At 58.9% G+C, this 55,838-nt stretch carries 56 protein-coding genes and 1 tRNA gene (2 of these 57 cut by a window edge); 25 read left to right on the forward strand and 32 right to left on the reverse strand.

Annotation, left to right across the window (positions count from 1 at the left end):
* Positions 1 to 206: the end of an MATE family efflux transporter DinF gene (gene dinF / locus ACTJJ6_RS19265; RefSeq protein ID WP_079451598.1), read on the forward strand. It extends 1,132 nt beyond the left edge of the window; 206 of the gene's 1,338 nt are visible here — the last part of the coding sequence; its start codon lies off the left edge, out of view; its stop codon occupies positions 204 to 206.
* Positions 207 to 520: 314 nt separating this feature from the next.
* Positions 521 to 730, forward strand: coding sequence for a CsbD family protein (locus ACTJJ6_RS19270; protein ID WP_004936743.1), 210 nt, complete (start codon positions 521 to 523; stop codon positions 728 to 730).
* A gap of 101 nt (positions 731 to 831) precedes the next feature.
* Here ACTJJ6_RS19270 and zur read toward each other — a convergent pair whose 3' ends face one another.
* Positions 832 to 1,344: a zinc uptake transcriptional repressor Zur gene (gene zur, locus ACTJJ6_RS19275; RefSeq protein WP_015379223.1), complete on the reverse strand. Its 513-nt coding sequence runs from the start codon at positions 1,342 to 1,344 to the stop codon at positions 832 to 834.
* Positions 1,345 to 1,589: 245 nt separating this feature from the next.
* Between zur and ACTJJ6_RS19280 the strand changes: the two genes are divergently transcribed.
* The gene (locus ACTJJ6_RS19280) at positions 1,590 to 2,162 is read left to right on the forward strand and encodes a sugar O-acetyltransferase (RefSeq protein WP_033639268.1); all 573 of its coding nucleotides are present in this window, start codon (positions 1,590 to 1,592) and stop codon (positions 2,160 to 2,162) included.
* 30 nt (positions 2,163 to 2,192) lie between these two features.
* Here the strand turns inward: ACTJJ6_RS19280 and ACTJJ6_RS19285 are convergent, their stop codons facing one another.
* Together ACTJJ6_RS19285 and ACTJJ6_RS19290 are read right to left on the reverse strand one after the other, a co-directional pair.
* Complete coding sequence (locus ACTJJ6_RS19285; RefSeq protein WP_049299929.1) at positions 2,193 to 2,738, reverse strand: RNA polymerase sigma factor; 546 nt, start codon at positions 2,736 to 2,738, stop codon at positions 2,193 to 2,195.
* 18 nt (positions 2,739 to 2,756) lie between these two features.
* Positions 2,757 to 3,290: a tetratricopeptide repeat protein gene (locus ACTJJ6_RS19290; protein WP_016930272.1), complete on the reverse strand. Its 534-nt coding sequence runs from the start codon at positions 3,288 to 3,290 to the stop codon at positions 2,757 to 2,759.
* Between the two features lie 202 nt (positions 3,291 to 3,492).
* Between ACTJJ6_RS19290 and dusA the strand changes: the two genes are divergently transcribed.
* Positions 3,493 to 4,503 (forward strand): tRNA dihydrouridine(20/20a) synthase DusA, encoded by a 1,011-nt coding sequence (dusA, locus tag ACTJJ6_RS19295; protein WP_016930271.1) that lies wholly within the window; start codon positions 3,493 to 3,495, stop codon positions 4,501 to 4,503.
* A 157-nt stretch (positions 4,504 to 4,660) separates the two neighbouring features.
* Positions 4,661 to 4,879 (forward strand): envelope stress response protein PspG, encoded by a 219-nt coding sequence (gene pspG, locus ACTJJ6_RS19300; protein ID WP_016930270.1) that lies wholly within the window; start codon positions 4,661 to 4,663, stop codon positions 4,877 to 4,879.
* A 300-nt stretch (positions 4,880 to 5,179) separates the two neighbouring features.
* On the opposite strand, the gene ACTJJ6_RS19305 is transcribed toward pspG, so the two are convergent.
* Positions 5,180 to 6,163 carry a quinone oxidoreductase gene (locus ACTJJ6_RS19305; protein WP_049299928.1) on the reverse strand — a complete coding sequence of 328 codons (984 nt, stop codon included), beginning with the start codon at positions 6,161 to 6,163 and terminating at the stop codon, positions 5,180 to 5,182.
* Between the two features lie 173 nt (positions 6,164 to 6,336).
* Here ACTJJ6_RS19305 and dnaB point away from each other — a divergent pair, with 173 nt between their 5' ends.
* Positions 6,337 to 7,761 carry a replicative DNA helicase gene (gene dnaB, locus ACTJJ6_RS19310; RefSeq protein ID WP_025160134.1) on the forward strand — a complete coding sequence of 475 codons (1,425 nt, stop codon included), beginning with the start codon at positions 6,337 to 6,339 and terminating at the stop codon, positions 7,759 to 7,761.
* A 17-nt stretch (positions 7,762 to 7,778) separates the two neighbouring features.
* Entirely contained in the window at positions 7,779 to 8,858 is a 1,080-nt protein-coding gene (gene alr, locus ACTJJ6_RS19315) for an alanine racemase (protein WP_016930268.1), read from the forward strand.
* A 44-nt stretch (positions 8,859 to 8,902) separates the two neighbouring features.
* On the opposite strand, the gene ACTJJ6_RS19320 is transcribed toward alr, so the two are convergent.
* Entirely contained in the window at positions 8,903 to 9,670 is a 768-nt protein-coding gene (locus tag ACTJJ6_RS19320; protein WP_016930267.1) for a transporter substrate-binding domain-containing protein, read from the reverse strand.
* Between the two features lie 215 nt (positions 9,671 to 9,885).
* On the opposite strand from ACTJJ6_RS19320, the gene ACTJJ6_RS19325 reads away from it, so the two are divergent.
* The 5 genes from ACTJJ6_RS19325 (at position 9,886) to maa (ending at position 13,236) form a co-directional block, all read left to right on the forward strand.
* The gene (locus ACTJJ6_RS19325; protein ID WP_016930266.1) at positions 9,886 to 10,353 is read left to right on the forward strand and encodes an Lrp/AsnC family transcriptional regulator; all 468 of its coding nucleotides are present in this window, start codon (positions 9,886 to 9,888) and stop codon (positions 10,351 to 10,353) included.
* Between the two features lie 82 nt (positions 10,354 to 10,435).
* A complete protein-coding gene (locus ACTJJ6_RS19330) occupies positions 10,436 to 11,629 on the forward strand; it encodes an amino acid aminotransferase (protein ID WP_016930265.1) in 1,194 nt (397 codons plus the stop codon).
* A 125-nt stretch (positions 11,630 to 11,754) separates the two neighbouring features.
* Positions 11,755 to 12,171 carry a secondary thiamine-phosphate synthase enzyme YjbQ gene (locus ACTJJ6_RS19335; protein ID WP_016930264.1) on the forward strand — a complete coding sequence of 139 codons (417 nt, stop codon included), beginning with the start codon at positions 11,755 to 11,757 and terminating at the stop codon, positions 12,169 to 12,171.
* A gap of 4 nt (positions 12,172 to 12,175) precedes the next feature.
* Complete coding sequence (locus tag ACTJJ6_RS19340) at positions 12,176 to 12,529, forward strand: MmcQ/YjbR family DNA-binding protein (protein WP_440803826.1); 354 nt, start codon at positions 12,176 to 12,178, stop codon at positions 12,527 to 12,529.
* Positions 12,530 to 12,678: 149 nt separating this feature from the next.
* Positions 12,679 to 13,236 (forward strand): maltose O-acetyltransferase, encoded by a 558-nt coding sequence (gene maa / locus ACTJJ6_RS19345; protein ID WP_016930262.1) that lies wholly within the window; start codon positions 12,679 to 12,681, stop codon positions 13,234 to 13,236.
* Positions 13,237 to 13,267: 31 nt separating this feature from the next.
* Here the strand turns inward: maa and ACTJJ6_RS19350 are convergent, their stop codons facing one another.
* Both ACTJJ6_RS19350 and uvrA read right to left on the reverse strand, forming a co-directional pair.
* A complete protein-coding gene (locus tag ACTJJ6_RS19350; RefSeq protein ID WP_016930261.1) occupies positions 13,268 to 14,320 on the reverse strand; it encodes an NAD(P)-dependent alcohol dehydrogenase in 1,053 nt (350 codons plus the stop codon).
* Positions 14,321 to 14,549: 229 nt separating this feature from the next.
* Positions 14,550 to 17,378 carry an excinuclease ABC subunit UvrA gene (gene uvrA, locus ACTJJ6_RS19355; RefSeq protein WP_015379213.1) on the reverse strand — a complete coding sequence of 943 codons (2,829 nt, stop codon included), beginning with the start codon at positions 17,376 to 17,378 and terminating at the stop codon, positions 14,550 to 14,552.
* 277 nt (positions 17,379 to 17,655) lie between these two features.
* Here uvrA and ssb1 point away from each other — a divergent pair, with 277 nt between their 5' ends.
* A complete protein-coding gene (gene ssb1, locus ACTJJ6_RS19360; RefSeq protein ID WP_033654707.1) occupies positions 17,656 to 18,189 on the forward strand; it encodes a single-stranded DNA-binding protein SSB1 in 534 nt (177 codons plus the stop codon).
* A gap of 48 nt (positions 18,190 to 18,237) precedes the next feature.
* Here ssb1 and ACTJJ6_RS19365 read toward each other — a convergent pair whose 3' ends face one another.
* Both ACTJJ6_RS19365 and ACTJJ6_RS19370 read right to left on the reverse strand, forming a co-directional pair.
* Complete coding sequence (locus ACTJJ6_RS19365) at positions 18,238 to 18,933, reverse strand: class I SAM-dependent methyltransferase (protein ID WP_049299926.1); 696 nt, start codon at positions 18,931 to 18,933, stop codon at positions 18,238 to 18,240.
* An 11-nt stretch (positions 18,934 to 18,944) separates the two neighbouring features.
* Entirely contained in the window at positions 18,945 to 19,325 is a 381-nt protein-coding gene (locus tag ACTJJ6_RS19370; protein ID WP_049299925.1) for a hypothetical protein, read from the reverse strand.
* Positions 19,326 to 19,482: 157 nt separating this feature from the next.
* On the opposite strand from ACTJJ6_RS19370, the gene ACTJJ6_RS19375 reads away from it, so the two are divergent.
* On the forward strand, positions 19,483 to 19,959 hold the full coding sequence (locus tag ACTJJ6_RS19375) for an Rrf2 family transcriptional regulator (RefSeq protein ID WP_049299924.1): 477 nt from the start codon (positions 19,483 to 19,485) through the stop codon (positions 19,957 to 19,959).
* A 50-nt stretch (positions 19,960 to 20,009) separates the two neighbouring features.
* Here ACTJJ6_RS19375 and ACTJJ6_RS19380 read toward each other — a convergent pair whose 3' ends face one another.
* Positions 20,010 to 20,759 carry a 3-oxoacyl-ACP reductase family protein gene (locus ACTJJ6_RS19380; RefSeq protein ID WP_049299923.1) on the reverse strand — a complete coding sequence of 250 codons (750 nt, stop codon included), beginning with the start codon at positions 20,757 to 20,759 and terminating at the stop codon, positions 20,010 to 20,012.
* Between the two features lie 127 nt (positions 20,760 to 20,886).
* Here ACTJJ6_RS19380 and ACTJJ6_RS19385 point away from each other — a divergent pair, with 127 nt between their 5' ends.
* On the forward strand, positions 20,887 to 21,804 hold the full coding sequence (locus ACTJJ6_RS19385) for a LysR family transcriptional regulator (RefSeq protein ID WP_015379210.1): 918 nt from the start codon (positions 20,887 to 20,889) through the stop codon (positions 21,802 to 21,804).
* A 55-nt stretch (positions 21,805 to 21,859) separates the two neighbouring features.
* On the opposite strand, the gene bhsA is transcribed toward ACTJJ6_RS19385, so the two are convergent.
* A complete protein-coding gene (gene bhsA / locus ACTJJ6_RS19390) occupies positions 21,860 to 22,120 on the reverse strand; it encodes a multiple stress resistance protein BhsA (protein ID WP_004936809.1) in 261 nt (86 codons plus the stop codon).
* Positions 22,121 to 22,315: 195 nt separating this feature from the next.
* On the opposite strand from bhsA, the gene ACTJJ6_RS19395 reads away from it, so the two are divergent.
* From ACTJJ6_RS19395 to ACTJJ6_RS19415, 5 genes are all read left to right on the forward strand, one after another.
* Complete coding sequence (locus tag ACTJJ6_RS19395; protein ID WP_440803817.1) at positions 22,316 to 22,816, forward strand: lipocalin-like domain-containing protein; 501 nt, start codon at positions 22,316 to 22,318, stop codon at positions 22,814 to 22,816.
* A complete protein-coding gene (locus ACTJJ6_RS19400; RefSeq protein ID WP_016930257.1) occupies positions 22,813 to 23,481 on the forward strand; it encodes a glutathione S-transferase family protein in 669 nt (222 codons plus the stop codon). The genes ACTJJ6_RS19395 and ACTJJ6_RS19400 overlap by 4 nt, the downstream gene beginning before the upstream one ends.
* Positions 23,482 to 23,528: 47 nt before the next feature.
* Positions 23,529 to 23,936: a VOC family protein gene (locus ACTJJ6_RS19405; protein WP_440803813.1), complete on the forward strand. Its 408-nt coding sequence runs from the start codon at positions 23,529 to 23,531 to the stop codon at positions 23,934 to 23,936.
* 332 nt (positions 23,937 to 24,268) lie between these two features.
* Positions 24,269 to 25,630: an NCS2 family permease gene (locus tag ACTJJ6_RS19410; protein ID WP_004936819.1), complete on the forward strand. Its 1,362-nt coding sequence runs from the start codon at positions 24,269 to 24,271 to the stop codon at positions 25,628 to 25,630.
* A gap of 197 nt (positions 25,631 to 25,827) precedes the next feature.
* Positions 25,828 to 27,477: a Na+/H+ antiporter gene (locus ACTJJ6_RS19415; protein ID WP_016930255.1), complete on the forward strand. Its 1,650-nt coding sequence runs from the start codon at positions 25,828 to 25,830 to the stop codon at positions 27,475 to 27,477.
* Positions 27,478 to 27,551: 74 nt separating this feature from the next.
* Here the strand turns inward: ACTJJ6_RS19415 and ACTJJ6_RS19420 are convergent, their stop codons facing one another.
* Positions 27,552 to 28,439 (reverse strand): LysR family transcriptional regulator, encoded by an 888-nt coding sequence (locus ACTJJ6_RS19420; RefSeq protein ID WP_016930254.1) that lies wholly within the window; start codon positions 28,437 to 28,439, stop codon positions 27,552 to 27,554.
* A gap of 140 nt (positions 28,440 to 28,579) precedes the next feature.
* On the opposite strand from ACTJJ6_RS19420, the gene ACTJJ6_RS19425 reads away from it, so the two are divergent.
* Positions 28,580 to 29,002, forward strand: a complete 423-nt coding sequence (locus ACTJJ6_RS19425; RefSeq protein WP_028127545.1) for a CidA/LrgA family protein — start codon at positions 28,580 to 28,582, stop codon at positions 29,000 to 29,002.
* Positions 28,995 to 29,684 carry an LrgB family protein gene (locus ACTJJ6_RS19430; protein ID WP_004936833.1) on the forward strand — a complete coding sequence of 230 codons (690 nt, stop codon included), beginning with the start codon at positions 28,995 to 28,997 and terminating at the stop codon, positions 29,682 to 29,684. Before ACTJJ6_RS19425 ends, ACTJJ6_RS19430 begins: the two co-directional genes overlap by 8 nt.
* Before the next feature lie 41 nt (positions 29,685 to 29,725).
* On the opposite strand, the gene ACTJJ6_RS19435 is transcribed toward ACTJJ6_RS19430, so the two are convergent.
* The 4 genes from ACTJJ6_RS19435 to lpxO all read right to left on the reverse strand — a co-directional run bounded on the left by ACTJJ6_RS19435 (position 29,726) and on the right by lpxO (position 38,002).
* Positions 29,726 to 33,661 (reverse strand): non-ribosomal peptide synthetase, encoded by a 3,936-nt coding sequence (locus tag ACTJJ6_RS19435; protein WP_440803806.1) that lies wholly within the window; start codon positions 33,659 to 33,661, stop codon positions 29,726 to 29,728.
* Between the two features lie 702 nt (positions 33,662 to 34,363).
* Entirely contained in the window at positions 34,364 to 35,059 is a 696-nt protein-coding gene (locus ACTJJ6_RS19440; RefSeq protein WP_440803803.1) for a CTP synthase C-terminal region-related (seleno)protein, read from the reverse strand.
* Between the two features lie 815 nt (positions 35,060 to 35,874).
* On the reverse strand, positions 35,875 to 36,795 hold the full coding sequence (gene lpxP, locus ACTJJ6_RS19445) for a kdo(2)-lipid IV(A) palmitoleoyltransferase (RefSeq protein ID WP_016930250.1): 921 nt from the start codon (positions 36,793 to 36,795) through the stop codon (positions 35,875 to 35,877).
* Positions 36,796 to 37,096: 301 nt separating this feature from the next.
* Positions 37,097 to 38,002, reverse strand: coding sequence for a lipid A hydroxylase LpxO (lpxO, locus tag ACTJJ6_RS19450; protein WP_004936848.1), 906 nt, complete (start codon positions 38,000 to 38,002; stop codon positions 37,097 to 37,099).
* 248 nt (positions 38,003 to 38,250) lie between these two features.
* Between lpxO and ACTJJ6_RS19455 the strand changes: the two genes are divergently transcribed.
* A complete protein-coding gene (locus ACTJJ6_RS19455) occupies positions 38,251 to 38,592 on the forward strand; it encodes a hypothetical protein (protein WP_016930249.1) in 342 nt (113 codons plus the stop codon).
* Between the two features lie 147 nt (positions 38,593 to 38,739).
* Positions 38,740 to 38,970 carry a hypothetical protein gene (locus ACTJJ6_RS19460; protein ID WP_131165448.1) on the forward strand — a complete coding sequence of 77 codons (231 nt, stop codon included), beginning with the start codon at positions 38,740 to 38,742 and terminating at the stop codon, positions 38,968 to 38,970.
* A gap of 74 nt (positions 38,971 to 39,044) precedes the next feature.
* Here the strand turns inward: ACTJJ6_RS19460 and fis are convergent, their stop codons facing one another.
* The 16 genes from fis to acuI all read right to left on the reverse strand — a co-directional run bounded on the left by fis (position 39,045) and on the right by acuI (position 55,072).
* A complete protein-coding gene (gene fis / locus ACTJJ6_RS19465) occupies positions 39,045 to 39,341 on the reverse strand; it encodes a DNA-binding transcriptional regulator Fis (RefSeq protein ID WP_000462905.1) in 297 nt (98 codons plus the stop codon).
* Positions 39,323 to 40,327, reverse strand: coding sequence for a tRNA dihydrouridine synthase DusB (dusB, locus tag ACTJJ6_RS19470; protein ID WP_004936856.1), 1,005 nt, complete (start codon positions 40,325 to 40,327; stop codon positions 39,323 to 39,325). Before dusB ends, fis begins: the two co-directional genes overlap by 19 nt.
* 392 nt (positions 40,328 to 40,719) lie before the next feature.
* Positions 40,720 to 41,601, reverse strand: a complete 882-nt coding sequence (gene prmA / locus ACTJJ6_RS19475) for a 50S ribosomal protein L11 methyltransferase (protein WP_016930246.1) — start codon at positions 41,599 to 41,601, stop codon at positions 40,720 to 40,722.
* An 11-nt stretch (positions 41,602 to 41,612) separates the two neighbouring features.
* Complete coding sequence (gene panF / locus ACTJJ6_RS19480) at positions 41,613 to 43,058, reverse strand: sodium/pantothenate symporter (protein ID WP_004936863.1); 1,446 nt, start codon at positions 43,056 to 43,058, stop codon at positions 41,613 to 41,615.
* The gene (locus ACTJJ6_RS19485; RefSeq protein WP_004936865.1) at positions 43,048 to 43,290 is read right to left on the reverse strand and encodes a YhdT family protein; all 243 of its coding nucleotides are present in this window, start codon (positions 43,288 to 43,290) and stop codon (positions 43,048 to 43,050) included. Before ACTJJ6_RS19485 ends, panF begins: the two co-directional genes overlap by 11 nt.
* A gap of 219 nt (positions 43,291 to 43,509) precedes the next feature.
* Positions 43,510 to 43,586, reverse strand: a tRNA-OTHER gene (locus ACTJJ6_RS19490).
* 196 nt (positions 43,587 to 43,782) lie between these two features.
* The gene (locus ACTJJ6_RS19495) at positions 43,783 to 44,988 is read right to left on the reverse strand and encodes an MDR family MFS transporter (RefSeq protein WP_016930245.1); all 1,206 of its coding nucleotides are present in this window, start codon (positions 44,986 to 44,988) and stop codon (positions 43,783 to 43,785) included.
* Positions 44,989 to 45,035: 47 nt separating this feature from the next.
* Positions 45,036 to 47,267 carry a cell envelope integrity protein TolA gene (locus ACTJJ6_RS19500; RefSeq protein ID WP_079451606.1) on the reverse strand — a complete coding sequence of 744 codons (2,232 nt, stop codon included), beginning with the start codon at positions 47,265 to 47,267 and terminating at the stop codon, positions 45,036 to 45,038.
* Positions 47,267 to 48,220 carry a lactate/malate family dehydrogenase gene (locus ACTJJ6_RS19505; protein WP_049299916.1) on the reverse strand — a complete coding sequence of 318 codons (954 nt, stop codon included), beginning with the start codon at positions 48,218 to 48,220 and terminating at the stop codon, positions 47,267 to 47,269. Before ACTJJ6_RS19505 ends, ACTJJ6_RS19500 begins: the two co-directional genes overlap by 1 nt.
* Before the next feature lie 25 nt (positions 48,221 to 48,245).
* Positions 48,246 to 49,523 carry a cupin domain-containing protein gene (locus tag ACTJJ6_RS19510; RefSeq protein WP_228009767.1) on the reverse strand — a complete coding sequence of 426 codons (1,278 nt, stop codon included), beginning with the start codon at positions 49,521 to 49,523 and terminating at the stop codon, positions 48,246 to 48,248.
* Between the two features lie 209 nt (positions 49,524 to 49,732).
* On the reverse strand, positions 49,733 to 51,082 hold the full coding sequence (gene accC, locus ACTJJ6_RS19515; RefSeq protein ID WP_004936886.1) for an acetyl-CoA carboxylase biotin carboxylase subunit: 1,350 nt from the start codon (positions 51,080 to 51,082) through the stop codon (positions 49,733 to 49,735).
* Positions 51,083 to 51,094: 12 nt separating this feature from the next.
* The gene (gene accB / locus ACTJJ6_RS19520) at positions 51,095 to 51,562 is read right to left on the reverse strand and encodes an acetyl-CoA carboxylase biotin carboxyl carrier protein (protein WP_004936889.1); all 468 of its coding nucleotides are present in this window, start codon (positions 51,560 to 51,562) and stop codon (positions 51,095 to 51,097) included.
* 32 nt (positions 51,563 to 51,594) lie between these two features.
* Entirely contained in the window at positions 51,595 to 52,047 is a 453-nt protein-coding gene (gene aroQ / locus ACTJJ6_RS19525; RefSeq protein ID WP_004936891.1) for a type II 3-dehydroquinate dehydratase, read from the reverse strand.
* A 287-nt stretch (positions 52,048 to 52,334) separates the two neighbouring features.
* Positions 52,335 to 52,934: a protein-methionine-sulfoxide reductase heme-binding subunit MsrQ gene (gene msrQ / locus ACTJJ6_RS19530; protein ID WP_016930241.1), complete on the reverse strand. Its 600-nt coding sequence runs from the start codon at positions 52,932 to 52,934 to the stop codon at positions 52,335 to 52,337.
* Positions 52,935 to 53,936: a protein-methionine-sulfoxide reductase catalytic subunit MsrP gene (gene msrP, locus ACTJJ6_RS19535; RefSeq protein ID WP_016930240.1), complete on the reverse strand. Its 1,002-nt coding sequence runs from the start codon at positions 53,934 to 53,936 to the stop codon at positions 52,935 to 52,937. It abuts the gene before it with no gap.
* Between the two features lie 158 nt (positions 53,937 to 54,094).
* Entirely contained in the window at positions 54,095 to 55,072 is a 978-nt protein-coding gene (gene acuI / locus ACTJJ6_RS19540) for an acrylyl-CoA reductase (NADPH) (protein ID WP_016930239.1), read from the reverse strand.
* 203 nt (positions 55,073 to 55,275) lie between these two features.
* Between acuI and csrD the strand changes: the two genes are divergently transcribed.
* On the forward strand, positions 55,276 to 55,838 hold the 5' end (the start) of the coding sequence (csrD, locus tag ACTJJ6_RS19545; protein ID WP_151254430.1) for an RNase E specificity factor CsrD. It continues 1,372 nt past the right edge of the window; only the first 563 of its 1,935 coding nucleotides appear in the window; it begins with the start codon at positions 55,276 to 55,278; the stop codon falls past the right edge of the window.

The raw sequence follows: 55,838 nt of genomic DNA on the forward strand, positions 1-55,838 counted from the left end.
TTATCGGCGCCACGCGCGGCGCCGAGATGCGTAACAGCATGGCGGTGGCCGCTGCGGGATACGGTCTGGCGCTGTTCAGCGTGCCGCTACTAGGCAACCACGGGCTCTGGCTGGCGCTGGCGGTGTTTCTGGCGCTGCGCGGCCTGGCGTTGGGCTGGATTTGGCACCGTCATCAGGTGCGCGGCAGCTGGTTTGCTGCACGCTAGGTCGGACGCTTTGTTGGGTTGTTTATTAATTTGTCTTATGTTTTATTCATGTTTACTTACATGTTTTCAGTCCAGACCCGTGCGCGTTAGCTCGTTGTTTGTTGGCGTTTTTTGTTTTTATTGTATTTTTTAATGGTTTTTTATTCTGCAAATTGGCTTTTTTATTTCCATGTTTAACTAGAATGAATCATGTGGCTGGTAAATGAAGGGGAGCGTTGCTTCTTAAGGTGAAGGGAGCATCAGCCAGAAAAATTTCTGGTTAACCCCGGCCGGCGACAGGGATCACTGATTCACCACAGGTTAACGGAGAGACTATGAATAAAGATCAAGCCGACGGTAACTGGAAGCAGCTGAAAGGCAAAGTGAAAGAGAAATGGGGCAAGCTGACCGATGACGATCTGACGGTCATCGAAGGGAAACGCGAACAGCTGGTCGGCAAAATCCAGGAGCGCTACGGTTACCAGAAAGAGGCGGCCGAAAAAGAGGTGAAAGCCTGGGAAGATCACACCAAACACCGCTGGTAATCTGCAGGGCCGCCATTGAAGGCGGCTTGCACAGCGCAGGCCGGCGTCGCTCCATCCTCTGGCGCTCCGGCCGCAGGTACAGGGAGGTACCTGATTTTGTCTTACTTCTTCTTGATGGCGATGCTGTGATCGTGTTCGGCGCAGTCATGCTTGCTGTCGCAAGCTTCAACTTCCACGCAGCCGGCGCACAGACCGTGCGCTTCCACTACGCTGTGCCGCAGCGCAAATCCGGCCTCCTGAGCCAGCTTTTGCAGCGTTTCCTCTACGCCTTCGGTGGTGCGTTCGGTCACCTGGCCGCAGCGGTCGCAGATAAACAGCGCGGACGTATGCATCGGCTGTTCGAAGTGGTGGCACAGCACGTAGCTGTTGGCGGACTCCACCCTATGGATAAACCCTTGCTCCAGCAGAAAATCCAGCGCGCGGTAGACCGTCGGCGGCTTGGCCTGCGGTTCGGCGACGCGCAGCAGATCGAGCAGGTCGTAAGCGCTGATTGCACCGGGTTGCTGAGTCATCAGACGCAGCACTTCCAGCCGTTGCGGCGTCAATCGCACATTGCGTTGCTGGCAGAGGCGTTCCGCCTGCGCCAGCAGCTTTTCCTGGGTGGTTGAGTTCATCGCAAATATCCCGGTACGTAAAAAAGCCGATTTTACCATGATTACGGCGAATCGCCGAGAGTTGCCCCCTTTTCCCCTGAGGATAGCGCAGAGAAAGGCGCGCTGAGCGCGCTAAAAGAGAGATGCATCACAACTTTTCCCCTCCGCCGGACGGCAAATCAACGTTGCCGGTTTTAGCGCTGGAGAGCAGCGGGCGAGAGCGGTATAACGCGCTTCATCCGCGTGATAAGCAGGAGCCTTGTGTGATGACGGAAAGAGAGAAACTGTTAAGCGGCCTGGAGTACAACAGCCGCGATGAAGAACTGATCGCCCTGTACCATCGAGCCAGGGCGTTGACCAAAAGCCTGGAGGCACTGGATTCGCATCAGGCGGACGAGAAAAATCGCCTGCTCGGCGAGCTGTTCGGCAGCTGGGGTGAGGCGAGCTGGATCGAAACGCCATTCTGGTGCGACTACGGGCAGCATGTCCGCATCGGCAAAAACTGTTTTATCAACGTCAATGCGGTGTTCCTCGACTGCAACACCATCACCATCGGCGACAACACGCTGATCGGCCCCAACGTGCAAATCTACACGCCGAGTCATCCGCTGAAGGCCGGTGAACGCTTTACCGGCGATCCGGCTTTTCCTTTCCGCACCTCGGCGCAGCCGGTGTCCATCGGCAGCAACGTGTGGATCGGCGGCAACGTGGTGATCCTGCCGGGAGTGACCATCGGCGATGGCACGACTATCGGCGCGGGCAGCATCGTCACCGGCGACATTCCGGCCAATGTGTTGGCGCTGGGGCAGCCGTGCCGGGTTATCCGCGCGTTGGAATAGGGCGCTGAATACGAATCGGCGGCCAGCGGTTTATCGGCGAGTGCGGGGCAAAGGGGGAGGAGGGGGCTTCTTATGGTGCGAATCGTCGTTTGGCAACTGGCGGTCATCGGCCAAGGCCTGACGTGCGGCCGCAAGGCGGCTCATGACGGTGCCGATTGGCACCGCCAGCACTTTCGCCGCTTCCCGGTAGGACAGCCCTTCGACATACACCAAAAACAGCGCGTTGCGCTGGGCCGCCGGCAGCCGGTTTACGCGCCGCATCACTTCATTGAGCCAGACTGGCTGTTCACCGTTGTCCGCATCGCCAAGCTCTTCCGCCGCCATGCAGCCTTGCCCCTGGCGAAGATGCTGGGCGCGAACTTCATTGAGCCAGATGGAGTGCAGGATGGAAAACAACCAGCGATCCAGGTGAGAACCGGGGGTGAATTGCGCGGCGCGTTCCAGCGCACGCACGCAGGTCGCCTGCACCAGATCGTCGGCGATATCCCGCCGGTGCGAAAGCACCAGCGCATAGCGCCATAGGCGGGAGAGATAGTGGCCGAGTTCATCGCGTATCGCATCGCCGCTGATAGTCACCTCCGCAGGCGCGTCGGATCAAGATTCCGGGTGGCGGTCGATGGCTGCCGCCAAATCACGGTACTCCTCGCACCCGGTGCCGCACAGCGACTGGATCACCTGCAGCTGTTGGCGCGCCAGGTCGGGCCGCCCTTTCAGCATATAGGCTTCCCCCAGGTACTCGCGCACTTTGGGGTATTTCGGATCGAGGGCGACTGATTTTAAATAATAGCCGATACCCTCATCGGTGCGGCCAAGTTTGCGCGTGGCGTAGCCGCGATAATTCAGTGCGACGGCGGTGTTGGGATTTTTCAGCGTGTTGAGCATATCGATCGCTTCCTGATAGCGGCCGCTTTTCGCCAGTGCATAGGCATAGTTAGTGCGGTCGGCGTCGTCGACTTTGCTGCTTTTATCCACCGTGCAGGTCTGGGTTTTACTGTCATAGACCTGGCCTTTCGGACAGGTCGGCGGGGTTTGGCTGCTGCCGTCGCCGCCCATCGCCAGCGCCCCGCCGGAAAACAGCAGGCAGCCGGCAATGGTCGATGCCAGCAGGCGTTTAATGAAGCTGTTCATGGTTGTGTCCTCAAGGCAGAGGCGCCGTGCGCGCCCGTAATGAGATAACACCTGAACGCGTGAATTTATTCGCCTTACTCCCGCTTATTTACGCCGCCGGCAAGGCGGTTTTCCCAACGGCGCCGATTGTCGTTATAATAGCCGTTTGCGGCCGCGCGCCGTTCGTTGAACCCAGACAGACTCAGGTAGCCAGTAACTCAGCATGACGAAAGACAACCACGCCCCAACCTACGCCGCCAATCGCTTTTCCATCGCGCCAATGCTCGACTGGACCGATCGTCATTGCCGTTACTTCCACCGCCTGCTGACCAAGGAAACGCTGCTGTACACCGAAATGGTGACCACCGGCGCGATCATACACGGCAAGGGTGACTACCTGGCCTACAGCGAAGAAGAGCATCCTGTGGCGCTGCAGCTGGGCGGCAGCGATCCGGTCGCGCTGGCGCACTGCGCCAAACTGGCGGAGCAGCGCGGTTATGACGAGATTAACCTCAACGTCGGCTGTCCGTCCGATCGCGTGCAAAACGGCATGTTCGGCGCCTGCCTGATGGGCCAGGCGACGCTGGTCGCCGACTGCATCAAGGCGATGCGCGACGTCGTATCGATACCGGTGACGGTGAAGACCCGCATCGGCATCGACGATCAGGACAGCTACGCCTTCCTGTGCGACTTTATCCAGACCGTCGCCGGGCGCGGCGAGTGCGACATGTTCACTATCCACGCTCGCAAAGCCTGGCTCTCCGGCCTCAGCCCGAAAGAGAACCGCGAAGTGCCGCCGCTGGACTACCCGCGCGTTTATCAGTTGAAGCGGGATTTCCCGGCGCTGACCATCGCCATCAACGGTGGAGTGAAAACGCTGGAAGAGGCGCAACAGCACCTGCAGCATTTGGACGGCGTGATGATGGGGCGCGAGGCGTACCAGAATCCGGGCATCCTGGCGCGGGTCGACAGCGAACTGTTCGGCGCGCAGACCGCGGTGCCGGACAGCGTGGCGATCGTCGAAGCGCTGTATCCGTATATTGAGCGCGAGCTGTCCAACGGCACCTATCTCGGCCACATCACCCGCCACATCCTCGGTTTGTTCCAGGGTGTGCCGGGCGCGCGCCAGTGGCGTCGCCACCTGAGCGAGAACGCCCACAAGCCGGGCGCCGATGCGCGGGTGGTGGAGCAGGCGCTGGCGTTGGTGCGTCAGCCGCGCGTCGAAATGGCGTAACCCACAAAAAGTTTGACCAACAGTTAGTCTTTTTCGCCAGGCATTCGGCGTGTTGCCGGATGTCTGCCCCGTTTTTTCAATAGGTTAGCCCTTCCGCCATTCTGGCACGCTTCTTGTAATCCACTCTGCAGATACGTTGAGTTGCAAAGGAGCAATCATGTTGGAAATCTTCTTTCTCATTGGCTTTGTGGTGATGCTGATGGTGACCGGCATCTCGCTGCTGGGGATCTTCGCTGCGCTGTTGGCGGCGGCGGCGTTCATGCTGTTGGGTGGGTTGTTCGCGGTGGTGATTAAGCTGTTGCCGTGGTTGATTTTGGCGGTGGTTGGGGTATGGATTTACCGTTCGATGCAGAAACCCCAGATCCGGCGTTACTGATTTTTTGCCGAATAATCAGTCAGTCGCGATGAAACTTGCATAACTGCCCGCCACGCTAATGCGGCAGCGATCACAGCTTGGCAGTTTTACCCGGCGATGTGGCACATAAAGCGTGTTTTTTGCCGGACGGGGCTGCTAGGATGTTGGTCGATGCAGTGATGCGACCGATTTCATCACCGTGAGAGACAACCAAAATTCGTGTTGCTGAAGCAACCCCCGGTCTCTGGCGGACTCTGCTCTACCCCTACAAAACGCAGTAACAGAAAGGGCTCCGCAAGGAGCCCTTTTCTTTTGCCGCGATCAGGGGATCAGCAGACTGGAGCCACTGGTGCTGCGGCTTTCCAATACTTGGTGTGCCCGCTGGGCGTCGGCCAGCGCGAATTTCTGCTCGTCTTTCACTTCCACCCGAATGGCGCCGCTGCCGATCAGGGAGAACAGCTCGTTGCTGGCGTACTGCAGCTCGGCGCGGTTGGTGATGTAGCCGTTGAGGGAGGGGCGGGTGACGTACAGCGAGCCCTTCTGATTCAGCAGCGCCAGATCGACGCCGGTCACCGGGCCTGAGGCGTTGCCGAAGCTGACCATCAGGCCGCGCCGCTTCAGGCTGTTGAGCGAGGCCTGCCAGGTGCTTTGCCCCACCGAATCGTACACCACACCGACCTTCTCGCCGTGCGTCAGCTCGGCCACTCGTTGGGCGATATCTTCTTTATGGTAGTTGATGGTGGCCCAGGCGCCGGCCTGCTTCGCCAGCGCGGCCTTCTCGTCGGAGCCGACGCTGCCGATCAGGCGCGCGCCCAGCGCTTTCGCCCATTGGCAGGCGATAAGGCCGACGCCGCCGGCGGCGGCATGGAACAGAAACACTTCACCCGGTTGCACGTCGTGGGTCTGGCGCAGCAGGTAGTGTACCGTCAGCCCTTTCAGGAAAGAGGCGGCGCCCTGTTCAAAGCTCAGGTTGTGCGGCAGCAGCGCCACTTTTTCTTCCGGCACGTTGTGGATCTCGCTGTAGGCGCCGAGCGCCGATTGCGCATACACCACCCGGTCACCCGGTTTGATCGCGCTGACGCCGGCGCCGACCTTGACCACCACGCCGGCCGCTTCGGTGCCGAGGCCGCTCGGCAGGCTCGCCGGCGCATACAGGCCGCTGCGTACATAGGTATCGATGTAGTTGATGCCGATCGCCTTGTTCTCGATCTGCACTTCGCCGGCCGCCGGATCGAGCGGTGTAAAATCAACGTATTGCAAGACTTCCGGCCCGCCGGTGGCGGAGAATTGAATGCGCTTGGCCATGTTCTACCCTCATTTGGTTATCTGAATTCACCCTATGCCTTTTGGCTGCGGAGATCTAGCCTGCCCGTGCGCCGGCCTGTGGCAATTATGCGGCGGAATCGTGCGGAAAAATCACGTATACTCTTGCGTCAGCAGCCTCACCCTCATTCGCAACCGGATAAAGACTACGTTTCATGGCAGGAAAAAAACCAACCAACAAAACAAACGCGGACGAAACCAGAGAGCGTTCCAGAGATCGTCAGATGGAAGGGCTGAAGATGCCGCCGCACTCGCTGGAGGCAGAACAGTCGGTGTTGGGCGGTTTGATGCTGGATAACGAGCGCTGGGACAACGTGGCGGAGCGCGTGGTCGCCAACGACTTCTTCAGCCGCCCGCACCGCCTGATCTTTACCGAGATGCAGCGTCTGCTGGAGATGAGCAAGCCGATCGACCTCATCACCCTGTCCGAATCGCTCGAGCAGAAGGGCGAGCTGGACTCGGTCGGCGGCTTCGCCTACCTGGCTGAGCTGTCGAAAAACACCCCGAGCGCCGCCAACATCGGCGCCTACGCGGACATCGTGCGCGAGCGCGCGGTGGTGCGCGAAATGATCTCGGTGGCTAACGAAATCGCCGACGCCGGCTACGATCCGCAGGGGCGCAGCAGCGAAGACCTGCTCGATCTGGCGGAATCCCGCGTGTTCCAAATCGCCGAGAACCGCGCCAGCAAAGACGAAGGCCCGAAGGGCATCGAGCGCATCCTGGAAGACACCGTGTCGCGCATCGAGCAGCTGTATCAGCAGCCGCACGACGGCGTGACCGGGGTTGATACCGGCTATCAGGACCTCAACAAGAAAACCGCGGGCATGCAAAAGTCCGATCTGATCATCGTCGCCGCCCGTCCTTCGATGGGGAAAACCACCTTCGCCATGAACCTGTGCGAAAACGCCGCGATGACCCAGGAAAAACCGGTGCTGATCTTCAGCCTGGAGATGCCTGGCGAGCAGATCATGATGCGTATGCTGGCGTCGCTGTCGCGCGTGGATCAGACGCGCATCCGTACCGGCCAGCTCGACGACGAGGACTGGGCGCGCATTTCCAGCACCATGGGCATCCTGCTGGAGAAGCGCAACATGTACATCGACGACTCCTCCGGCCTGACGCCGACCGAAGTGCGCTCGCGCGCGCGGCGCATTTTCCGCGAGCACGACGGGCTTAGCCTTATCATGATCGACTACCTGCAGTTGATGCGCGTGCCGGCCCTGTCCGACAACCGTACGCTGGAGATCGCCGAGATTTCGCGCTCGCTGAAGGCGCTGGCGAAAGAGCTGCAGGTGCCGGTGGTGGCGCTGTCGCAGCTGAACCGAAGCCTGGAGCAGCGCGCCGACAAACGCCCGGTCAACTCCGACTTGCGTGAATCCGGCTCTATCGAGCAGGATGCCGACCTGATTATGTTCATCTATCGTGATGAGGTGTATCACGAGAACAGCGATCTGAAAGGGATCGCGGAAATTATTATCGGTAAGCAGCGTAACGGCCCCATCGGCACCGTGCGCCTTACCTTTAACGGCCAGTGGTCGCGTTTCGACAACTACGCGGGGCCACAATACGATGACGAATAATCAGCTAAGGAACTGAAATGAAAGCGGCAACCGCTGTAATCGACCGCCGCGCTCTGCGACATAATCTGCAACAGGTGCGCCGCCAGGCGCCGCAAAGCCGCCTGATTGCCGTTGTGAAAGCAAACGCTTATGGACATGGCCTGCTGGAAACAGCACACACCCTGCAAGACGCCGACTGCTACGGCGTGGCGCGCATCGGCGAGGCGCTGATGCTGCGTTCCGGCGGCATCGTCAAACCGATCCTGCTGCTGGAAGGTTTCTTCTGTGCCGAAGACCTGCCGGTGCTGGTGGCGAACAACATCGAAACCGCGGTGCACTGCATCGAACAGCTCGAAGCGCTGGAGCAGGCCGAACTGGCGCGCCCGGTGCCGGTGTGGATGAAGCTCGATACCGGCATGCATCGGTTGGGGGTGCGTCCCGAACAGGCGGAAGCGTTTTATCAGCGCCTGTGCGCCTGCCGCAACGTGGCGCAGCCGGTCAATATCATGAGCCACTTCAGCCGCGCCGATGAGCCGGAGTCCGACGCCACCCTGAAACAGATCGCCTGCTTCGAGCAGTTCGCGCGCGGCAAACCGGGCCAGCGCTCGGTCGCCGCCTCCGGCGGCACGCTGCTGTGGCCGGACGCCCACAACGAGTGGGTGCGTCCCGGCATCATTCTGTACGGCGTGTCGCCGCTGGATAACGGCAGCGGCGCCGAGCATGGTCTGCAGCCGGCGATGACCCTGAAATCCAGCCTGATCGCGGTGCGCGAGCACAAGGCCGGCGAAGCGGTCGGCTACGGCGGCACCTGGGTAAGTCCGCGCGATACCCGGCTGGGCGTGGTGGCGATGGGATACGGCGACGGTTACCCGCGCAGCGCGCCGACCGGCACGCCGATCCTGATCAACGGCCGTGAAGTGCCGATCGTCGGCCGGGTGTCGATGGACATGATTTCGGTCGATCTCGGGCCGGATGCCGCCGATAAGGTGGGGGATGAAGCGGTGCTGTGGGGGCCGGCATTGCCGGTCGAGCGTATCGCCGCCTGCACCGGCATCAGCGCTTATGAACTGATCACCAAGCTCACGCAGCGCGTGGCGATGGAATACATCGGCGACTGATGCGCCGCAGGGGCCGACGCGCGTCGGCCCCGTTTCTCAGCGCGTTACTTCTTTACCGCCAACCACTTATCGATAACCTTCTGATACTCGCCGGTCGCCTTGGCCAGGTGCAGCCACTGATCCACATACAGTTTCCAACTCAGATCGTCGCGCGGCAGCATGTAAGCCTTCTCGCCGTACTGCATCGGTTTGGTCGGATTCACCGCGCACAGCTTCGGATAGCGCTTTTGTTGGTACAACGCCTCGGAGGCGTCGGTGATCATCACGTCCGCCTTGCGATCCACCAACTGCTGGAAAATGCTCATGTTGTCGTGCGTCAGCGTCAGTTTGGCCTTCGGCAGATAGGCGTGCACGAAGGCTTCATTGGTGCCGCCCGCCGGTTCCAACAGACGCACCGACGGTTTGTTGATCTGTTCTATCGTGCGGTATTTCTTCACGTCGGTGCAGCGCACCAGCGGGATTTTGCCGTCGGTATCCAGCTTGTCGGCGAAGAACACCTGCTTTTGCCGCTCCAGCGTGACGGAGATGCCGCCCATGGCGATGTCGCACTTGCCGCCGACGAAGTCCGGGGTCAGGGTTTTCCAGCTGGTTTTCACCCACTTCACCTTGGCGCCCAGGCTCTTCGCCAGCGATTCCGCCATGTCGATATCGATGCCTTCATAGCCGCCGTCTTCCTTGAGGAAGGTATAGGGCTTGTAGTCGCCGGTGGTGCAGACCTCCAGGGTCTTCTGCTGCAGCACCTTGTCCAGGTGGGATTGCGCACCGGCACCGCCGGCGGCGAGCAGCAGCGCGAGGGGGAGAAGCTTTTTCATCTGGCGTCCTTTTTATACATTCGTGGTTTTATGCGTTACTTCGCCGTTAATTGTCGTTTGCCTGCATGAGTTAGCCGTTTTTTATGCCGCTTACCGGCGAAAACGCCGGGCGTTGCTGCTGTACGCGATTCAAACGCCAGGGTGTGACGTCGGCAACGGTAAAAAAACTGGTAGGCTGTAACGTCAACATTTATTAACACAGTTTACAGGTGGCTATGTACAACATTGACGATTTTGATATGAAAATCCTGACGCTGTTACAGGCCAACGGCCGTCTGACCAATCAGGAACTGAGCGAGTTGGTGGGGCTTTCCGCTTCCCAGTGCTCACGGCGGCGCATCAGCCTGGAGCAGGCGCAGCTGATCCGCGGTTACCACGCGCGGCTGGCGCCGGAGGCGGTCGGCCTGGGGCTGGTGGGGCTGATCGAAGTCAGCCTGATCACGCACGCGCAGGAGCAGATCGACAGCTTTCATCAGATGCTGGAGGACGTGGACGCGATCCTCGACGCTTACAAGACCACCGGCGACGCCGATTACCTGCTGAAAGTGGCGGTGGCTGACCTGCCGGCGCTGAGCGAATTCATCAGCCAGACGCTGTCGCCGCACAAAAGCGTGGCGCATATCAAAACGGCGGTGGTGCTCAATCGCATCAAGGAAAACGGTTTGTTGCCGGTGACGAGATAAAGCTAAAACCGAATGCGCTTTTCCGTCTATATTAGGAACGTAACGCTGTGCCCAAACCACAATAAACCAGGAGAAAAACCCCGTGTTCCAGAACGTTGACGCCTATGCCGGCGATCCCATTCTGTCGCTGATGGAAAAATTCAAACAAGACCCGCGTGCGCACAAGGTGAACCTGAGTATCGGCCTGTACTACGATGCGCAGGGCATCATTCCGCAGATGCGGGCGGTCGCTGCGGCGGAAGCGCAGTTGAACAGCGTCGAGCACGGCGCCTCGGTATACCTGCCGATGGAAGGGCTGCAACCCTACCGTTCCGCCATTCAGCAGTTGCTGTTCGGCGCGCAGCACCCGATGCTGCAGCAGGGGCGCATCGCCACCATTCAGACCGTCGGCGGTTCCGGCGCGTTGAAAGTGGGCGCCGACTTCCTGAAAACCTATTTCCCGGATTCGCAGGTGTGGGTCAGCGATCCGACCTGGGAAAACCACGTCGCCATCTTCAGCGGCGCCGGTTTCAAAGTGAATACCTACCCGTATTTCGACAGCGAAAGCCTGGGCGTGAAGTTCGACGCCATGCTCGCTGCGCTGAAACAGCTGCCGAAGCACAGCATCGCGCTGCTGCACCCGTGCTGCCACAACCCGACCGGTTCCGACCTGACCCCCGCCCAGTGGGATGAGGTGGTCAAGGTGATCGCCGAGCGTGAAATCATTCCATTCCTCGATATCGCCTATCAGGGCTTCGGCGGCGGCATGGAGCAAGACGCCTACGCCATTCGCGCCATCGCGGCGGCCGGCCTGCCGTGCCTGGTGAGCAACTCGTTCTCGAAGATTTTCTCGCTGTACGGCGAGCGCGTCGGCGGCCTGTCGGTGGTGTGCGAAAGCGAAGAGGCGGCCGGGCGCGTGCTGGGCCAGCTGAAGGCCACCGTGCGCCGCAACTACTCAAGCCCGCCAAACTTCGGCGCGCAGCTGGTGGCCAAGGTGCTGAACGACGCCCAGCTCAAAACCCAGTGGCTGGACGAAGTGGAGAGCATGCGCACCCGCATTCTCGAAATGCGTCACGCGCTGGTGGACACCCTGAAGAGCGCGCTGCCGCAGCGCAACTTTGACTACCTGTTGGCGCAGCGCGGTATGTTCAGCTACACCGGCTTCAGCGCGGCGCAGGTCGATCGCTTGCGTGAAGAGTTCGGCGTCTACCTGATCCACAGCGGCCGCATGTGCGTGGCCGGCCTGAACCACAACAACGTGCGTCAGGTGGCCGAGGCGTTTGCCGCGGTGCAGTAACGCCTGTTAGTCTGAACGGACGTTCATCGGGAGCGATAGCGATATCGCTCCTTTTTTATTGCCGGCGCGCCGCCGAAGTTGCCGCAAACCGGAGAGAGAATATACTGATTGAGGGGCGCTCACTCATGTGGCATCAGCAAACGCTAATCCTCAGCGCAAAAGCGCGTGGCTTTCATCTGGTTACCGACGAGATCACCAACCAGTTAACCCACTTACACCGCCTGCAAACCGGCTTGCTGCATCTGTTGCTGCAGCACACCTCGGCCTCGCTGACGCTCAACGAGAACTGCGATCCCACGGTGCGAGCCGATATGGAGCAGCATTTCCTGCGTCAGGTGCCGGAAAACGCACCCTATCAGCATGACTACGAAGGGCCGGACGACATGCCGGCGCACATCAAATCCTCGCTGCTGGGCGCTTCCTTGACGCTGCCCGTCAGGCATGGGCGGCTGATGTTGGGCACATGGCAGGGCATCTGGCTGGGGGAGCACCGCATCCACGGCGGAGCACGCCGTATTGTGGCCACATTACAGGGGGAATAACCCAATGAATAACAGCGCATTGCTGGAGTACTGCATGGCGAAGCCGGGCGCGGAGCAGAGCGACCAGAACCAGTGGCAGGCCAGCCAGATCAAGGTGGGCGACGTGATGTTCGCCATGGTGTGCGAGATCGAAGGGCGGCCGGCGCTGGCGGTCAAGGCCAGCCCGGAGCTGGCGGAAAGCCTGCGTGAACACCATCCGGAGATCGTCGCCTGCGACGGACTGAACAAGGCGCACTGGAATACGGTGTTTCTCGACGGCAACCTGCCGAACTCGCAGTTTTACACGCTGATCGACAGCTCCTATCAGCTGGTGGTGGAAGGCCTGCCCGAACACGTGCGCCAGGAACTGCGCGCCTGATAGCCGGGCGGCGGCCCTCGTTTTTCTCCTGTTTTCCCGTGTTAAATCGTGATCGCGGTTTTAAATTGGGAACGTTCCCTTTTTGTCGCCGGGCAAAAGCGGCTACGCTTGGGCATTCAAGAAACGCGGATAAGATTAAGGAGGCCGACATGGCCATGAGCGAAGAAAAGCGCAAGATGATCGCCGGGGAACTGTACGACGCCGGCGACGACCTGCTGCGCAGCGAACGTCGGCGCGCGCGCCAGTTGACGCATCGCTATAACCACTCCTCGCCGGAAGAGGGTGAGCTGCGCAAACAGTGGCTGGGTGAGCTGCTGGGCGGCTATCAGGGCGGCACCATCGAGCCGACCTTCCGCTGCGACTACGGCTATAACATTTATCTCGGCAAGAACTTCTACGCCAATTTCGACTGCGTGATCCTCGACGTGTGCGAAGTGCATATCGGCGACAACTGCCTGCTGGCGCCGGGCGTGCATATTTACACCGCGACCCATCCGCTGGACGCCGAGACCCGCGTCGGCGGCGCGGAGTTCGGTAAGACTGTCAGGATTGGCGACAATGTGTGGATCGGCGGGCGCGCGGTGATCAATCCGGGGGTGACCATCGGCGATAATGCGGTCGTGGCCTCCGGCGCGGTAGTGACCAAAGACGTGCCGGCCAACTGCGTGGTGGGCGGCAACCCGGCCAGGGTCATCAAGCAGCTATAAAAAAACGGGCGCCGCCGGGCGCCCGCCGTCATCAGGCTCGCAGCGAGTCGATATCCACCACGAAGCGGTACTTCACGTCGCTTTTCAGCATGCGCTCATAGGCCTCATTAATTTGCTGCATCGGGATCAGCTCGATATCGGACGTGATGCCGTGTTGGCCGCAGAAGTCCAGCATCTCTTGCGTTTCCGCGATGCCACCGATCAGCGAACCGGCGATGCGGCGGCGCTTCATGATCAGGTTGAACACCTGCGGTGACGGATGATCGTGCTCCGGTGCGCCGACCAGCGTCAGGGTGCCGTCGCGGCGCAGCAAGTTGAGGAACGGGTTCAGATCGTGCTGAGCTGCTACCGTGTTGAGGATGAAGTCGAAGCTATTAACGTGCTGCGCCATCTCATCCGGGTTGCGCGAAATCACCACTTCATGGGCGCCGAGGCGCTTGGCGTCTTCGATTTTCGACGGCGAGGTGGTGAACAGCACCACGTGCGCGCCCATCGCCCGCGCCAGTTTGACGCCCATGTGCCCCAGCCCGCCGAGGCCGACGATGCCGACCTTTTTGCCTGGCCCCGCGCCCCACTGGCGCAGCGGCGAATAGGTGGTGATGCCGGCGCACAGCAGCGGCGCGACCCCGGCCGGATCGAGGTTTTCCGGCACGCGCAGCACGAAGTCCTGATCCACCACCAGATTGGTGGAGTAGCCGCCGTAGGTTACGGCGCCGGTGTGGCGATCCTGGCCGTTATAGGTGCCGGTAAAGCCATTCTCGCAATACTGTTCCAGCCCCTCATCGCAGCTCGGGCAGCTGCGGCAGGAATCCACCATGCAACCGACGCCGACCAGATCGCCGACCCGGTAACGCGAGACATGGTCGCCGACGGCGCTAACGCGGCCGACGATTTCGTGGCCCGGCACCACCGGGTAAATCGTATTGCTCCATTCATTGCGCGCCTGGTGCAGATCCGAGTGGCAGACGCCGCAGAACAACACCTGAATTTGCACATCGTGGTCGCGCAGGGCGCGCGGCTGGTAATCGAAAGGCACCAGCGCAGACTTCGCGTCATGTGCGGCATAGGCATGGGTAATGTTCATGGTCGCTCCAGTTATCAATGTATGGGGGACAACGTTTGACCGGCAGCGAAGTGCCGGCGAGACGCGGCCTGAATCAGACAGGGCGGCCGCCGAGGGAACATTGATGATAAAAGCGGTGAGTGCGGAGGGAAATGCCTGAAAATGTCGAAATCTTGCCCGTTTCTGTTTGATTGCGGGGAAACGGGTCAGCGTGCGGACCGCCTGAGCGACGGCCCGCACGCCGGCGGCATTACTGGTTCAACAGCGGCTTCAGGAAGCGTGCGGTGTGCGATTTCTCACAATCGGCCACCGTTTCCGGCGTGCCGGCGACCAGGATCTCGCCGCCGCCGCTGCCGCCTTCCGGCCCCAGATCGACGATCCAGTCGGCGGTCTTGATCACATCCAGGTTATGCTCGATGACCACGATGGTATTGCCCTGATCGCGCAACTGATGCAGCACCGCTAACAGCTGTTGGATATCGGCGAAGTGCAGACCGGTGGTCGGTTCGTCGAGGATATACAGCGTTTGGCCAGTGCCGCGCTTCGACAGTTCGCGCGCCAGCTTGACGCGCTGCGCTTCACCGCCGGAGAGCGTGGTGGCCGACTGGCCGAGGCGGATGTAGGACAGGCCGACATCCATCAGGGTCTGCAGCTTGCGCGCCAGCGCCGGCACCGCGTCGAAGAAATCGCGCGCTTCTTCGATGGTCATCTCCAGCACTTCGTGGATGCTCTTGCCCTTGTACTTCACTTCCAGCGTTTCGCGGTTATAACGCTTGCCCTTGCACTGGTCGCACGGCACGTAGATGTCCGGCAGGAAGTGCATCTCGACCTTGATCACCCCGTCGCCCTGGCAGGCTTCACAGCGTCCGCCCTTGACGTTGAAGCTGAAGCGGCCCGGCGTGTAACCGCGGCTGCGCGATTCCGGCACGCCGGCGAACAGCTCGCGCACCGGGGTGAAGATGCCGGTGTAGGTGGCCGGGTTGGAGCGCGGCGTGCGGCCGATCGGGCTCTGATCGATGTCGATCACCTTGTCGAAATGTTCCAGGCCGGTCACTTCGCGGAACGGCGCCGGTTCGGCGATGGTGGCGCCGTTGAGCTGGCGCTGGGCGATCGGGAACAGCGTATCGTTGATCAGCGTCGATTTGCCGGAACCGGAAACGCCGGTGATGCAGGTAAACAGACCGACCGGCAGCGTCAGCGTCACGTCCTTCAGGTTGTTGCCGCGCGCGCCGCTCAGCTTCAGCACCTTGGTCGGATCGGCCTGCACGCGCTGCGCGGGGATGGCGATCTCGCGCTTGCCGCTGAGGAACTGGCCGGTCAGCGATTCCGGCTGCGCCATGATGTCGTCGACGGTGCCTTCCGCCACCACCTGGCCGCCGTGTACGCCGGCGCCGGGGCCGATGTCGATCACGTGATCGGCGGCGCGGATGGCGTCTTCGTCATGCTCCACCACGATCACCGTGTTGCCGAGGTTGCGCAGGTGGATCAGCGTTTCCAGCAGGCGCTCGTTGTCGCGCTGGTGCAGGCCGATCGACGGCTCATCCAGCACGTACATCACGCCCACCAGGCCGGCGCCGATCTGGCTGGCCAAACGGATTCGCTGCGCTTCGCCGCCGGAGAGCGTCTCCGCCGAGCGAGACAGTGACAGGTAGTTCAGGCCGACGTTCACCAGGAATTTCAGGCGGTCACCGATCTCTTTCAGCACTTTCTCGGCGATCTTGGCGCGTTGGCCGCTGAGCTTCATGTTCTGGAAGAAGGTCATCGCATGGCCGATGCTCAGATCGGAGATCTCCGGCAGCGTGGTGTCTTCGACGAACACGTTGCGTGCTTCTTCACGCAGGCGAGTGCCGTGGCACGAGGCGCAAGGGCGGTTGCTGATGAACTTCGCCAGCTCTTCGCGCACCGCGCTGGACTCGGTCTCTTTATAGCGGCGCTCCATGTTGTGCAGCACGCCTTCGAACGGATGGCGGCGCACGGTGGTGTCACCGCGATCGTTGATGTATTTGAATTCTATAGACTCTTTGCCGGAGCCGCTCAGCACCGCCTTCTGCACGTTGGCGCTCAGGGTGTTGAATGGCGCTTCGACGTCGAACTCATAGTGCTCCGCCAGCGAGCGCAGCATCTGGAAATAGTAGAAGTTGCGGCGATCCCAGCCGCGGATCGCGCCGCCGGCCAGCGACAGCTCGGGGTTTTGCACCACGCGATCCGGATCGAAGAACTGCTGCACGCCCAGGCCGTCGCAGGTCGGGCAGGCGCCGGCCGGGTTGTTGAAGGAAAACAGGCGCGGTTCCAGCTCGCGCATGCTGTAGCCGCAGATCGGGCAGGCGAAGTTGGCGGAGAACAGCAGCTCGTCCGCTTTTTCGTCGTCCATGTCCGCCACCACCGCGGTGCCGCCGGACAGCTCCAGCGCGGTTTCGAACGACTCGGCCAGGCGCTGCGCCATGTCGTCGCGCACCTTGAAACGGTCGACCACCACTTCGATGGTGTGTTTCTTCTGCAGCTCCAGCTTCGGCGGATCGGACAGATCGCACACTTCGCCGTCGATGCGCGCGCGGATATAGCCCTGGGCGGCCAGGTTTTCCAGCGTTTTGGTGTGCTCGCCCTTGCGGTCTTTCACCACCGGCGCCAGCAGCATCAGGCGCTTGCCTTCCGGCTGGCTCAGCACGTTGTCGACCATCTGGCTGACGGTCTGCGCCGCCAGCGGCACATGGTGGTCCGGGCAGCGCGGCTCGCCGACGCGGGCGAACAGCAGGCGCAGGTAGTCGTGGATCTCGGTAATGGTGCCGACCGTGGATCGCGGGTTGTGCGAGGTGGATTTCTGCTCGATGGAGATCGCCGGCGACAGGCCTTCGATATGATCGACGTCCGGTTTTTCCATCAGCGACAGGAACTGGCGCGCATAGGCGGAGAGTGATTCGACATAGCGCCGCTGCCCTTCGGCGTACAGCGTATCGAAAGCCAGCGAAGACTTGCCGGAACCGGACAGGCCGGTGACGACGATCAGTTTGTCACGCGGGATGATCAGGTTGATGTTTTTCAGATTATGGGTTCGAGCACCACGAACTTCGATATTGTCCATTTACACTTCCCGTCTTGATGATACACCGCGCCTGTCGCGATTTTTGCGGGGGATTTTGTGATGGATCTCGCAAAAAACCGGCACAGCCTGGTCGAAACGCATAATTATGACACAAAAAAACCTGAATGAATATCCAGTATGCGAATGCAACAAGGCCGATCGAAAAGACAATTCTGGAATGCAATTCGCACTTATCAACACGGGTGTGGTTTCGCACTCAGCGTGGTAAACTGACGCGTTTATACTGTGTAGAAATCAATCATCGGGAGAAGTGCTCATGGCCAGCAGAGGCGTAAACAAAGTAATTCTGGTCGGGAATCTGGGTCAGGATCCAGAAGTCCGTTACATGCCGAACGGCGGCGCAGTGGCCAACATTACCCTGGCGACCTCCGAAAGCTGGCGTGACAAGGCGACCGGCGAACAGAAAGAGAAGACCGAATGGCACCGCGTCGTGCTGTTCGGCAAACTGGCCGAAGTGGCGGGCGAATACCTGCGTAAAGGCTCTCAGGTCTACATCGAAGGCTCCCTGCAGACCCGTAAATGGCAGGATCAGAGCGGCCAGGATCGCTACACCACCGAGATCGTGGTTAACGTCGGCGGCACCATGCAGATGCTGGGCGGCCGTCAGGGCGGCGGCGCACCGGCAGGTCAATCTGCCGGCGGCCAGGGCGGTTGGGGCCAGCCTCAGCAGCCACAGGGCGGCAACCAGTTCAGCGGCGGCCAGCAGCAGTCTCGCCCGGCGCAGAACAGCGCACCGGCGGCCAGCAGCAACGAACCGCCAATGGATTTCGACGACGATATCCCATTCTAAGGTTCGCCTGGAAAATATCGCGAAAAACCCCGCTCAGGCGGGGTTTTTTTATGCCGGTTTACGGGCCGTCCATGCGTGGATCAGCAATGACTGGAAGAAACGCTGCGGCGGAGAAAATCCGGCTTCGGCGATCAACCGTTCGGTGCGTTCCGGCGGCAGCAGCAGCAGCCGTTGCTGCAACTGGGCTCGGAGTTCAACCGGCGTGCGCGGAGTTTGACCGTCAAGAGACTGCATGGCGGCCCAGCTGGCCAGGTGCTGGTCGAAATCCGCCGCTGTCGTATCACCGGAAATTTCCGCAATCACCATCCGGCCTGCGGTATTTAGCCGTGACGCCATATGGTGATAGAGGTCGCCACGTGCGTCATCGAGAATAAAATGGGTCACCAGCAGGCACAGTACGGCGTCGTAATCTGGTGCGCTCGGCAGATCCTGCAGATAGCCCTCCACCAACGTGCAGCGTTCGCCAATCCCCGCCTGCTGTAGCTTGGCAGCGCACACCGCCAACATGTCGGCAGAGGGATCCACGCCGGTGAAACGCCAGCTCGGGTTCTGGCCGGCCAAATGGATCATCTCGGTGCCGGTTCCCACGCCAACGCACAGGATGTGGGCATTGGCGGGTAAATCTTTCAACAGGAGCGCAATCAAAAAGTGAAGATTGTCGCTAATCGTATTGAAGCGCGCGTTGCCGGCGTCATACCGGCGGGAAAATTCGCCGTTGAAAATGTCATTGGTGTTCTGGTTCATGCACGGCCTCATCACTGCTCATGCGAATTCAACATCTGCTGTGCCTCGTGTTTCATCACATGAGTGCGCACGGCCGCCTGAAATGCTTTAAACAGCAGGCCGTTGATAAAGGTGGTGACGGTGAGCACGATGAAGGCGGTCATCACCCAATCGATCGGGCCGATGCCACTGTGCAACAGCGCCGGGCGGTAAACCAGCATCCCTGCAATCACCACCCAGTGGCTCATGCAGTAAAAGCATTGGAACAAATGGCCCAGCAGGGCGTTTTTGCGCGCCGCCCAGGCCCGCAGCGGCGTGAAGAGTTCGGTTTGCGTCAGGGTCATGGAAATGCTGGCCGACGCCAGCGCGATCATCAGGCATGCCGAGAGATCTGAAGCCGATACGGGAGTCATCATTATTCCTTACGAGGTCATGGTGCAATGGGTTTTCAGCGCCCAAGAGAACGCCGGTCATTTCATGTAACCTATAAAAGCACGTGATATTCGCCGTTGTCAATCTTTCGTATCATTGTAAGATACGAGATTATGCTGGGCTGAAAGGAAGGTGGGAATGCGTCAGGACAACAAGCTTTCGCGCATGCTGCACGTGTTGCTGCATATGGCGCGTCACAAGGGGGTTTACACCTCGGAACAGATCGCCGCGATGCTGGGCACCAACAGCGCCGTGGTCAGGCGCACCTTGGCCGGCCTGCGTGACGCCGGTTTTGTTGCGTCGGAAAAGGGCCATCACGGTGGGTGGCGTATCGCCGACGATCTGCGGAACATCAGCCTGCTCGATATCTACCGGGCGGTGGGCGTTAAGCAGCTGTTTGCCATCGGCGGTGGGGAAGAGCACCCGGAATGTGCAGTGGAGGCGGCGGTAAATCAGGCGCTGGGCAACGTGTTGGATGAGGCCGAGCAGGCGCTGCTGGCGCGCTTTGCCGAAATCAGCCTGGAGGATCTGAAGGATCGCTTTGACCGCCATTTCCCGATGGGGATGGACGAAGGTGCGGTGGCCTGCATTGACGGCGACGGTGTCGAAGCGTAATTCGCCATTAAAAAAGCCCCTTCACGGGGCTTTTTGCATTTCAGAGACGGCTACGCCGAGAAGCCGCCGTCGATGCTCAGACTGGCGCCGGTGATATAACCCGCCTGCGGGCCCGCCAGGTAGGAGACGAAACCGGCGATTTCTTCATCTTTGCCGTAACGGCCGATCGCCATCAGCTGCTTGAGCTGATCGGCGAACTCGCCGGCGTCCGGGTTCATTTCGGTGTCCACCGGGCCGGGCTGCACGTTATTGACGGTGATGCCGCGTGGGCCGAGATCGCGCGCCATGCCCTTGGTCAACCCGACCAGCGCCGATTTGCTCATCGCGTACACCGCCGCGCCGCCGAACGGCACGCGCTCGGCGTTGGTGCTGCCGATGTGGATGATACGGCCGCCGTCGTTCATGTGGCGCGCCGCCTCCTGGCTGGCGACGAATACGCTGCGTACGTTGACCGCCAGCATGCGATCCAGGTCGTCCAGCGCCAGTTCCTCGGTGCCGCCCAGCGTAAATACCCCGGCGTTGTTCACCAGAATATCCAGGTTGCCGAAGTGACTCACCGCCTGGCGAACCGCCTGCTGCAGCGCCGCAGCATCGGCGCTGTCGGCCTTGATGGCGAGGACTTTGCCGCCGGCGGCGGTAACGGCGCTCGCCACCGCTTCGGCGCGATCGGCCGAGGCGGCGTAGGTAAAGGCGACGGCGGCGCCCTCGCTCGCCAAGCGTTTAACGATGGCGGCGCCGATGCCGCGGGAACCGCCCTGAACGAATGCGACTTTGCCTTGCAGTGGGAGTGCTGTGGTCATGTTATTTCTCCAGAGTGGATGAGGGTAAAGTGTCGGCATTCAGTATCGGAGATCGCTTGCACGGCCACTAGCCACAAAGAGCTATAATCAGTTAAAACCATTAGTTTAAAATCCATAAGGAAAAAGCATGCTGGGACATCTGGAGTGCTTCGTCAGCAGCGCGGAAAACGGCAGTTTCTCCGCCGCCGGCCGCAAGCTGGGCCTCAGCCCGGCGGCGGTAAGCAAGAATGTCACCCGGCTGGAGGCGGTGGTCGGCGTGCGGCTGTTTCAACGCAATACCCGCAAGTTGATCCTCACCGAAGCAGGCGAGCGTTTTCTCGGTGAGGTGAGCGGCGGGTTGCAATCGATCCAGTGTGCATTGAAGGGGTTGAGCAGCGGCGGCGGCGCGGCGGCCGGCGGCTTGAAGGTCAGCATGGGCACCGCCTTCGGCCTGCACTTCGTGTTGCCGATGCTGCCGATGTTTTTGACGCAGTACCCGGCGATTGTACCGGACTGGCATTTCGACAATCGCCAGGTGGATCTGATCGGTGAGAACTTTGACGCTGCGCTGGGCGGCGGCATCGAGTTGGCGCAGGGGATGATTGCTCGCGAGCTGGCGCCCGCGCATGGCGTATTGGTCGCTTCGGCAGAATACTTGCGGCAGCGGCCGCCGTTGACGGAGCCGGAGCAACTGGCGCAACACGCCGGGATTTTCATCCGTTCGCCGCAGACCGGGCGCATTCGCCACCAGCCGCTGCGAAATGCCCAGAATGAGCAGCGTGCGCCGGGGATGACGGTCAGCATGACGGTCAATGAACCGGAAGCGGCGGCGCGGGCGGCGGAAATGGGATTGGGCATCGCGCTGATCGGCATGCCGAATGCGGCGCCTTATCTGGAAAGCGGCCGTCTGATGCGGGTTCTGCCGGGCTGGTATGTCGATCGCGGCAGCGTGTATCTCTATTTTCCCACCACCAAATTCTTACCGACCAAAACCCGGGTGTTCGTCGATTTCATCACCGAACAGTTCCGCCTGCAGAAGTTGGCGGCGCGCTTTGACGCCCGCTAAAACGAGAAAAGCCCCTTGCGGGGCTTCTTTCTTCCGTCGGTTGGCTGTCCGACGATCAGTTGAAGATTTCTGCGGTGCCGTACAGTTTGTTCTGACCACCGGCGGCGACGATGCGGTAGGCGCTGGCGCCCGACGCGGCGGCTTTGCTGGCCAGTTCGCTTTCCAGCGCGCTCAGGTTAGCGGCGCCGCTCACGGTGACGACGCCGATCTTCTGGGCGTCTGCAGCAGGTTGGCTGGAAGGCAGGTCAGCGGCGAAGGTAGCGAAAGAAGCGGTAGCCAGCAGCGCAGCGGTAGCAAAAATTTTGACGTTTTTCATGATGCGTTCCTCAGAGTGTTTGTTAGGTGAGAGCCCGTTGTCTCTCGATGTGTTAAATACTAGTGCACCGGATGTGAATAAAAAATCGGAGAGTTTTGAGTATCTCTGTCAAATAAATTGATTATTTTTCATCCGCTGGCGCGGGGCAACAATCGCCACTACCCTTTACAGACGATCCTTAACCGGAGAAGCGTCATGACGATGAATGCGTTTATCGGCAGTTGGGCGTTGGTGTCGTCGGCGTTCAAAAACCAGAACGGCGAGCTCAATTACCCGCTGGGCGAGCAGGTGTTGGGGCGCATCCACTATGAGGCCAACGGCACGATGGCGGCGCAGCTATACAGCGCCGTGCGGCCGCGTTTTGTCGCCGCCGATTTGGCGCAGGGGTCTGAGCGGGAGATCCGCGCCGCCTTCATCAATATGATTTGCTACTTTGGCCACTATCAGGTGGAAGAAAGCGAGCAGCGGGTGGTGCATCAGGTCGAAGGCTGTTCGTTCCCCAACTGGGTAGGCAGCCGTCAGGTGCGTTTTTACGCTTTCAGCGGCGATCGGCTGACGTTGCGCACGGTGCCGCTGCAGCTCGGCAACGGCGTGCAGGTTGGCGAACTGGTGTGGCAGCGGACAGTGCCGCTGCAGCTCGGCAACGGCGTGCAGGTTGGCGAACTGGTGTGGCAGCGGACAGGGGCTTCGTCATGATCATCGTTCATCATCTCAATCACTCGCGGTCGCAGCGCATTCTGTGGTTTCTGGAAGAGCTGGGCGTGCCTTATCAGGTGCAGCGCTACGAGCGCGATCCGCAGACCATGCTGGCGCCGCCGGCGCTGAAAAAGATCCACCCGCTGGGCAAATCGCCGGTGATCGTCGATGGCGATCTGACGCTGGCGGAATCCGGCGCCATTATCGAATACTTGCAGGAAGCCTACGACGCACAGGGTATGTTTATGCCAACCGACTTCCACGCGCGTCAGCAATACCGCTACTGGCTTCACTACGCCGAAGGATCGCTGATGCCGCTGTTGGTGATGAAGCTGGTGTTCAGCCGTCTCGGCCAGCCGCCGATCCCCTGGCTGCTGCGGCCGGTGGCCGGCGCGATCGGCAAAGGCGTGCAGCGGGAATACCTCGACAAGCAGATCGCGCCGCACTGCGAATACCTCGAACAGCACCTGAATAAGGGCAGCTGGTTCGTTGGCAACGACTTCAGCGCAGCGGATATTCAGATGAGCTTCCCGCTGGAGGCGATGGCGGCGCGCGGCGCGTTGGATGATTGCCCGAAACTGCGCGGTTTCCTGCAGCGCATTCACGCCCGGCCCGCCTACCAGAGGGCATTGGAGCAGGGCGGCCCTTACGACCTGCTGAGTTAAGCGGATGGGCTATACTCGATGGGGTCATTCTTCATCGGAGGTAGCCCATGGCTACGCAAATCTTCGTTAACCTGCCCGTACGCGATCTGCCCGCCTCAATGGCGTTTTTTACCCAGCTCGGCTTCAGCTTCAACCCGCAATTTACCGACGATACCGCCGCCTGCATGGTGGTCAGCGACACGATTTACGTGATGCTGCTGACCCACGACAAATTCAGGATGTTTACCCCGAACCCGATCGGCGACGCCAATCAGGCCATCGAAGTGTTGGTGTGCCTGTCGCAACCCAGCCGGGTGGCGGTGGACGAACTGGTGCGCAAGGCGGTCGCCGGCGGCGGCAACACCTACCACCCGCCGCGGGACTACGGCGTGATGTACGGCCATGGATTTCAGGATCTGGACGGTCATATCTGGGAATTGATGTATATGGATCCCGCTGCGGTGCAGACGCAATAACCCCGCCATGACGGCGTTCGCCGGGGCGACCGTCGTCCCGGTTTTATCGCGCGAGCGCCATTCCCGCCGCTTTCTGCATAAATTGCCGCGATCTTTAGTTGATTAGACGCTAGGGAAGGCAGGATAATCGTTTGCCTTGAATAAACCACCATAAATCACCCGTACCGCGCGCTGCGAGTTAAACGTTTGCCTGGGTGCGCATCGCCGTTGGCGGTGTGGCATAAGGGCAAGGATGCGGAACGTGACGTAAACGATTACGTGGCGATCGGGCGCGGGCGAGATTACAGGCCTGCTGTGACGGGCCGATTCATGAAACACAGGGGAAGTAACCTATGTCGAACTCTCAAGCGAACCACGCCGCAAAACCAACCGGCGGGCTTGATGGCTATTTTAAAATTTCCGCGCGCGGCAGCAGCGTGCGTCAGGAGGTGGTGGCGGGGCTGACCACCTTCCTGGCGATGGTGTACTCGGTGATCGTGGTGCCGAGCATGCTGGGCAAAGCGGGTTTCCCGCCGGCGGCGGTGTTCGTCTCCACCTGCCTGGTGGCCGGTCTGGGGTCGCTGTTGATGGGGCTGTGGGCTAACCTGCCGATGGCCATCGGCTGTGCGATCTCGTTGACCGCCTTTACCGCCTTCAGCCTGGTGCTGGGCCAACACATCAGCATTCCGGTGGCGCTGGGCGCGGTGTTCCTGATGGGCGTGCTGTTTACCATTATCTCGGTCACCGGCATCCGCGCCTGGATCCTGCGCAACCTGCCGATGGGCGTGGCGCACGGCACCGGCATCGGCATCGGGCTGTTCCTGCTGCTGATCGCCGCCAACGGCGTCGGCCTGGTGGTGAAGAACCCGCTGGATGGCTTGCCGGTGGCGCTCGGCGCGTTCACCTCTTTCCCGGTCGTCATGACGCTGGTCGGCCTGGCGGTGATCTTCGGCCTGGAGAAACTGCGCGTGCCCGGCGGCATTTTGCTGGTGATCATCGCCATTTCCATCATCGGCCTGATCTTCGACCCGGCGGTGAAATACCAGGGGCTGTTCGCCATGCCGAGCCTGGCGGACGCTGACGGCAAATCGTTGATCTTCAGCCTGGACATCATGGGCGCATTGCAGCCGGTGGTGTTGCCGAGCGTGCTGGCGCTGGTGATGACCGCGGTGTTCGATGCCACCGGCACCATCCGCGCGGTGGCCGGGCAGGCCAACCTGCTGGATAAAGACGGGCAGATCATCAACGGCGGCAAGGCGCTGACCTCGGATTCCCTGAGCAGCATCTTCTCCGGCCTGGTGGGCGCCGCGCCCGCTGCGGTTTACATCGAGTCCGCCGCCGGCACCGCCGCGGGCGGCAAGACCGGCCTGACCGCCACCGTGGTCGGCATTCTGTTCCTGCTGATCCTGTTCCTGTCGCCGCTGGCCTATCTGGTGCCGGTTTACGCCACCGCGCCGGCGCTGATGTACGTCGGCCTGCTGATGCTGAGCAATGTCACCAAGCTGGACTTCAACGACTTCGTCGACGCGATGGCCGGCCTGCTGTGCGCCGTGTTCATCGTGCTGACCTGCAACATCGTCACCGGCATCATGCTGGGCTTCAGCTCGCTGGTCATCGGCCGCATCTTCTCCGGCGAATGGCGCAAGCTGAACATTGGCACCGTGCTGATCGCCGTGGCGCTGGTGGCGTTCTACGCCGGCGGCTGGGCGATTTAAGCCGCTTGGGTTTCCCTCGCCCGCCGGGCGGGGGAGCCTGTTACGGCAATTCCCTTCTTAAGATAAGTCTTCTTCTGCTCTGCACCGCGTTTTGAAAGGCACAACAAGCTTTAACGGCTGTAAAAAAAGTGATCTACTATCGTGACCAACGCAGGCCCTGAGCCGATGTCGTCTGAATCGTAGAGTCTAAGGAAAGCATGGAAATCTTTTTTACAATCCTCATTTTGATCCTGGTGGTCTCCCTGTCCGGGGTGGTGACGCGCATGTTGCCGTTCCAGGTGCCGCTGCCGCTGATGCAAATCGCCATCGGCGCCCTGCTGGCCTGGCCGCATTTCGGGCTGCACGTCGATTTTGATCCCGAACTGTTCCTGGTGCTGTTCATCCCGCCGCTGCTGTTCGCCGACGGCTGGAAAACGCCGACGCGGGAGTTCCTGCATCACGGGCGTGAAATTCTCGGCCTGGCGCTGGTGCTGGTGCTGATCACCGTGGTCGGCGTCGGTTATCTGATCTACGCCATGGTGCCGGGCATTCCGCTGGTGGCGGCCTTCGCGCTGGCGGCAGTGCTGTCGCCGACGGATGCCGTGGCGCTGTCCGGCATCGTCGGCAAAGGGCGCATTCCCAAGCCGATCATGGGCGTGCTCGAGGGCGAGGCGCTGATGAACGACGCGTCCGGCCTGGTGTCGCTCAAGTTCGCCATCGCGGTGGCGATGGGCACTATGGTGTTCACCGTGGGCGGCGCGACCCTTGAATTCCTCAAAGTGGCGATCGGCGGCCTGCTGGCCGGCGTGGCGGTCACCTGGACCTACAGTAAATCGCTGCGGGTGATGAGCCGCTGGAGCGGCGACGATCCGGCGACCCAGATCGTGTTCCTGCTGCTGCTGCCGTTCGCTTCTTATCTGATCGCCGAACATATCGGCGTCTCCGGCATCCTGGCGGCGGTGGCGGCGGGGATGACCATCAGCCAGTCCGGCGTGATCCGCAACGCGCCGCTGGCGATGCGCCTGCGCGCCAACAGCGTGTGGGCGATGCTGGAGTTCGTGTTCAACGGCATGGTGTTCATCATGTTGGGCCTGCAGCTGCCGGGCATTCTTGAAACCTCCATCCTGCAGGCGGAGCTGGATCCGACCATCCAGACCTGGTATCTGTTCGCCGACGTGGCCACCATCTACGCCGCGCTGCTGGTGCTGCGTTTTACCTGGCTGTGGATAATGAAGAAGGCCAGCAACCGCTTTATGAAAAAGCGTCCGCTGCAGTTCGGCGATTACAGCACGCGTGAGCTGTGGGTGGCGTCGTTCGCCGGGGTGCGCGGGGCGATTACCCTGGCCGGCGTGCTGTCGATACCGCTGTTGCTGAGCGACGGCACTGCCTTCCCGGCGCGCTATCAGCTGGTGTTTATCGCCGCCGGGGTGATCCTGCTGTCGCTGATCGTCGGCGTGCTGGCGTTGCCGCTGCTGCTGCGCGGCGTGCAGGTGGCCGACAAGAGCGCCAGCAAGCAGGAAGAGCGCATGGCGATCGCCATGGCGGCCGAGGTGGCGATCGAGAGCGTGAATAAAATGGAAGAGCGCCTGGTTGCCGATACCGAAGAAAACCTCGATCCGCAGGTGTTGAAAGAGGTCAGCTCGCGGGTGACGGGCATGCTGCGGCGGCGTATCGCGTCGAAAGACGATATCGAGAATGCGCTGGCGATGGAAAACCTCGAGCGGCGTTTCCGCCTGACGGCGCTGCGCGCCGAGCGCGGCGAGCTGTACCACCTGCGCGCCACGCAGAAAATCAGCAACGAGACGCTGCAAAAACTGCTGCACGATCTCGACCTGCTCGAAGCGCTGTTGATCGAACGCGAAGGGTAAATCTCAGCAGAGGAATAAACGTTTTCCTCTTTTTTCTGTCCTGAAGGGCCGCCTGTGCGGCCCTTGTTTTTTGGCTACTTGAGCGGCGGCCAGTAGTCGCGGCAGCAGGCGATCCAGGCCTGCGCGCTGTGCGACAGGTAGCTGCCCTGGCGCCAGATCAGGCCGATTTTCCACTCCATGCGCGGCTCCAGCGGCAGCCAGACCAGGTTTTCCTTATCCAGCCAGCGGCAAACCGGCTCAGGCAGCATGGCGATGCCCACGCCGGCCTGCACCATCGAGGCGAGGAAGTCCCATTGGCCGCTGCGCACCGCGATTTGCGGTTCAAAACCGGCCTGGCGAAACGCCTTCATCAGCATCTTGTACAGCGCAAAGTCTTCGTTATAAATCAGGATCGGGCTGTCGGCCAATTCGGCGATATTGATGCGGGTGCGGTTGAGCCACTGCGGCGTGCGCGGCGCCACCACGCACATCGGGTGGCCCAGCAGCGGCAGAAAGGTCAGCGGCTGCGCCGAATCGAAGGGCAACACGGTCATCGCCAGATCCAGTTCGCCGGACATCACCGCCTGTTCGACCGACAGCCCGCCCAGTTCGGAAATCTTCAATTCGATGCCGGGGTAGGTCTGGCGAAAGCGGCGGATCAGATCGGCGATCTGCCTGCCGACCATTGGCGGAATGCCCAGCCGCAGCACGCCCTTTTTCACCGAGCTGATGTCTTCCAGTTCCGCCTCCAGCTGGCGGAATTCGTCGAGGATCGTCAGGCCGCGCTGGTACACCGCCTGGCCGCTGTCGGTCAGGCGCAGCTTGCGGCCTTCGCGGATCAGCAGCGTGCATTCCAGCTCTTCCTCCAGATGCCGCAGCATTTTGCTGATGGTGGGCTGGGTGACGAACAGTTTTTCCGCCGCGCGGGTGAAGCTTTGCTGGCGCACCACTTCAACGAAGTAGCGCAGGGTGCGGACATCCACGTTAGGGTTCTCCTTGGGGACGCTACCGGCGGGAAACTATTCCCGGACGGCATGATGACGATAATTTTAATTCATTTCAGGCGTGGTTTCCCGGCTGCGTATACTGTAGGCCGTCAATTTATTGTTCGAGGTCATCTTTCATGTCTCTGGCGTTACGCCGCGTTGCCCCCTCCCTGCTGACCCGTTTGCAGGTGCCGATCCAGGTGGCGTTGTATGCGGCGCTGTTCCTGATCGCCGATCGTCTGGTGCAACAATTCCACCTGCCGCTCCCCGCCAATATCGTCGGCATGCTGATGCTGCTGGCGCTGATCCTGCTGCGCATTCTGCCGCTCAGCTGGGTCAAGGCCGGCTCCCGCTGGCTGCTGGCGGAAATGCTGCTGTTTTTCGTGCCGGCGGTGGTGGCGGTGGTCAACTATGCCCAGCTGCTGATGGTCGAGGGCTGGAAGATCTTTCTGGTGATCGCGATCAGCACCATGCTGACGCTGGGCGCCACCGGGCTGGTGGTGGACAGGGTGTATCGGCTGGAGATTTGGCTGCAGCGGCGGAAGCAGCGCCATGAATGATTTTATCCTTAGCCTGGCCTGTTTTCTGGCGACGCTGGCGCTCTATTTCGCCAACAAGAAACTCTATCGCCGCCGCCGCACGTTGCTGCTGATGCCGCTGGTGCTGACGCCGATGATTCTGGTGTTGCTGCTGGTGGTCACCCACATCTCCTATCAGGACTACATCGGTGAAACCCACTGGCTGCTGTGGCTGCTGGGGCCGGCGACCATCGCCTTCGCGGTGCCGGTGTACGAGAACCTGCATATCATTCGTCGCCACTGGCTGTCGCTGACCGCCGGGGTGACGACGGCGGTGCTGGTGGCGGTGTACAGCTCGGTGTGGCTGGCGCGCCTGCTGACGCTGCCGGAAGAGGTGCAGCGCAGCCTGGCGGTGCGGTCGATCACCACGCCGTTTGCGCTGGAGGCCGCCAAGCAGATGGGCGGCCAGCCGGACCTGGTGGCGCTGTTCGTGGTGATCACCGGGGTGTTCGGCATGGCGGTGGGCGACATTCTGTTTCTGCGGCTGGCGGTACGCAGCCGCCTGGCGAAAGGGGCCGGATTTGGCGCATCGTCGCACGGCGCCGGCACCGCCCGCGCCTATGAACTGGGGCCACAGGAGGGCGTAGTGTCGAGCCTGGTGATGATGTTGGCCGGCATTATCACGGTGGTGGCCGCGCCACTGATCGGCCGGCTGATGTGGTAAGGAGGCGGTCTGCGGCGAACGGCGCCGCAGACCGTAGAGCGTCAAGGAAGGTTGCCGAGCATCGCCGGCGTGCGCGATGACTGGCGCAAGGCGCGTCCTATCTCCTCGTGGCTGAAGATAATAGAGTGATGATTGCAGGGCAACGGATGCACCTGCAGATGTTGGCAGATTGCCGACAGGCCATTGTCGGCAATCGCCAGCAGCTCCCGCTCATCGCCCAGGCCGGTGATATTCAGATTTGCATCTTCGGTCGCCTTGAACAGCGTGATGCGTGCATGTTGCAACGGTGTGCTGAGCGTTTGTTTCGCCAATGCCAGCTCCGTCGGCTCGGCCTTTAATGCCCGGTCGGCGGCCTCACCGTCAATACCCAGCATGGCCAGCATCGCCGCCAGCATGCCCGGCTCGCTGCGGATCTGGAATGGGGTTCGGTAGAAGGTATCAAGCAGGAACAGTTGGATATCGCGATAGCCTTGGCTTTCCAGTTGAGCTGCCATCTCCAGCGCGATCAGGCCCCCTAGCGACCAACCCAACAAACGGACGGGGCGCGCCGGCGACAGCCGCATATGGCCGAGATAATACGCCGCCAGCTCGCGTAGCGAAGTGATGTGCGGCTGTTGGAACAGGTTATAATTGTTGATGCCTAACACATTGAAATCTTTTTCTAAATAGTTCGCCAGATCGCGATAAACATCGCAACCGGTGACGGCGGGATGGATCATCCAAACGCTGTCGGGGGTGATGGCGTGGTTCAGGCGCTCTACCTGTTTAAAGGTAAAACTGGCCTGATTCAGACGCGTCAACAGCTGCTGCAGGGGTTCGGAGGTGGCTGGAGCCGTTGCGGGCACGCCGTCGGTGAGGATACGGGCCTGGCCGCGCAGCGTCGAGTGAGCAAACAGCGTCTTAATGCCTAACGAATGCCCGTGTCGCTTCAGTTTAACCAGCAGTTGAATGGCGTGCAGCGAATGGCCGCCCAGCGCGAAGAAATCATCGTCGCGGCCAATGCGCGTTGTGCCCAGCAGTTCGCTCCACAGTTCGGCCAACTGCTGTTCCAGCTCGCCTTGTGGGGCTTCATAAGCAGCGGTTTCCTGCATGTTGGCCGGTGCCGGTAACGCTTTGCGATCCAGCTTGCCGTTGGGCGACAGCGGAAAAGCATCCAGCCGGATAAAACAGGACGGCACCATAAAGTCCGGCAGGTGTTGCTGCAATTGCCGACGCCATTCGGCGGCGGCCGTTTGCTCTGGGGCGATGACATAGGCGACCAGGCGCTTGCCGCCGCTTTCGTCTTCCCGCGCCAGAATGGCCGCGTCTTCAACCCCTGAACACTGTCTGAGCTGTTGCTCGATCTCACCTAATTCAATGCGCAGGCCGTGGATTTTGACCTGGAAATCGTTTCTGCCCAGATACTCAATGTTGCCATCCGGCAGCCAGCGGGCCAGATCGCCGGTTTTATACAGGCGAGCCTGCGGCTCGGCGCTGAAAGGGTCGACGATAAATCGCTCGGCGCTCAGCGCCGCGCGGTTCAGATAACCACGGGCAACCTGAATACCACCGATATGCAATTCGCCGGCGATGCCAGGCGGTAACGGTTGCAGTTGGTCATCCAGAATATGGAGCTGGGTATTGGCGATCGGTTTACCGATCGGTACCAGTGGGCGAGGATCATCGGGCAGGCATTGCCAACTGGAAACGTCTACGGCGGCTTCCGTCGGGCCGTAGAGATTGTGCAGTTCCGCCTGCGGCAACTGCTGCAGGCAACGTTGTACCGTAGCGAGCGGCAACGCCTCGCCGCTGCACACGATGCGTTTCAGGGAGGCGCACTGCGCCATATCGCCGTGGCGCAGAAACAGTTGCAGCATAGAGGGGACGAAATGCAGTGTGGTGACGCCATGTTGTGCGATGCAGGCGCTGAGATAATCCGGTTCCTGGTGACCGCCCGGTTTGGCGATGGCCAGCCGGGCGCCAACCATCATCGGCCAGAAAAACTCCCACACAGAGACGTCGAAGCTGAACGGCGTTTTCTGCAGCACGACATCATCCGGCGTCAGTGTATAAGCCTTTTGCATCCACAGTAGTCGGTTGATCACCCCGCGGTGTTCGTTCATCACCCCTTTGGGTTTCCCCGTCGAGCCGGAGGTGTAAATCACATAAGCCAGGCTGCGCTGTGGATCGGCGGCCAGCGGCGGCGGGTTGCCATCCGGCGCTTGCCGCCACAGATGACTCTCACGCTGAAGATGCAATCGCGGCACGGCGATATCGCGCAGCGGGTGCAGCGCGTGTTCGCCGCCATTGTCGATCAGAACGAATCTGGCGCCGCAATCTTGCAGCATGTGGCGCAGACGGTCTTGCGGATAGTCGGGATCGAGCGGTACATAGGCGGCGCCCGCCTTCAGGATGGCGCACAGGGCAATCACCATATCCGGGCTGCGGTTGACGCATATCGCGATGCGATCGTCAGGCTGTAATCCCTGCAGCCTGAGAAAGGCAGCCAATCGATTCGCCCGCTGATTCAGCTGTTGATAACTGATCTCGTGGTCTTCGTAGCACATCGCCGGCGCTTCTGGCGTCAGCGCGGCCTGCCGTTCCAGGAATTGATGTACGCCTTGCGGCATGTCTGCCCATGTTTGTCGGGTTTCATTCCATTGATGGAAGATTTGCTGTCTTTCCTGCGGCAACAGCAGCGGCAACTGCCCCAGCGGCAGCGCCGGATCGCCGTCCAGTAGGGTATTCAGCAGGTGCAGTATGCGGGCGGCGATGCGTTCACCGTCTTCCTGACTGAACCAGGCCTGATTGAAGTTGAACTCCAGCAGCGGGTCGTCGCCCGGATGGTAATGGCGCAGGTAGACGCCGAGGGGCAGCTGTTCCTGACCGTGGTGCAGGTTTTCAACCTTGAACTGGCTGCCCTCCAGTTCGATGTCGGTCGGAAAAACCTCCAGCGAAAAGCTGATGTCGAACAGCTGGCGCCGCTCCTGCTGATGCAGGTTCAACTGGCGGTTGAGTTCGGCAATGGGAAAACGCTGGTGACGATAACACTGGCGCAGCTCGCTGCCGATTTGCCGCAGTAAGTGGCCGAAGGATTGCTGTGAATCGACCGTGATGCGCAGTGGGATCATCGAGGAAAACATGCCCAAAGTTTGCTTATGTTCGGCGGTACTGCGGTTATGTACCGGCACGCCCAGCGTGAATTGATCGGTTTGCCAAATCCGGCCGAACCAGGTGGCCAGCAAAGCGCTAAAAAAATGCATGGCAGAACCGCCCTGTGCGGCGGCGTATTGTTCCAACTGAAGGAAACGCTCGCGTGGCAACCGCTTGATTATCTGATGACTGGGGTAGGTTTGTTGCTCACAGTGATTTTGGCGGCGTTCCAGCATGGAGGGGGGCGCGTCGATGAAACGCTTCAACCAGAAATCACGATCGCGCTCGTAGCGTGGAGACTGCTGATAGGCGCGATCGCTGATGACGAAGTCTTGGTAACGCGAGCGGGGGGCTTCGTTTTTTATCCCTGCTTTTAATTGTTTATAGCGCTCCATGATCATTTTGCTCAGCAGGGAAATTGAGGTGCCGTCCGCAATCAGATGATGGGAAGCAAGCAGCCATAGCGTGCTGGATCCGCTGACTTTGGCCAGGTGGCAGCGCCAAAGCAGGCCATCATACAGTGAATAAGGCTGCAGGAATTGAGAACGAAGGTGTGTTTCTGCCAGGCTGATGGCATCTTGCCCCTGCGAAAAATCATGGTAATGCAGGTCGATATAGGCCCGGTCGCAGGTTTCCTGGGTAATGCCTTGCGGCGTTTCTTTCAGCGTGGTTTGCAACGCATCATGTTGTTGCTGTATTTGCCGTATGGCTTCTTGAAAAAGCGGTAGCGAAATCTCGCGCTCTACGCGCCATAAACACCCAACGTTATATAAGGGGATATCGGGGTTTAAAGATTGGTCTAGCCACACGGCTTGTTGCACGGTCGTCAGGGAATAAGCGGACACGGAACCACCTCCACAAATAAGGAATGAATCGAATTAAATAAAGTGAGTCGCAGCCAAGCACTCGAACATTATAAAAGGTGATTATTAAGTTGGCCTGTTTTCACATTAAATATTTTTAATAGTTTTGTTTAATTATAATTAATTCAATGTTTTCATGATTAATGATTTATATTTTATTTATTTTTAAACTAATTTTTTGTCATTGCTTTTGTGGCGTGTTAATCACGATTGACTGGTTTCCCTGCGTGTCATCAGCAGGTGTGATGGTGTAATGCTGTGTTTTGTTTGCGTTTTTTTATTTTTGATAAAAAGAGGTGGAGCTGAGGCGGATCGTGAGCGATAACGGAGTGGTATCTAAGCGGGCAAGTTCGATGGCTTCTCTGCCAGAGATAACAGGCTGAATCATAAAAAATTATAAAGAATTTCTTATGCTGTATTATTATAAAAGAAATAATAATGAATAATAAGAAATAAATCTTATTGTGATTTCATGCATTTCTTTATTCGTAATGCTGCTGTTAACTTTCATAGGATTATGGCGTTTCAATTAAACTGCGATGAATGATCCGTTATTGGGCGATTAATGGATTAACTTTAATGAGATAATAAATGTGAAACGTTGATGTCGAGTTGATACCCGAAATGAAAGACGCAACGAGAACCGTGTCTCGCTGCGGCTGGATCCTACGGGGGAGGTGCAGGTTAGCAGACGGCGGCTTTGATCAGTTCCACCACCAGCGGCGAAAGCTCGCCGCGCAACGCAGCGCGTTCTGATTGGAACAGCGTGGCGACGTAAAAACGCCGGCCCGGCAGTTCGATGGCGCGCACGTCGCCTTCGGCATCGTGGCCGCTGATAATCAGCGGGAAGCGCTCAAGGTCGGCGACGAAGTCCGGATTCACGCCAAAGTTGCAGTGGTAGCCTTCATGGGTGTTCAGGCAGCCGTAGGCCTGCGCGACACGGGTGTCAGGCTGAAAAACGATGTCGCCGGTTTTTTCCACCAGCGAGCAGCTCAGCGGGGCGATCACCAACCGGCCACCGCTGTCGGTTTCCGCATGGCCGGCATCGTGCCAGCCCATCACGTTGCGGGCGTACTCGATGATGGCGTACTGAAAGCCGCCGCAGGAACCGAGGAACGGCACGTCGTTTTCCCGCGCATGCCTGATCGCCATAAAGGCGCCGTCGTCGTGACAATATGGGCTGCCTGGCACCACCCAGATGGCATCGAAATCTTGCAGGACATCGGGGGAGGTCAGGGTTTCGGTCGGTAGCCACTGGGGCTGCACGTCGATGTCGAGATGGGCGGCGGTGAGCTGGAGCGCCACGGGGATGGCCTGATGGGCCACGGCTTGCGGGTTGTAATCACCGACCAGAGCAATGCGGACTTGAGCTTTCATCATTTCCTTTCCTGTGCGGGTAAAGAGGGAGATTACAGGAAAGCGAAATGTTGAGCCGCAGATTTTTTAAACGCGGCGCACAAAAAAGCCCGGCGTCGGCCGCAATGCTGATCAGTTAGCGTTTTTCTGCAGGCGTTCGTGACATTTTCGGTCGATAAAAGTGAGATGCCCCATGTGGCTCACGCACCTCGACCGAGCCAGGGGCCGAAGGCGCGGCCCCTGGCAACCCGCGCCTTTGCCCTATCAGACGGTTGGCTTTGCCAACTCCCCTCGCTCCGCCATACCGCATTGAGGCCGGTTGCGACAGGCGTCCCTGCCTGTCTCACCTGAAACCGCCGTCCATGGCGGTTTCGCCTAATGCGCTATGCCTGCGTTCGGCGTCTTCAAGGGCACCCAACACCGCGCTCATCTCCAACTTCTCTACCACAACCTCATAAGCGACAGATTTCCCGGTAGCTGCCAGCTCAGGTGTTGACCTTGGGCGCGCATCACCGGCTGCCGAGCAAGACGGTGTTGTCAGGGGCAACCGGCCAGGGAAGGCCGGTTGAGGCGAGACTAACAGGGACGTTTGTCGCAGCCGACCCGCCCGACAACGCAGACGCGGCGAGGGTATCCGCGTAGCGGACAGATGGTGTTAAGCGAAGGCGCGGGTGGAGGGGCCGCGCCATCGGCCCCTCCAATTGCCGTTCATATTGGCCACAGAGAAATGCGGGACATTTACGGCAATTCCCCTGCACAGAACGCCCAGAGGCTGGATAAAAAAATGCCACTCAGGCTTAAGTGAGCGGCATTGCGGCGTCGGCCGGGCTGGAAAAAGGTCAGTACAGCGAGGGCGCACCAGCCGGTCGGGTTTTGAAGCGGCGGTGCAGCCACATGTATTGCTCCGGCGCCCGCATGATCTCTTTCTCGATCACTTTGTTCATGTAAGCCGCCGCCGCCTGTTCGTCGCTGAGCGGGTAGTCTTCCAGGGCCGGCTGGATCAGCAGGTCGTAGCCGCGGCCGCCTTCGCGGCGGATCAGCACCACCGGCACCAGCGCCGGGTTGGCCATGCGTGCCAGCATGAAGGTGCCGCTGGTGGTGGCGGCCTGATCGACGGCGAACAGCGGCGCGAATACGCTGCCGCGCGGGCCGTAATCTTGATCCGGCGCGAACCAGACCGCCTCACCGCGCTTGAGTGCGTGCACCATGCCGCGCAGATCCTTGCGATCGATCATCGCCTTGTTGGAGCGCATGCGGCCCTTGGTTTGCGCCCACTCCATCGCCTTGTTGTTGTGCGGGCGGTACATCGCCATCATCGGTTGGCACAGGCCCATTGCCCGGCCGCCCAGCTCAAGCGACATAAAGTGCACGCCGATCACCAGCACGCCGCGGTCGTCACGCTGCGCCATTTTGAGGTGGTTGATGCCGGAGACGTTAAACCAGCGCTTAACGCGTTTATCCGACCAGAACCAGGCCATGCCGGTTTCCAGCAGGCCCATGCCGAGGGACTCAAAGTTGCCCACTACTTTACGCTCGCGCTGCGCTTCGTCCATCTCGGGGAAGCACAGCTCGAGGTTGCGACGGGTGATGGTGACGCGGCGTTTGAGAAATCGCATCGAGGTGCGCCCCATCCACACTCCCAGCCGATTGAGCAACGGGTAGGGGAGTTGGACCAGCAGGAACAGCAGGGCGAGGCCGAACCAGGTTAACCAGTAGCGCGGGTGCAGCAAGGCCAGTTGAAATGCTTTGGCTGATTTCATAGAAACTCTTTTTATACGTTAAAAGGGGCAGCAAGCTGTAACGCATAAAGGTTCCACTCGATAGCGATACGACTACTCAGACACCCAGGTACGGCCAGGGTTTAGTCGGAATTCCATAATTGACTAAACATTTACATTCGAAGGGCGGTTTGCGCTGCTATCAGGCTTCGGAGGGATAGCTGTTGGCCAGCGGAGGCGGCTCTAGGAATGCGTATGTTAACACAGGGTACGGGGTACAGAGGAAGAGAGGCATGCGAATATTCTCATTCGCGTTGCCTCTGGATTGACGATTGGCGGCGGTTTACAGACTGGGGAGGATGATGGCGGCGAAAATGGCGGCGATCACCAGCCACTTCAGCAGGTAGTAACCGCGGCGATTACGCGCCTTCAGGCGCTGGCCGGCGTCGCGCACCGCGTTGACGTATTTGAAGATGCGGTTGATGCCGCCGGTGCGGTCCTGATCGTCATTCGGCGAACTGGCCGCCGACATCAGCGTAGCGCCGACCCAGTGGTTGACCGCTTGCGCCCAGCGCCATTTCATGGGCCGCTCGACGTCGCAAAACAGAATGATGCGCGTCTGATCGGTGGCGTTCTGCGCCCAGTGCACGTAGGTTTCATCGAAGATCACCGCTTGGCCGTCGCGCCAGCTGTGCTGCTCGCCGTCCACCTCGATGAAGCAGCGATCGTCGTTGGGCGTCATCAGCCCCAGGTGATAGCGCACCGAGCCGGCGTAAGGATCGCGGTGTTTACCCAAATGGCTGCCGGGCGGTAGCTCGGCGAACATCGCCGCCTTGACCGATGGGATGCGGTTGAGCAGTTCGACGGTTTTCGGGCACAGCGTTTGCGCCGAAGGGTGGCTGTCGCTGTACCACTTCAGATAAAAACGTTTCCAGCCGCGTTTGAAGAAGGTGTTGAATCCGGCGTCGTTGTGCGACTGCGCCTTTTTGATGTGATCCTGCAAGCGCACGGCTTCCTCGCGGATCACCTGCCAGTTGTCGGTCAGCGTCTGCAGCTCCGGGAAGCCTTTTTCGTCGAAATAGGGCTGTTTGGCGGGCAAACGGGAGAAGCCGGTCATAAACATGTTGATCGGCCCCATAAAGGTGGAGTGATCGAACAGTTGGCGGGTAAGCTTTTGTTTCTCTTTGCCGCGGGAGTGTGCGTAGAGGAAGCTGATGATAAAAATGCCGATAATGATCGCGGCAACCATAGAATCCATCCCTGTTGGTGCTTGTTAAAAATTCGTACAAATTATAGTTTTGTGACAGGAAAAATTTAACTTTTTCGTGCGCTTTCCCCGCTCATACTGTTTGGTGGCATAAAAAATCAATAAAACCGTTGGTAATGAAATTTTATATCGATTTTTTTGGTTTTAGTCCTATTCTTAAATCGTTCAAAGGGTGTTTCATGCCATCTTGTGTCATGACGAATGGCACGTATCTGAGAAAAGAGGGACTTATGAAGAAATCAATCATTGCCTTGTCTGCACTGCTGCTCGCTTCCCCGGTGTTCGCTGCTGAAACCGCGACCGACACCGCCGCTCACGCCAGCAACGAGGTCGTCGCTGAGGCGCATAAAGGGGCGGATACCGCCAAAGAAAAGCTGCACCAGTCTCAGGACAAGGGTGAAGAGCTGAAGCTGAAAGCCAAGCATGCCGCCGAAGGCAAGAGCGACAGCGTCGGCAGCAAAGTGAGCGAAGGCTCGCAAAAAGCCTGGCACTCCACCAAACAGGGTACGGAGAAGGCTTGGGACAAGACCAAGCAAGGGGCGGAAAGCCTCAAGAACAAAGCGACCGAGTAAGGTCTCCGCTTTTTACCCCAAGGGCCGCGCCGCGGCCTTTTTTATTGCCTGCAATCCAGAGCCGATGCCCCGCTTTGTCGCCCCGATTAAAACGTGAGAGTATCCTTCATCGATTGGCGACTCAATCGTAAGCAAGAAGGAAGCGCTATGAAATCCCACTGGATAAGGCGTTTATTGACACCCCCACCAGCCTGGACAGGCAGAGCATCGGTTATCTTGGGCCTGCTGGTGTTTGTGGTGTTGAGCGGGCTGGATAGCCTGGGCGTGGATTTGGACGGGTGGAAGCGCTACGTGATGATCGCGGGCGTGGCGGGTATTTGCTATTTCTTTGCCGGATATATCGATAAGCGCATTCCGCGCAAATCCTCGCCCATGTAGGCACAAGTCAGAAAAAGAAAAAGGCGCTTATCAAATGAGATAAAGCGCCTTTTCAACACGTTAACTGACTAGTATCAGTTCATGCCGTATTTTTTCAGCTTCTTGCGCAGCGTGCCGCGGTTGATGCCCATCATCAGGGCTGCGCGGGTCTGGTTGCCACGGGTGTATTGCATCACCATGTCCAACAGTGGCTGTTCAACTTCAGCCAGTACCAGCTCATACAGGTCATTTACGTCTTGACCGTTCAGTTGAGCAAAATAGTTCTTCAGTGCTTGTTTAACCGAGTCACGCAGAGGCTTTTGAGTCACCTGATCTTGTGAGTTAACGGTAGAAACGGTCAGTACGTCAGAATTTACGCGTTGTTCGAACATAGTTCTGTCAGCTCTTTTTTTACGCTAAGATTTTCGAAATATGCCTCCAACGCCTCCAGCTGTTCGCTGGCATCCTCTATGGCGTTGAATGTGCGCCGAAACTGGTCATTCGGAGCGTGTTCCTGGAGATACCAGGACACGTGCTTACGAGCAATCCGGAATCCCTTGCCTTGGCCATAGAAGCCGTGCAATTCCCGAATGTGCCCAATCAACAAGCGCTTCACCTCGCCAAGCGGCAGCGGCGGCAGCAACTCCCCAGTGTCCAGATAATGCTGGATTTCCCGGAAGATCCAGGGTCTCCCCTGAGCAGCGCGGCCTATCATCAGGGCATCAGCCCCGGTGTAGTCAAGCACTGCTCTGGCTTTATGCGGGTCAGTAATATCCCCATTCGCGATAATCGGAATGGAAACACTCTGCTTAACTGCCCGAATGCTGTCGTATTCCGCGTCGCCGTTAAACAGACAGGCGCGGGTTCGGCCGTGAATCGTCAGGGCCTGAATACCACAGTCTTCGGCCAGTTGGGCAATCTCTACACAGTTACGATGCTCTGGCGCCCAGCCGGTGCGAATCTTCAGCGTTACCGGCACATCCACCGCGTCAACCACCGCGTGGAGGATCCGTTTAACCAGATCCGGGTACTGCAACAAAGCGGACCCGGCAAGCTTCCGGTTCACTTTTTTGGCCGGGCATCCCATATTGATGTCGATGATCTGCGCGCCGCTGGCCACGTTGATACGCGCGGCGGCGGCCATATCATCAGGATCGCATCCGGCAATCTGCACGGAGCGGATCCCTGGTTCATCGCTATGCACCATACGCAGACGCGACTTATCCGTCCGCCACACCTCCGGGTTGGAGGAGAGCATTTCGGATACGGCCATCCCAGCACCCATTGCATGACAGAGGGTTCTGAACGGGCGATCTGTAATACCGGCCATCGGGGCCGCAATCAGGCAATTAGTAAGCTGGTGGTGTCCAATGCGCATAGACAAAGAGTGACCATACTGTGTCCGCAAGGGCGCGTATATTACGCATTTTTGCGCCGAGATGAAAGGCCAAACTTTAACCAATTGGCTCGCTATTAGGGCAAAAAATGCGCTGCGCAGTGATTCATAAAAATATTGTATATATTTTACAATGAGTTGACGAAAAGCGCTTGTTTTGTGTGCGGTAAAATATTCGCCTTTGCACAGGATATTATCTGCATTCGCCCGCTATTTTTGCCGGGATAGCCTGCCTGGAAGGCGCATTGTCAGGGCGATCCATCGTTGAAAGGCGAAAAATTGCATAAAATTTTGTCTTGCCCGTGGCCGATCGCCGGACAAAAAAAATCCACCGGCGAGGGGCCGGTGGATGAGGGAGCAATATACCGTGGCGCTTATTTACGGCGGCCGGTGATACGGCACCACTCTTCGCGCTCGGCGACCGGATCGAGCGTGAACTTCTCTTCGTAGGCTTCCGCTACGCTGCTCGCCTGGCTGGCCAGCACGCCGGACAGCCCCAGATGACCGCCGGCCTTCGGCAGGCAACCGATCAGCGGCGCCAGTTCGCGCAGCGGGCCGGCGAGGATGTTGGCGACCACCACGTCCGCCAGCAGGTCCGCCGGCTGGTCTTTCGGCAGATACAGCTCCAGACGCTCTGAGACGCCGTTACGCTGCGCGTTGTCGCGGCTGGCCTGAATGGCCTGGGGATCGATGTCGATGCCGATAGCGCGCGCCGCACCCAGCTTCAGCGCGGCGATAGCCAGAATGCCGGAACCGCAGCCGAAGTCGATGACGGTTTTGCCGGCCAGATCGAGGCCGTCCAGCCACTGCAGACACAGCGCGGTGGTCGGGTGGGTGCCGGTGCCGAACGCCAGGCCCGGATCGAGCATCACGTTAACCGCGTCAGGATCCGGCACGTCGCGCCAGCTCGGGCAGATCCACAAGCGCTCGCCGAAGCGCATCGGGTGGAAGTTGTCCATCCATTCGCGCTCCCAGTCCTTGTCTTCCAGCTGTTCTATCTTGTGGCGGAAACCGGCGCCCAGCAGCGGGTGCTGCTCCAGCATCGCCACCACCTCGGCCATATCGGTTTCCGCGTCGTACAGGCCGATCACATCGGTATCGCCCCACAGCAGGGTTTCACCCGGCAGCGGCTCGAACACCGGGTTGTCGTGGGTGTCCTGGAAGGTCACCGACACGGCGCCGCTTTCCACCAGCGCGTCGCTCAGGTCTTCCGCCTGGCTGCCGGTGGTGTTCAGTTTGAGTTGGATCCAAGGCATAGCAATTCTCTTCAAGAGGGTAATGATGACGCCGCCCGGCGCTTTTCGCCGACGACGTTACCGAGATAAAACGCCAACAGGCTGAGCAACAGCGAAGGCACGATAGGATGCAGCCCCGCCGGTTGCAGGTTGAAGCTGGCCAATAGCGTATAGCATACCGCACCCGACACCATTGAGCTAAGCGCTCCCTGAGCATTGGCGCGTTCCCAATACAGACCCAGCACCAGCGGCCACAGGAACACCGCCTCCAGCCCGCCGAAAGCCAGCAGGTTGAGCCAGATGATCATCTCCGGCGGGCGCCAGGCCGCCAGCAGCACCAGCAGGCCGAGGATCAGCGTGGTCAGGCTGGAGAAGCGCTTGATCAACCGCTCGTTGTGGATCTGCTGCGGCCGCACGCCCAGGTAGAGATCCTTGATGATGGTGGCGGAGGACTGCAGCAGTTGGGCGTTGATGGTCGACATGATCGCCGCCATCGGCGCCGCCAAAAAGATCCCGGCGGCGTACGGCGGCAACACGGTGATCATCAGCGTCGGGATCACCTGGTCGGGGATCTTAAGATCCGGCAACACCGCGCGGCCGAGCGCGCCGGCCAGGTGCATGCCGAACATCAGCACCGCCACCACCACGGTGCCGAGCAGAATGCCGCGATGCACCGCCTTGCTGTCCTTGTAGGAGATGCAGCGCACGGCGGTGTGCGGCAGGCCGATCACCCCGAAGCACACCAGGATCCAGAATGACGCCATAAACGGCAGACTGAGGATCTGATCGCCGCCCTGCGGCGACACCAGCGCCGGATCGATCTGCTGCAGTTTGCTCACAGCGCTGTCCAGTCCGCCGGCGGCATGGATCACCGCCACCAGCAGCAGCACGGTGCCGAGCAGCATCACCAGCCCCTGCATGGCGTCGTTCAGCACGCTGGCGCGGAAGCCGCCGAAGGCGGTGTACAGCGCAATGCTGATGCCGAAGATCAACAGGCCGGTGTCGTAAGGAATGCCGGCGGCGGTCTCCAGCAGGCGTGCGCCGCCGATGAACTGCACCGTCATGGCGCCGAGGAACGCCACCAGCAGGCTGAGGCTGGCCAGCCACACCAGCAGGCGGCTTTGGTAGCGGCCATACAGCATGTCATTGAGAGTAATGGCGTTGTAGCGCCGCGCCAGGATGGCGAATTTCTTGCCCAGCACGCCGAGCGACAGCCACACCGCCGGCAGTTGGATCATCGCCAGCAGCACCCAGCCCAGGCCATATTTGTAGGCGGCGCCAGGCCCGCCGATAAACGAACTGGCGCTGATGTAGGTGGCGGTCAGGGTCATCGCCAGCACAAAGCCGCCCATCGAGCGGTTGCCGAGGAAATATTCGCTGAGGAAGTTTCCGTTCTGGCGGCGCCGATAGGCGTACACCGACAGGCCGAACACCAGCAACAAGTAGGCGACCAGCGGCAGGATCACTTCAGTTTGCATCGCGGTCCTCCAGCGAAATGTCGCGGAACACCGTGCGCACCATCAGCCAGCACAGGCCGATGAACAGCAGCGGCACCAGCAGGCAGGCCATTTCGAACCAGTGCGGCAGGCCGGTGACGCCGATGGCGCTGTCCGGCAGGTAGGCCGCCAGCCCCCAGGCCAGCAGGTAGAGCAGCGTCAGCCCCAGCGCCCAGCGCGCTTCGCGGTGCGCCTGAATAAAGCGTTTGTCCATCAGTGTCCCCCATAGGTTTACGATGATGGCTTGTGACAAGAACAGATGAAGGAACAGGATTGTACGGAATGTGCGGCGTTTGGCTAATAAATTATTCACCTTTCCGGTGAACGCAACGGGGCGATGGAAAGAAAAGAGAGGGGTAAATATATAAATTTTTGCCGGTTTATTTCGATGAGAAAATAATTAAAGAGAATGGGAAAGGAATGGGTTTTATATTGGTTGGCGCAACCGGAATCGAACCAGGTGACCTCTGTGAAGTATGACACAGCGCTCTACCACTGAGCTACACGCCTGCAATAAACAAATTTATAACATCTCCTAATCATTCATGTAAATAGATTTCTTTTATTTTTTGGCATTAAATAAATCGTTCGATTAAATAATAACCTGCATATCCTTCGCTATTTATTTACTGTGATTAATATCACGATAAAGCCGCCCCGTTAATGTGCTTAAACAAGGGCGGCGTTAATTAGCGGATTAACAATGTCACACGGTTATCGTTCTTTTCTCAGATATTCTTTCTGAAATAGTATAAAGAACGATGACGCCGATGCATAAAAAGAACATCACGGCATACAGGGCGCCACCGCCACCTTGTTTTAACAGCAAACCGCCGACAAAAGGGGCGAGCGCCAGGCCAAATTCGTAAAACGTGGCGGCACCGAAGTAAGCCCCTTTTAGGTTAGCCGGCGCCATACGATCAATTTGTATATTGAGCGTAGGGAACAGGATGACTTCACCGAGGCTGAGCAGGAACATGGCGACCAACCACAGCCCCCAGCTTTCACTGGAAACCAGCAGGAAGACAATTTGTGAAAGCGCGAGAAAGAACACGCCCAGGCTGGTTTTCAGTGCCAATGACATGCGACGGGTAAAGCGCTCGGTGAAATACTGCAGCGTTATCACCGTGGCTGCATTGATGAATATCAGCACGCTGAGCAGGTATTCGGGGTTGTGCACCTGGCTGATCATGAGGTATTGCGGCAGCGTCACGTCGATCTGCCCGTAGACCAGCATCACCAAAATGTTGGCGACAACCAAAACCTTGAACGCCTGATCGTTCCAGATAATCCGCAAAGAGCCAATGAACGAGAAGGTGGCGTTGCGCGTTTCTTTACCGTGCCCCGCTTTGAATACCGCGAGCACCAGCAGCAAATAGCAAAGGAACGACAATGCGGTGACGAAGAAGGTGGCCTTCTGCGCCGTCAGCCCGAGAGCGACACCCACTAATGGGCCTACGGCTGCGCCCACGTTCATCAGGAAGTAGCGGATGTTCAACGCGCGTTCTCGCTCTTGCCTGTCATGGAGAATATCGCCGATCACCGCTTTGCTGGCGGGTTCGATCAATGAGCGCGAAATGCCATTGAGTAAAATACCGACAAAATACCACGCCGGTGAGTTGGCCAACGCAAGTACGCTAAATGAAATGATAGCGGCAATTGCACCGAGAATAATCAACGTGCGACGGCCATATTTGTCTGAAGCGCCACCGAAGAGATAGCCGAAAGAAATAGACACGATAAGTGATACGCTCATCATGACGCCGATTTCCACCGGAGTCATCGCGTAGTTATTTCTCATGAGAATGGTAATGAATGGCCAAATCATGAAAAAGCAGGCGCGCGTCAAAAACGTCCCGATAAAGATAACCCATATTTCTTTTGGGAAATAAGGGATGAATGTTGACCTCAAGGCGGTTTCTCCTTAAATGTTGCTCGTCGTCTGTTGAACCGAGTGTATTACACCTTTTCCAAACTTTCCTTTTCCCATCGGTTAGCCAGAGTGAGTAACGGCGTCACTCCGGCCTCTCTAATCCTCGCGATGAGATTTTTCCGCTGATCGAAGATAACCGGATGCGGGCTGATGCCTTGAATAATCGCGGCGACAGTCGCCGAGACTGGCGCGCTATGCGCCAGCGTTGGAATCGCCAGAACGTTCATGCAGTATTCAAACATGGAATCGACGGAGTTCAATTTACCCAACATCAAGAACGTCATTTCATCTCCGACGAGGGTAGCGCCAAGGCTGTCGAATATCATTTTGACTTGCGCCACGGGCTTCTCTTTCAGATGGAAACTGAGCAGTGCGCGGAACTGGTCGCGATTCAGACGGCCCTGTTTCATCTCGTCATTCAGCATGGCGAGTGCCTGGCGTACATAATTTTCCTCTTCGTTGAACAGATCTGCCGAAGCGCAGCGGAAATGCTGTTTGAGGAAATACCAGTGAAAGACATATTTGCCGTCGAATTCGAGGCGAACAACGTTGGTGAAGTCTTCCAGATCGTGCCGTTCCGGGTGGAATTCGCTGAGATCGCAACGAATATCGATGCCGGAAGAGGAGGCGATTCTGCGGCAAATGGTGGCGATATCAGCTTCGCCCAATAGCGCTTGCAGCATATGCTGCATGTTGTTACCGCCGGCGGCCAACTCGCAATAGGCGTCTTTGCCTGGCGTCAGGTATTTGATTCGGCTGTCGCGTGCATTGAGTGATGAGGCAATCTCAGCCCACTGGTTATGTACTTCCTGGCTTCTGATCGTTTCCAAACGAGGGTTTTTTTCATAGAACGCGATGACGCGCGGATCGACAGCCAGGCCGCTGCGTTTGAGTATTCCGGCGTCAAGCTGCGCGCTTGCTTGGTTTTTCACCAGGACATTGATGAAGTTGCGCAGCGAACTCTCCCCGCAATCTGAGAACGAGACGTCAGAATCCGGCGCGGGGCGGCAGGTTTTGGTGATGCACAGCGGCGGAAAATAGCGGCCGTACACTTCGCGATCGTAGTAGTCATGGCAGCGATCGGGGAAGTGCGTCTCGCCCGTCGCCGTTTCGCCGAACAGCTCCCCGCTCAGCTCCCGCAGTTGCTGCATGTAGGCGGTCAACTTGCCGAAGTTACCCTTGCATTTCAGCCACAGCGCCGCGTTGAGCAAATGAAACACCTCTCTGTCGTGCCCGGCGGTGCGGCTGGCCGCGATCAGTAAACGACATAAATTGTGCAACTCGGCCAGCAAGCTGTCGCGATCTGCACAGTGGATACCGACGTAATCCTGCACACGTCGCGGCAGATAGCGGTGATACTTGTTGAAAGGCAGATGCAATGCAATGAAGTCGGCGCTGAATCCCTCAGTTTGCAGCCGTGCGACGGTGCTTTCGGTAAAACTTTCCGCCAGCATGCTGGCGCGCAAGGTGGCTTCATCTTTTTGCCGGCGGGCATGTTCGACGGCGGCCTGCGCGTTTTGCCAGGCGGGGAACAGGCCGGCTTGATGCACGGCTTCTTGCTGCGCCGCATTCACGCGTGCTTCCAGCTCGGCGATTTCGGCATTGAGCGCCAACAGTTGCGCCTCTTTATTCTCCGCAGCGCTCTTGCCCAGCGCTTTTTTACCGGCTTTTAGCGCGGCGATCGCGGTTCGAAGTGGCGGGATCCGTGACGGCTGCGCTTTGGCGGCATTTTCCGCCTGTTGCAGGATCTGGTTCAGCGCTTTTTCTTGCGCTTTCAAATGGGCGCCGAGGGAGAGCGCTTCGCGTTCTGCGGCCGCGATCTGCGCTTTTGTGTCCTCGAACTGTTGCAGCACGCTGTCGCAAAGCCGGCGTATTTGCACAGAAAGCCGATGTTGCTGCTCAATGGCAGCGTGAAAGTCCGTTTCATCTCGTACATGCTGATATAACGAGGCGATATCATTGTCAGTGAAACGTTGGCTGCTCATGAAAGCCACCAGCCGTGCAAGGGTAGAGGGGGAAAACCAGGTGAACGGGTTCTTCACCTCTTTGCTTACGTCAAACTCGACCAGGTCAGTACGGTAGAACAACGCGCGCGCCACCTGGCCGATCGGGTGATCGGCGCCAAGAAAACGGTAATACTTTTCCGCGAGTTCGTTGTTGCACCAGAGCACCCCGTACAGTGGCGAAAGAAAACGATACTCAGGGCGGAACGGCATGTAGAGATCGCGGAAAGTCTGTCTGGTTTGATCGGTCGTCATCAGCTAAAACCTTGGATGATGTTTTTTAACTTGAGCGCCGCCTGGTGGATTTGTTGTTGTTCATCCTGATTGGGCATCAGCGACAGCGGCGTAAAGACGTCGTCGCGCAGAGCCAGCGGCCAGGACATGAACACGCCCAGTTCCGGTAGCCAGACCGAACCGCAGCAGGGGGTTTCGTCCCGTTGGATGATGCGCTCAAGCAAGATAAGAATGGAGGCGGACGGGCCATATTTAGGAGGGCGCCGCATTTTGTGAAATATGTCCAACCCTTGATTGCGGGTATCGGTGACGATTTGCGCCAGCGCCTGTGCCGAAAGTACCTGGTTCAGCGGTCCCTCGTCGGTTGTTACCTGGCTGAGCAAGGGCACCAACCCGGCGCCGTGCTCGCCGCAGACTGTCAGGCTACGCGTGTCGATGCGCTGCATGTCGATCCCGGAAATGCGGCAGATGCTTTTCAGCAGCCTGGCGGTATTGTGCGCGGCGCCGATACCTATCACCCGGCAGCGAGAGTCGAGCAGGATTTTATCGATGTAATAGCTGATGCTATCCACCGGATTGACCGCATTGATGATGTGACAGCCGGGAGCAATGAAGGGTTTGGCTCGGCTAAAAATGGCCTCGCTGAGCCGTACGTGATCGTCCAGCAACGCCTGGCGGTCATGCATCGGAAAGGTTGAAGGCACGCCATAGCAACAGAGGATCACGCCAGCCCCCTCGATGTGGCGGTAGTCATCCGTCACAACAATCTTGGGTAAAGACGTTCGGTTATGGCGTGAGAAGAGCGCTTCCGCCAGCAGGCCATCAAGAATATCTTCGCAAACGGCTGAATACTTTTCGGTATTTCGGCAGATGATCACGACTTCATTGACGCTGCCACGTCGCTCGGTCGTACTTAACAGCGCGTTTAGCGTCTCTTGCCCAATGCCGCCGAATCCCAATAAAACAATTTTCATGACCGCTCCTGATGACCTGCCCGGCTTATGCTTCGATCAGTTCGGCCAGTCTTGCATACTGCTTCTCAACCATGCTCCACCCTTTATCGAGTACGGCTTTGACACGCTGGAATTGTTCTTCGGTCATCCCCTTGAAGAACGCTTTATCCACTTCCTGATGATCGCCATCGAATTCGGAGTGATCCTCGAAATGGTTCTGTTTGCTCGGATCGAACACGTGTTTGATGTTGTTATAGAAAACGAAAGCCGAACCTTCGATGACAAAGTGCACCAGGATAGCCTGTTCCAGATTATCCAGCGTGATCATCTGGTGGTTGAACCAGATGCACAGTGCTTCAAAGATCGCGTCTTCGCGAACTTGGAGGTTATCGCGGCTGTTGCGCAGCACTTCGTCATGGCCGAATTCTTCTTTCAGATGCTCACTGAAGAAACGTGAGAAGCGAACGTCTTCACACAGTGCGCTACGCAGCAGCACCATTTTTTGGAACTGATCGGACAGGATCTGCAGGTAGTCCAGGAACAAGGATTTTTTCGCCTCGGAGAACGTTTTATCCTTGGCGAATGCGGTAAAGATCTTGTTGTCCTGGTAGCGCTCGATGTAGCGGGCGTTATGCGCTTTAAGCTGATGGTAGTAAGCGTAGGGATCTTGATCGAAAGTCACCAGCGGCTTGCTTGGGTCTTCATAGAGCCCGCGCTCCTCAAACTGGATTGACAGCCCCCAGTAGCCGTTGTCGCCCGCGCCGATGAAGCCGTGATCCGCGCCTGGCGGAATGCAGATGACATCGCCTGGAACGGCCCGGCGGTCAACGCCGTCTCCCAGCAGGATCGCTTCCCCTTCACAAATGATATACAGCGAAGATATTGGATGAACATGCACATCCAGCTTTTCGTTTTTCGCCAGACGCACCCAGCTTACTGCCAGGCGTGCCTGTTCGGGAATAAAGCGGTTCATTTCCTCATTGGCGCGGAAATTCTTCACTTCGCCCAAAAGCTTCTCAATCCCGTTTTCCTTAATGCTTTTTATGGTTTCCATGTCAGCACGGTGGTACTGGGAAAACACGGGCTTACGGTCGTATTCAGTTACATGGCTCATTAAGACATACTCATCTAAGTCAATAAAAAGGATAAATAAAAAGAGAAAAAGAGCGCGCTGCATTCGATCGACGGCGACAATAGCACGGGCTATCACCGAGCGGATGTGATCGGGGTCAAGCTTTGTAATTAATACGTTAATTTTGTTAAAGCTTATGGCGTGTGAAAATGCGATGGGTTGAGTTTTTTTCTTGCTAATATTTATTTTCAAGCTATGGGTTAAATATTTTTTATTTAAAAACAGTGTGTTATGTTTTTTGTGGTGATATGGGGGAGGTGCTCGATAAATGTGAAGAGAAAGTTATCTGTGAAGGTTTGATTCTATTTTGCGCGATTGAATGAAAAAAATCAGGCGGGCGTGAGAAAAGAAAAAGGCCGGTGATTAACCGGCCTTTCGTCAGACGATGCTGCGTGGCTGCCTTAGGTTTCCTGCAGACCCAGCTTCTTCTCCAGATAGTGGATGTTGGTGCCACCGTGCTGGAAGTTTTCGTCGTTCATGATCTTCTGCTGCAGCTCAACGTTGGTTTTGATGCCGTCGATGATCAGTTCAGCCAGGGCGTTTTTCATGCGGGCGATCGCCACGTCACGGTTTTCGCCGAAGGTGATCAGTTTGCCGATCATGGAGTCATAGTACGGCGGTACGGTATAACCGGCGTAGATATGAGATTCCCAACGCACGCCGAAACCGCCTGGCGCGTGGAAGCGGGTGATCTTGCCCGGGCTCGGCAGGAAGGTGTTCGGATCTTCGGCGTTGATGCGGCATTCTACCGCGTGGCCGTGGATCTTCACTTCTTCCTGTTTGATCGACAGCGGCTGACCGGCAGCGATGCGCAGCTGCTCTTTGATCAGATCCACGCCGGTGATCATTTCGGTAACCGGGTGCTCTACCTGAATACGGGTGTTCATTTCGATGAAATAGAACTCGCCGTTTTCATACAGGAACTCGAAGGTGCCCGCACCGCGGTAGCCGATTTCCACGCAGGCTTTCGAGCAGCGCTCGCCGATGTAGCGGCGCATTTCGCTGGTGATGCCCGGTGCCGGCGCTTCTTCGACCACTTTCTGGTGGCGGCGCTGCATGGAGCAGTCGCGCTCGGCCAGATAGATGGCGTTGCCCTGGCCGTCGGCCAATACCTGAATCTCGATGTGACGCGGATTCTCCAGGTATTTTTCCATGTACACCATGTCGTTGTTGAAAGCCGCTTTGGCTTCCGCTTTCGTCATGTTGATGGACTGCTCAAGGTCTTTGTCGCTGCGCACCACGCGCATGCCGCGACCGCCGCCGCCGCCGGAGGCCTTGATGATCACCGGATAACCGATGCGCTTGGCGAAGGCACGGTTTTTATCCATGTCGTCGGTCAGCGGGCCGTCGGAGCCCGGCACGCATGGCACGCCGGCTTTTTTCATGGCGTTGATCGCGGAAACCTTGTCGCCCATCAGGCGGATGGTTTCGGCTTTCGGGCCGATGAAGATGAAACCGGAGCGTTCAACCTGCTCGGCGAAGTCGGCGTTCTCGGACAGGAAGCCGTAGCCAGGGTGGATCGCCACCGCGCCGGTGATTTCCGCCGCCGAGATGATGGCCGGGATGTTCAGGTAGCTTTTTACCGATGGCGCAGGACCGATGCAGACGGTCTCGTCGGCCAGCAGCACGTGTTTCAGATCGCGGTCGGCCGCGGAGTGAACCGCAACGGTCTTGATGCCCAGTTCTTTACAGGCACGCAGGATGCGAAGCGCGATCTCGCCTCGGTTGGCGATAACAATTTTATCAAGCATGGGGGCGCCTCGTTATTCGATGACGACCAGCGGCTCGTCATATTCGACCGGCTGGCCGTTTTCCACCAGGATGGCTTTCACGACGCCGGACTTGTCCGCTTCGATCTGGTTCATCATTTTCATGGCTTCAACGATGCACAGGGTATCGCCGGCGTTCACTTTCTGGCCCACTTCCACGAAGGCTTTCGCGTCCGGGCTTGGGGTGCGGTAGAAGGTGCCTACCATTGGGGAACGAACGACGTGGCCACTCACGGCCGCCGGTGCTGCAGGGGTTTCTGCCGCAGGCGCGGTGGCAACGGCGGTAGCCAGGGCTGGCTGCTGCTGTGCCGGCATCGCGTAAGCCTGCTGCATGACGGGATAAGCCTGCGCCGGTGCGGCACGGCTGATGCGAACCGATTCTTCGCCTTCAGAGATTTCCAGTTCAGAAATGCCTGATTCTTCAACCAGTTCGATCAGTTTCTTGATTTTACGAATATCCATGAGTGTGATTCCGTACTCTTTTTGTGGAGCAATTAGTGGGTTTTCGACAGACGGTTAACCGCTGCCTGTAAAGCGAAAGCGTAGCCATCCGCGCCGAGGCCGCAAATCACGCCTACCGCTACGTCTGAGAGATAAGAGTGATGGCGGAAAGGTTCGCGGGCGTGCACGTTGGACAGGTGGATCTCGATGAACGGGATCTGCACCGCCAGCAACGCATCGCGCAACGCCACGCTGGTGTGCGTGAACGCCGCCGGGTTTATCAGAATGAAATCGGTGTTGCCGCGCGCCTGATGGATGCGATCGATCAGCTGATGCTCGGCGTTGGACTGCAGATGGCTCAGGGTAATATCCAATGCGGATGCCTGGTTTTCCAATCCGTTAACAATCTCTGTCAGCGTCGTGCTGCCGTACTTCTCCGGCTCACGCGTCCCCAGCAGATTGAGATTGGGGCCGTTCAGAAGCAAAATGTGAAACTTATCCGCCATTGTGCTGGTATCTCCGGCAATAAAACCATCATCGTAGAAAATAACCCGATGTTACCGATTTGTCACCTGTTAAGGGGCAAATTCACCCTGAGAACAGAAACAAGGTCGGGCATTATAACGATATCGTAGCAATTCGCAGCTAAATACTGGTCTTATCAGCGAAGATATTCAACCCCAAATCGACCAACTCGGGGGGCCGCGACGGGAATATGAGCGCTGGAACACAGAAAAAGTTCCCGACGGCGGCGTGCGTTTTTCTACGGCGATAACGCGTATCGCCGTGGGATTCAGCGCCACCAGGCGCGGAATTTCTTGTAACGCAGGCCCAACAGCGCCACCGCCAACAGCGCGTAAATGAACGGCTGGGGAGAAAAGGTTTTGACCGACCACAGGTAGTGGATGGGGGCGAGGATCGCCGCCAGATAGACGAAGTTGTGCAACGTTTGCCATTTGGCGCCCAGTTTGCGCATCGCCCACAGCGTCGACGTGGCCGCCAGCGCCAGCAGGATCAGCCAGGTGAGGATGCCGAGCGTCAGATAGGGCCGGTTCACCAGTTCGCTGCCCAGCAGGCCGAGATTGCTCAGCCCCAGCTCCAGCGTGGAGTAGCTTATCAGGTGCAGCGTGCCCCAGGCAAAGCACCACAGCCCCACCAGACGGCGACAGCGGATCAGTAGCGGCTGCCGGGCGTAGCGCGCCAGCGGGGCGATAGCCAGCGTGGCCAGCAGCAGTTTCAGCGTCATCCTGCCGGTGAAATGCTGGATGTCCTTGGACGGATCGGCGCTGAACCAGCCTTGATCCACTGCCAGCACCAACCACAAAAAGGGCAAAAACGCCGCCAGATGCAGGGCGGCTTTCAGCCATTTGATATGAACAGGCGTCAGGCGCACTTAGAAATTCTCCCGCAGATCCATGCCGCGATACAGCGACGCTACCTGGTCGGCATAACCGTTGAACAGCAGCGTCGGTTGGCGTTTGACGTCGAGAATGCCGCCGGAGCCGATAAAGCGCTCGGTGGCCTGCGACCAGCGCGGATGATCAACGTGCGGATTCACGTTGGCGTAAAAACCGTACTCGTTCGGCGCGGATTGGTTCCAGGTAGTCGGCGGCTGATCGCGCACCAAACGCATATGCACGATCGATTTGATGCCTTTGAAGCCGTATTTCCACGGCGTGATCAGCCGCAGCGGTGCGCCGTTTTGCGGCGGCAGGGTTTTGCCGTATACGCCGACGGTCAGCAGCGCCAGCGGATGCATCGCCTCGTCCAGCCGCAGCCCTTCGACGTAGGGATATTTCAGGCCGCCGCCGATAAAGCGATCTTTCTGGCCGGGCATCTGCTCCGGATCGTACAGCGTCTGGAAGGCCACGTAGCGCGCGTTGCTGTTCGGTTCGGCCAGCTTGATCAGCTTGCCCAGCTCGAAACCGATCCACGGCACCACCATCGACCAGGCCTCGACGCAGCGCATGCGGTAAATGCGCTGTTCCAGCGGGAAACGCTTCATCAGATCGTCGATATCCAGCGTGATCGGTTTCGCCACTTCACCATCGATGCGCACTTTCCAGCCTTCGGTCTTTAGCCCGCCGGCGTTGGCGGCCGGATCGGCTTTGTCGAGGCCGAACTCATAGAAGTTGTTGTAGCCGGTCACCTTGTCTTCCGGCGTCATCGCCAGCTGCGCCTGCCAGGCGGCCGGTTTGCTGAATGCCAGCGCTTTGCCCGGCGGCGCCTTGGGGCGATCGTTGCCCTTGAACCACGACAGCAGGTCCGCCTGCGCGCCGGTAGGCAGCGCCAGCGTAGCGGCGGTGATGCCGAGCGCCTGCAGCACCTTGCGCCGCTGGTGGAACACGCTCTCCGGCGTGACGTCGGCCTCGGTTAATTTCGGGTGTTTGTTCATGCTTATGTTCTCCGCGACTGAGCCCGCCGTCCGCGAGCGGCTGACGGGTCTTCATGAAATAAGCATGGCGCTAAAGCCGGCCGGAAGCGAGGGGGCGCGGGAAAATATGAAATTTCGCAGAAGCGGGAGAACTCCCCCCGTTGTCGGGGGGGAGAAGGTCAGCGGATTTTCACCAGGGTGCGGCCGGTGATTTGGTTGTTCAGCAGCGCGGCGGCGGTGGCCGGCGCCTGCTCGAGGGCGATTTCATGCGTGGCCTGCTGATAGAAGCTGTCCGGCAAAATGCCGGCCAGCCGTTCCCAGGCGGTTTGGCGGCGGTGCAGCGGCGTATGCACCGAATCCACGCCCTGCAGGCGCACGTTGCGCAGAATGAACGGCATCACGGTGGTCGGCAGCTGATAACCGCCCGCCAGGCCGCAGGCGGCGACGGTGCCGTTATAGTTCATCTGCGCCAGCACCCGCGCCAGCAGTTTATCGCCGACGGTGTCCACTGCGCCGGCCCACAGTTGTTTCTCCAGCGGACGCGGCGTTTCGATATAGCCATCGCGCGACATCACCTCTTTGGCGCCGAGCGCTTTCAGGTACTCGGTATTGCTGTCGCGACCGCTGATGGCGGTCACCCGGTAACCCAGCGCCGCCAGCAGGGCGATGGCGGTGCTGCCCACGCCGCCGCTGGCGCCGGTGACCAGGATATCGCCGTCGTCCGGGTGCACGCCGCCTTCCTCCAGCGCCATCACGCACAGCATGGCGGTAAAGCCGGCGGTGCCGATGATCATCGCCTTGCGCTCATCCAGCCCGTTCGGCAGCGGCACCAGCCACTCACCGGAGACGCGCGCCTGCTCGGCCAGGCCGCCCCAGTGGTGTTCGCCCACGCCCCAGCCGGTGAGCACCACGCTTTGCCCCTCTTTGAAGCGATCGTCGCGGCTGTGGCGCACGGTGCCGGCGAAATCGATGCCCGGCACCATCGGGAAGTTGCGCACGATCTTGCCTTTGCCGGTGATCGCCAGCGCATCCTTATAATTTAGGCTGGACCAGTTGATGTCGACGGTGACATCGCCTTCCGGCAACCGATCGCTGCCGATATCTTTGATATGAGCCAGAGTTTGGTCGTCTTGTTGTTCCAATAACAGTGCACGCATGTCACTCTTCCTCTCGTTTACACTTTTCTATCAATGGCTGAATCACATTTATTTGACTATATGCATAATAAGCGGCCCAAGTCCTGATAAAGGACAAAAACGGCGCTTGCAGGTTTTATTCCTCGGCAAGGCTTGTTAGGGTTGGACGGCTCCTTTTAGCTAAAGGGGCACACTCACTTAACCATAGCGGACAAGGCACAGGGATGCGATTTACCACCAAACTCTCTGCATTGATCACTCTGTTGGTCGCGCTGGCGATGTTTTTGATGCTGATGGGGTGCTCATACAGCTTCTTTTACGTTACCCAGGATCGCCAGGAGCGCCGCTTTGATTCGCTGGCCACCTCTCTCGATCAAGCCATGTTGCATGAATCGCCGCGCGATCAGGAGAAGTGGTTGCCGATTGTCATGCGCCCGCTCGGCATTGTGTCGATCCGCGTAGAGGCCGGGACCAGCCAACTGCTCGACTATAAATTGCCGACGCTGAAAAAAGAGCCCTGGGATGCGCTGAACGGCTATCGTCAGGTCTCGCGAACTCTGTTGCAGCACCCGGGCAGTACGCTGCACATCACCTACCTCGATCCCTTCGCCAGCGACGTGCGCACGCTGCAATCCACCGCCGCCGTCACGCTGTCGATCGTCGTCATGGTGGTGATTTTGCTGTTCAGCCTGCGCTGGCTGCGTGAGCAGGCCGACGGCGAAGATCGTCTGGAACGCCGCGCGCGGCGCATTCTGAACGGCGAGCGTGAAAACGTCATGCAGGGCGA

It is taken from the genome of Serratia sp. 22278, assembly GCF_052045405.1.
GTDB classification, from domain to species: Bacteria; Pseudomonadota; Gammaproteobacteria; order Enterobacterales; family Enterobacteriaceae; genus Serratia; species Serratia marcescens.

Coding starts and splice junctions, on each gene's coding strand:
- ACTJJ6_RS19460 (WP_131165448.1), top strand. CDS start 38,740: ATGAAATCCCACTGGATAAGGCGTTTATTGACACCCCCACCAGCCTGG.
- ACTJJ6_RS19350 (WP_016930261.1), bottom strand. CDS start 14,320: ATGAACATTACCCATGCCTATGCCGCACATGACGCGAAGTCTGCGCTG.
- lpxP (WP_016930250.1), bottom strand. CDS start 36,795: ATGAAATCAGCCAAAGCATTTCAACTGGCCTTGCTGCACCCGCGCTAC.
- ACTJJ6_RS19455 (WP_016930249.1), top strand. CDS start 38,251: ATGAAGAAATCAATCATTGCCTTGTCTGCACTGCTGCTCGCTTCCCCG.
- ACTJJ6_RS19280 (WP_033639268.1), top strand. CDS start 1,590: ATGACGGAAAGAGAGAAACTGTTAAGCGGCCTGGAGTACAACAGCCGC.
- ACTJJ6_RS19340 (WP_440803826.1), top strand. CDS start 12,176: ATGAATAACAGCGCATTGCTGGAGTACTGCATGGCGAAGCCGGGCGCG.
- ACTJJ6_RS19425 (WP_028127545.1), top strand. CDS start 28,580: ATGTCTCTGGCGTTACGCCGCGTTGCCCCCTCCCTGCTGACCCGTTTG.
- dusA (WP_016930271.1), top strand. CDS start 3,493: ATGACGAAAGACAACCACGCCCCAACCTACGCCGCCAATCGCTTTTCC.
- pspG (WP_016930270.1), top strand. CDS start 4,661: ATGTTGGAAATCTTCTTTCTCATTGGCTTTGTGGTGATGCTGATGGTG.
- prmA (WP_016930246.1), bottom strand. CDS start 41,601: ATGCCTTGGATCCAACTCAAACTGAACACCACCGGCAGCCAGGCGGAA.
- ACTJJ6_RS19335 (WP_016930264.1), top strand. CDS start 11,755: ATGTGGCATCAGCAAACGCTAATCCTCAGCGCAAAAGCGCGTGGCTTT.
- acuI (WP_016930239.1), bottom strand. CDS start 55,072: ATGCGTGCACTGTTATTGGAACAACAAGACGACCAAACTCTGGCTCAT.
- uvrA (WP_015379213.1), bottom strand. CDS start 17,378: ATGGACAATATCGAAGTTCGTGGTGCTCGAACCCATAATCTGAAAAAC.
- accC (WP_004936886.1), bottom strand. CDS start 51,082: ATGCTTGATAAAATTGTTATCGCCAACCGAGGCGAGATCGCGCTTCGC.
- ACTJJ6_RS19505 (WP_049299916.1), bottom strand. CDS start 48,220: ATGAAAATTGTTTTATTGGGATTCGGCGGCATTGGGCAAGAGACGCTA.
- ACTJJ6_RS19485 (WP_004936865.1), bottom strand. CDS start 43,290: ATGGACAAACGCTTTATTCAGGCGCACCGCGAAGCGCGCTGGGCGCTG.
- ACTJJ6_RS19270 (WP_004936743.1), top strand. CDS start 521: ATGAATAAAGATCAAGCCGACGGTAACTGGAAGCAGCTGAAAGGCAAA.
- msrP (WP_016930240.1), bottom strand. CDS start 53,936: ATGAACAAACACCCGAAATTAACCGAGGCCGACGTCACGCCGGAGAGC.
- lpxO (WP_004936848.1), bottom strand. CDS start 38,002: ATGGTTGCCGCGATCATTATCGGCATTTTTATCATCAGCTTCCTCTAC.
- alr (WP_016930268.1), top strand. CDS start 7,779: ATGAAAGCGGCAACCGCTGTAATCGACCGCCGCGCTCTGCGACATAAT.
- ACTJJ6_RS19400 (WP_016930257.1), top strand. CDS start 22,813: ATGATCATCGTTCATCATCTCAATCACTCGCGGTCGCAGCGCATTCTG.
- bhsA (WP_004936809.1), bottom strand. CDS start 22,120: ATGAAAAACGTCAAAATTTTTGCTACCGCTGCGCTGCTGGCTACCGCT.
- ACTJJ6_RS19500 (WP_079451606.1), bottom strand. CDS start 47,267: ATGACGACCGATCAAACCAGACAGACTTTCCGCGATCTCTACATGCCG.
- ACTJJ6_RS19380 (WP_049299923.1), bottom strand. CDS start 20,759: ATGACCACAGCACTCCCACTGCAAGGCAAAGTCGCATTCGTTCAGGGC.
- ssb1 (WP_033654707.1), top strand. CDS start 17,656: ATGGCCAGCAGAGGCGTAAACAAAGTAATTCTGGTCGGGAATCTGGGT.
- ACTJJ6_RS19410 (WP_004936819.1), top strand. CDS start 24,269: ATGTCGAACTCTCAAGCGAACCACGCCGCAAAACCAACCGGCGGGCTT.
- ACTJJ6_RS19290 (WP_016930272.1), bottom strand. CDS start 3,290: ATGAACAGCTTCATTAAACGCCTGCTGGCATCGACCATTGCCGGCTGC.
- dnaB (WP_025160134.1), top strand. CDS start 6,337: ATGGCAGGAAAAAAACCAACCAACAAAACAAACGCGGACGAAACCAGA.
- maa (WP_016930262.1), top strand. CDS start 12,679: ATGGCCATGAGCGAAGAAAAGCGCAAGATGATCGCCGGGGAACTGTAC.
- ACTJJ6_RS19440 (WP_440803803.1), bottom strand. CDS start 35,059: ATGATGAAAGCTCAAGTCCGCATTGCTCTGGTCGGTGATTACAACCCG.
- dusB (WP_004936856.1), bottom strand. CDS start 40,327: ATGCGCATTGGACACCACCAGCTTACTAATTGCCTGATTGCGGCCCCG.
- ACTJJ6_RS19385 (WP_015379210.1), top strand. CDS start 20,887: ATGCTGGGACATCTGGAGTGCTTCGTCAGCAGCGCGGAAAACGGCAGT.
- ACTJJ6_RS19305 (WP_049299928.1), bottom strand. CDS start 6,163: ATGGCCAAGCGCATTCAATTCTCCGCCACCGGCGGGCCGGAAGTCTTG.
- ACTJJ6_RS19395 (WP_440803817.1), top strand. CDS start 22,316: ATGACGATGAATGCGTTTATCGGCAGTTGGGCGTTGGTGTCGTCGGCG.
- panF (WP_004936863.1), bottom strand. CDS start 43,058: ATGCAAACTGAAGTGATCCTGCCGCTGGTCGCCTACTTGTTGCTGGTG.
- ACTJJ6_RS19375 (WP_049299924.1), top strand. CDS start 19,483: ATGCGTCAGGACAACAAGCTTTCGCGCATGCTGCACGTGTTGCTGCAT.
- ACTJJ6_RS19405 (WP_440803813.1), top strand. CDS start 23,529: ATGGCTACGCAAATCTTCGTTAACCTGCCCGTACGCGATCTGCCCGCC.
- ACTJJ6_RS19325 (WP_016930266.1), top strand. CDS start 9,886: ATGTACAACATTGACGATTTTGATATGAAAATCCTGACGCTGTTACAG.
- ACTJJ6_RS19415 (WP_016930255.1), top strand. CDS start 25,828: ATGGAAATCTTTTTTACAATCCTCATTTTGATCCTGGTGGTCTCCCTG.
- aroQ (WP_004936891.1), bottom strand. CDS start 52,047: ATGGCGGATAAGTTTCACATTTTGCTTCTGAACGGCCCCAATCTCAAT.
- ACTJJ6_RS19370 (WP_049299925.1), bottom strand. CDS start 19,325: ATGACTCCCGTATCGGCTTCAGATCTCTCGGCATGCCTGATGATCGCG.
- zur (WP_015379223.1), bottom strand. CDS start 1,344: ATGAACTCAACCACCCAGGAAAAGCTGCTGGCGCAGGCGGAACGCCTC.
- ACTJJ6_RS19320 (WP_016930267.1), bottom strand. CDS start 9,670: ATGAAAAAGCTTCTCCCCCTCGCGCTGCTGCTCGCCGCCGGCGGTGCC.
- ACTJJ6_RS19430 (WP_004936833.1), top strand. CDS start 28,995: ATGAATGATTTTATCCTTAGCCTGGCCTGTTTTCTGGCGACGCTGGCG.
- accB (WP_004936889.1), bottom strand. CDS start 51,562: ATGGATATTCGTAAAATCAAGAAACTGATCGAACTGGTTGAAGAATCA.
- fis (WP_000462905.1), bottom strand. CDS start 39,341: ATGTTCGAACAACGCGTAAATTCTGACGTACTGACCGTTTCTACCGTT.
- ACTJJ6_RS19365 (WP_049299926.1), bottom strand. CDS start 18,933: ATGAACCAGAACACCAATGACATTTTCAACGGCGAATTTTCCCGCCGG.